Source organism: Xanthomonas chitinilytica, from assembly GCF_026107455.2.
Lineage (GTDB): Bacteria > Pseudomonadota > Gammaproteobacteria > Xanthomonadales > Xanthomonadaceae > Stenotrophomonas > Stenotrophomonas chitinilytica.
Genome location: NZ_JAPCHY010000018.1, coordinates 1 through 53600, shown reverse-complemented (window position 1 = coordinate 53600; position 53600 = coordinate 1). Strand labels below are relative to the sequence as shown.

The 53600-nt window shown below is 69.0% G+C and carries 64 protein-coding genes, 1 tRNA gene and 1 pseudogene (1 of these 66 running past the window's edge); 42 read left to right on the top strand and 24 right to left on the bottom strand.

Annotation, left to right across the window (positions count from 1 at the left end):
• From OK345_RS16700 to purU, 3 genes are all read left to right on the top strand, one after another.
• On the top strand, positions 1-116 hold the 3' end of the coding sequence (locus OK345_RS16700) for an NAD-dependent protein deacetylase (protein WP_425510982.1). The gene continues 790 nt to the left of window position 1, outside the view; 116 of the gene's 906 nt are visible here — the last part of the coding sequence; the start codon falls outside the window, past its left edge; it ends in the stop codon at positions 114-116.
• A 73-nt stretch (positions 117-189) separates the two neighbouring features.
• Positions 190-1287, top strand: coding sequence for an NADH:flavin oxidoreductase/NADH oxidase (locus tag OK345_RS16695; RefSeq protein WP_265129133.1), 1098 nt, complete (start codon positions 190-192; stop codon positions 1285-1287).
• Between the two features lie 62 nt (positions 1288-1349).
• Positions 1350-2201, top strand: coding sequence for a formyltetrahydrofolate deformylase (gene purU, locus OK345_RS16690; RefSeq protein WP_265129132.1), 852 nt, complete (start codon positions 1350-1352; stop codon positions 2199-2201).
• 73 nt (positions 2202-2274) lie between these two features.
• On the opposite strand, the gene OK345_RS16685 is transcribed toward purU, so the two are convergent.
• Positions 2275-2904 (bottom strand): nicotinamidase, encoded by a 630-nt coding sequence (locus OK345_RS16685; protein WP_265129131.1) that lies wholly within the window; start codon positions 2902-2904, stop codon positions 2275-2277.
• 277 nt (positions 2905-3181) lie between these two features.
• Positions 3182-3739 (bottom strand): TetR/AcrR family transcriptional regulator, encoded by a 558-nt coding sequence (locus OK345_RS16680; RefSeq protein ID WP_265129130.1) that lies wholly within the window; start codon positions 3737-3739, stop codon positions 3182-3184.
• Between the two features lie 176 nt (positions 3740-3915).
• Between OK345_RS16680 and OK345_RS16675 the strand changes: the two genes are divergently transcribed.
• The 7 genes from OK345_RS16675 to OK345_RS16645 all read left to right on the top strand — a co-directional run bounded on the left by OK345_RS16675 (position 3916) and on the right by OK345_RS16645 (position 10150).
• Positions 3916-4926, top strand: coding sequence for an alpha/beta fold hydrolase (locus OK345_RS16675; RefSeq protein ID WP_265129129.1), 1011 nt, complete (start codon positions 3916-3918; stop codon positions 4924-4926).
• Positions 4927-4982: 56 nt separating this feature from the next.
• Positions 4983-5462 carry a nuclear transport factor 2 family protein gene (locus OK345_RS16670; RefSeq protein WP_265129128.1) on the top strand — a complete coding sequence of 160 codons (480 nt, stop codon included), beginning with the start codon at positions 4983-4985 and terminating at the stop codon, positions 5460-5462.
• Between the two features lie 151 nt (positions 5463-5613).
• Complete coding sequence (locus OK345_RS16665) at positions 5614-6024, top strand: VOC family protein (protein WP_265129127.1); 411 nt, start codon at positions 5614-5616, stop codon at positions 6022-6024.
• Positions 6025-6315: 291 nt separating this feature from the next.
• Positions 6316-7323 (top strand): tRNA dihydrouridine(20/20a) synthase DusA, encoded by a 1008-nt coding sequence (gene dusA / locus OK345_RS16660; RefSeq protein ID WP_265129126.1) that lies wholly within the window; start codon positions 6316-6318, stop codon positions 7321-7323.
• 232 nt (positions 7324-7555) lie between these two features.
• On the top strand, positions 7556-7942 hold the full coding sequence (locus OK345_RS16655) for a hypothetical protein (protein WP_265129125.1): 387 nt from the start codon (positions 7556-7558) through the stop codon (positions 7940-7942).
• Positions 7943-8017: 75 nt separating this feature from the next.
• Entirely contained in the window at positions 8018-8701 is a 684-nt protein-coding gene (locus tag OK345_RS16650; protein WP_265129124.1) for a response regulator transcription factor, read from the top strand.
• Between the two features lie 27 nt (positions 8702-8728).
• The gene (locus OK345_RS16645) at positions 8729-10150 is read left to right on the top strand and encodes an ATP-binding protein (RefSeq protein WP_265129123.1); all 1422 of its coding nucleotides are present in this window, start codon (positions 8729-8731) and stop codon (positions 10148-10150) included.
• A 346-nt stretch (positions 10151-10496) separates the two neighbouring features.
• Here OK345_RS16645 and OK345_RS16640 read toward each other — a convergent pair whose 3' ends face one another.
• Both OK345_RS16640 and OK345_RS16635 read right to left on the bottom strand, forming a co-directional pair.
• Positions 10497-11303: a M90 family metallopeptidase gene (locus tag OK345_RS16640; RefSeq protein ID WP_265129122.1), complete on the bottom strand. Its 807-nt coding sequence runs from the start codon at positions 11301-11303 to the stop codon at positions 10497-10499.
• On the bottom strand, positions 11270-11545 hold the full coding sequence (locus tag OK345_RS16635; RefSeq protein WP_265129121.1) for a hypothetical protein: 276 nt from the start codon (positions 11543-11545) through the stop codon (positions 11270-11272). Before OK345_RS16635 ends, OK345_RS16640 begins: the two co-directional genes overlap by 34 nt.
• 125 nt (positions 11546-11670) lie before the next feature.
• On the opposite strand from OK345_RS16635, the gene birA reads away from it, so the two are divergent.
• The 4 genes from birA (at position 11671) to OK345_RS16615 (ending at position 14380) form a co-directional block, all read left to right on the top strand.
• Positions 11671-12636 carry a bifunctional biotin--[acetyl-CoA-carboxylase] ligase/biotin operon repressor BirA gene (birA, locus tag OK345_RS16630; protein WP_265129120.1) on the top strand — a complete coding sequence of 322 codons (966 nt, stop codon included), beginning with the start codon at positions 11671-11673 and terminating at the stop codon, positions 12634-12636.
• Positions 12633-13373, top strand: coding sequence for a type III pantothenate kinase (locus OK345_RS16625; protein WP_265129119.1), 741 nt, complete (start codon positions 12633-12635; stop codon positions 13371-13373). The genes birA and OK345_RS16625 overlap by 4 nt, the downstream gene beginning before the upstream one ends.
• A gap of 9 nt (positions 13374-13382) precedes the next feature.
• Positions 13383-14105, top strand: coding sequence for an SPOR domain-containing protein (locus OK345_RS16620; protein ID WP_265129118.1), 723 nt, complete (start codon positions 13383-13385; stop codon positions 14103-14105).
• Positions 14106-14304: 199 nt separating this feature from the next.
• Positions 14305-14380: transfer RNA gene (locus OK345_RS16615), tRNA-Thr, on the top strand.
• Positions 14381-14390: 10 nt separating this feature from the next.
• Here OK345_RS16615 and OK345_RS16610 read toward each other — a convergent pair.
• Positions 14391-14678: a helix-turn-helix domain-containing protein gene (locus OK345_RS16610; RefSeq protein WP_205392824.1), complete on the bottom strand. Its 288-nt coding sequence runs from the start codon at positions 14676-14678 to the stop codon at positions 14391-14393.
• 89 nt (positions 14679-14767) lie between these two features.
• On the opposite strand from OK345_RS16610, the gene OK345_RS16605 reads away from it, so the two are divergent.
• Positions 14768-15229, top strand: a complete 462-nt coding sequence (locus OK345_RS16605) for a hypothetical protein (RefSeq protein ID WP_265129117.1) — start codon at positions 14768-14770, stop codon at positions 15227-15229.
• Here OK345_RS16605 and OK345_RS16600 read toward each other — a convergent pair.
• From OK345_RS16600 to OK345_RS16590, 3 genes are all read right to left on the bottom strand, one after another.
• Entirely contained in the window at positions 15226-16101 is an 876-nt protein-coding gene (locus tag OK345_RS16600) for a reverse transcriptase family protein (RefSeq protein ID WP_265129116.1), read from the bottom strand. The two genes, OK345_RS16605 and OK345_RS16600, sit on opposite strands and share 4 nt — an antisense overlap.
• 34 nt (positions 16102-16135) lie before the next feature.
• A complete protein-coding gene (locus OK345_RS16595; protein ID WP_265129115.1) occupies positions 16136-16456 on the bottom strand; it encodes a helix-turn-helix domain-containing protein in 321 nt (106 codons plus the stop codon).
• 90 nt (positions 16457-16546) lie between these two features.
• Positions 16547-16684 (bottom strand): hypothetical protein, encoded by a 138-nt coding sequence (locus OK345_RS16590; RefSeq protein ID WP_265129114.1) that lies wholly within the window; start codon positions 16682-16684, stop codon positions 16547-16549.
• Between the two features lie 632 nt (positions 16685-17316).
• Here OK345_RS16590 and OK345_RS16585 point away from each other — a divergent pair.
• The 5 genes from OK345_RS16585 to OK345_RS16565 all read left to right on the top strand — a co-directional run bounded on the left by OK345_RS16585 (position 17317) and on the right by OK345_RS16565 (position 21285).
• Entirely contained in the window at positions 17317-17613 is a 297-nt protein-coding gene (locus OK345_RS16585) for a helix-turn-helix transcriptional regulator (protein WP_049446445.1), read from the top strand.
• Positions 17614-17616: 3 nt separating this feature from the next.
• Positions 17617-19653, top strand: coding sequence for an AAA family ATPase (locus OK345_RS16580; RefSeq protein ID WP_265129113.1), 2037 nt, complete (start codon positions 17617-17619; stop codon positions 19651-19653).
• Positions 19654-20131: 478 nt separating this feature from the next.
• Complete coding sequence (locus tag OK345_RS16575) at positions 20132-20644, top strand: hypothetical protein (protein ID WP_197602684.1); 513 nt, start codon at positions 20132-20134, stop codon at positions 20642-20644.
• Entirely contained in the window at positions 20637-20882 is a 246-nt protein-coding gene (locus OK345_RS16570) for a hypothetical protein (RefSeq protein ID WP_265129112.1), read from the top strand. The genes OK345_RS16575 and OK345_RS16570 overlap by 8 nt, the downstream gene beginning before the upstream one ends.
• Before the next feature lie 244 nt (positions 20883-21126).
• Positions 21127-21285 carry a hypothetical protein gene (locus tag OK345_RS16565; protein WP_265129111.1) on the top strand — a complete coding sequence of 53 codons (159 nt, stop codon included), beginning with the start codon at positions 21127-21129 and terminating at the stop codon, positions 21283-21285.
• A gap of 10 nt (positions 21286-21295) precedes the next feature.
• Here the strand turns inward: OK345_RS16565 and OK345_RS16560 are convergent, their stop codons facing one another.
• Positions 21296-21505, bottom strand: a complete 210-nt coding sequence (locus OK345_RS16560; RefSeq protein ID WP_265129110.1) for an ECs_2282 family putative zinc-binding protein — start codon at positions 21503-21505, stop codon at positions 21296-21298.
• A 316-nt stretch (positions 21506-21821) separates the two neighbouring features.
• Between OK345_RS16560 and OK345_RS16555 the strand changes: the two genes are divergently transcribed.
• The 3 genes from OK345_RS16555 (at position 21822) to OK345_RS16545 (ending at position 23562) form a co-directional block, all read left to right on the top strand.
• Complete coding sequence (locus OK345_RS16555) at positions 21822-22547, top strand: hypothetical protein (protein ID WP_265129109.1); 726 nt, start codon at positions 21822-21824, stop codon at positions 22545-22547.
• On the top strand, positions 22540-22821 hold the full coding sequence (locus tag OK345_RS16550; RefSeq protein WP_232522534.1) for a hypothetical protein: 282 nt from the start codon (positions 22540-22542) through the stop codon (positions 22819-22821). Before OK345_RS16555 ends, OK345_RS16550 begins: the two co-directional genes overlap by 8 nt.
• Before the next feature lie 225 nt (positions 22822-23046).
• Complete coding sequence (locus OK345_RS16545; RefSeq protein WP_265129108.1) at positions 23047-23562, top strand: hypothetical protein; 516 nt, start codon at positions 23047-23049, stop codon at positions 23560-23562.
• A 91-nt stretch (positions 23563-23653) separates the two neighbouring features.
• Here the strand turns inward: OK345_RS16545 and OK345_RS16540 are convergent, their stop codons facing one another.
• Both OK345_RS16540 and OK345_RS16535 read right to left on the bottom strand, forming a co-directional pair.
• A complete protein-coding gene (locus tag OK345_RS16540) occupies positions 23654-24184 on the bottom strand; it encodes a hypothetical protein (RefSeq protein ID WP_265129107.1) in 531 nt (176 codons plus the stop codon).
• 97 nt (positions 24185-24281) lie between these two features.
• Complete coding sequence (locus tag OK345_RS16535) at positions 24282-25511, bottom strand: site-specific integrase (protein WP_265129106.1); 1230 nt, start codon at positions 25509-25511, stop codon at positions 24282-24284.
• A gap of 335 nt (positions 25512-25846) precedes the next feature.
• On the opposite strand from OK345_RS16535, the gene rocF reads away from it, so the two are divergent.
• The 3 genes from rocF to OK345_RS16520 all read left to right on the top strand — a co-directional run bounded on the left by rocF (position 25847) and on the right by OK345_RS16520 (position 27257).
• On the top strand, positions 25847-26767 hold the full coding sequence (gene rocF / locus OK345_RS16530) for an arginase (RefSeq protein WP_265129105.1): 921 nt from the start codon (positions 25847-25849) through the stop codon (positions 26765-26767).
• 140 nt (positions 26768-26907) lie between these two features.
• Positions 26908-27063, top strand: coding sequence for an entericidin A/B family lipoprotein (locus OK345_RS16525; protein WP_265129104.1), 156 nt, complete (start codon positions 26908-26910; stop codon positions 27061-27063).
• A gap of 59 nt (positions 27064-27122) precedes the next feature.
• Positions 27123-27257, top strand: coding sequence for an entericidin A/B family lipoprotein (locus OK345_RS16520; protein WP_265129103.1), 135 nt, complete (start codon positions 27123-27125; stop codon positions 27255-27257).
• Between the two features lie 197 nt (positions 27258-27454).
• On the opposite strand, the pseudogene OK345_RS16515 reads toward OK345_RS16520, so the two are convergent.
• A pseudogene (locus OK345_RS16515) lies at positions 27455-27701 on the bottom strand (SDR family oxidoreductase); the annotation flags it as partial.
• Here OK345_RS16515 and OK345_RS16510 point away from each other — a divergent pair.
• On the top strand, positions 27667-27870 hold the full coding sequence (locus tag OK345_RS16510) for a hypothetical protein (protein ID WP_265129141.1): 204 nt from the start codon (positions 27667-27669) through the stop codon (positions 27868-27870). The pseudogene OK345_RS16515 and the gene OK345_RS16510 overlap by 35 nt on opposite strands.
• A 376-nt stretch (positions 27871-28246) precedes the next feature.
• Positions 28247-28468, top strand: coding sequence for a CsbD family protein (locus OK345_RS16505; RefSeq protein ID WP_265129102.1), 222 nt, complete (start codon positions 28247-28249; stop codon positions 28466-28468).
• A gap of 72 nt (positions 28469-28540) precedes the next feature.
• On the opposite strand, the gene OK345_RS16500 is transcribed toward OK345_RS16505, so the two are convergent.
• Complete coding sequence (locus OK345_RS16500) at positions 28541-29329, bottom strand: hypothetical protein (protein ID WP_265129101.1); 789 nt, start codon at positions 29327-29329, stop codon at positions 28541-28543.
• Positions 29330-29437: 108 nt separating this feature from the next.
• Here OK345_RS16500 and OK345_RS16495 point away from each other — a divergent pair, with 108 nt between their 5' ends.
• From OK345_RS16495 to rarD, 8 genes are all read left to right on the top strand, one after another.
• On the top strand, positions 29438-30724 hold the full coding sequence (locus OK345_RS16495) for a tryptophan--tRNA ligase (protein WP_265129100.1): 1287 nt from the start codon (positions 29438-29440) through the stop codon (positions 30722-30724).
• Positions 30725-30826: 102 nt separating this feature from the next.
• Positions 30827-31123, top strand: a complete 297-nt coding sequence (locus OK345_RS16490) for a hypothetical protein (protein ID WP_265129099.1) — start codon at positions 30827-30829, stop codon at positions 31121-31123.
• A gap of 93 nt (positions 31124-31216) precedes the next feature.
• Positions 31217-32152 carry an MBL fold metallo-hydrolase gene (locus OK345_RS16485; protein ID WP_265129098.1) on the top strand — a complete coding sequence of 312 codons (936 nt, stop codon included), beginning with the start codon at positions 31217-31219 and terminating at the stop codon, positions 32150-32152.
• Positions 32153-32441: 289 nt separating this feature from the next.
• Complete coding sequence (locus OK345_RS16480) at positions 32442-33503, top strand: DUF4344 domain-containing metallopeptidase (RefSeq protein ID WP_265129097.1); 1062 nt, start codon at positions 32442-32444, stop codon at positions 33501-33503.
• 60 nt (positions 33504-33563) lie between these two features.
• A complete protein-coding gene (locus OK345_RS16475) occupies positions 33564-35216 on the top strand; it encodes a M28 family metallopeptidase (protein ID WP_265129140.1) in 1653 nt (550 codons plus the stop codon).
• A 27-nt stretch (positions 35217-35243) separates the two neighbouring features.
• On the top strand, positions 35244-35576 hold the full coding sequence (locus OK345_RS16470) for a DMT family transporter (RefSeq protein WP_265129096.1): 333 nt from the start codon (positions 35244-35246) through the stop codon (positions 35574-35576).
• A gap of 100 nt (positions 35577-35676) precedes the next feature.
• The gene (gene yedA, locus OK345_RS16465) at positions 35677-36576 is read left to right on the top strand and encodes a drug/metabolite exporter YedA (RefSeq protein WP_265129095.1); all 900 of its coding nucleotides are present in this window, start codon (positions 35677-35679) and stop codon (positions 36574-36576) included.
• Positions 36573-37478, top strand: a complete 906-nt coding sequence (gene rarD / locus OK345_RS16460) for an EamA family transporter RarD (RefSeq protein WP_265129094.1) — start codon at positions 36573-36575, stop codon at positions 37476-37478. Before yedA ends, rarD begins: the two co-directional genes overlap by 4 nt.
• Positions 37479-37561: 83 nt before the next feature.
• On the opposite strand, the gene OK345_RS16455 is transcribed toward rarD, so the two are convergent.
• The 5 genes from OK345_RS16455 to OK345_RS16435 form a co-directional block, all read right to left on the bottom strand.
• Positions 37562-38647, bottom strand: coding sequence for an alpha/beta fold hydrolase (locus OK345_RS16455; RefSeq protein WP_265129093.1), 1086 nt, complete (start codon positions 38645-38647; stop codon positions 37562-37564).
• A 659-nt stretch (positions 38648-39306) separates the two neighbouring features.
• Positions 39307-40620, bottom strand: coding sequence for an ABC transporter permease (locus OK345_RS16450; RefSeq protein ID WP_265129092.1), 1314 nt, complete (start codon positions 40618-40620; stop codon positions 39307-39309).
• Between the two features lie 21 nt (positions 40621-40641).
• A complete protein-coding gene (locus tag OK345_RS16445) occupies positions 40642-41802 on the bottom strand; it encodes an ABC transporter permease (RefSeq protein ID WP_265129091.1) in 1161 nt (386 codons plus the stop codon).
• Between the two features lie 14 nt (positions 41803-41816).
• Positions 41817-42506 (bottom strand): ABC transporter ATP-binding protein, encoded by a 690-nt coding sequence (locus OK345_RS16440; RefSeq protein ID WP_265129090.1) that lies wholly within the window; start codon positions 42504-42506, stop codon positions 41817-41819.
• 845 nt (positions 42507-43351) lie between these two features.
• Positions 43352-44593: an efflux RND transporter periplasmic adaptor subunit gene (locus OK345_RS16435; RefSeq protein WP_265129089.1), complete on the bottom strand. Its 1242-nt coding sequence runs from the start codon at positions 44591-44593 to the stop codon at positions 43352-43354.
• A gap of 239 nt (positions 44594-44832) precedes the next feature.
• Here OK345_RS16435 and OK345_RS16430 point away from each other — a divergent pair, with 239 nt between their 5' ends.
• From OK345_RS16430 to OK345_RS16410, 5 genes are all read left to right on the top strand, one after another.
• Positions 44833-45756, top strand: coding sequence for an ABC transporter ATP-binding protein (locus OK345_RS16430; protein ID WP_265129088.1), 924 nt, complete (start codon positions 44833-44835; stop codon positions 45754-45756).
• Complete coding sequence (locus tag OK345_RS16425; protein ID WP_265129087.1) at positions 45756-46550, top strand: ABC transporter permease; 795 nt, start codon at positions 45756-45758, stop codon at positions 46548-46550. The genes OK345_RS16430 and OK345_RS16425 overlap by 1 nt, the downstream gene beginning before the upstream one ends.
• 35 nt (positions 46551-46585) lie before the next feature.
• Entirely contained in the window at positions 46586-47824 is a 1239-nt protein-coding gene (locus OK345_RS16420; protein ID WP_265129086.1) for a sensor histidine kinase, read from the top strand.
• Positions 47821-48423 (top strand): response regulator transcription factor, encoded by a 603-nt coding sequence (locus OK345_RS16415; RefSeq protein WP_265129085.1) that lies wholly within the window; start codon positions 47821-47823, stop codon positions 48421-48423. Before OK345_RS16420 ends, OK345_RS16415 begins: the two co-directional genes overlap by 4 nt.
• A gap of 70 nt (positions 48424-48493) precedes the next feature.
• Positions 48494-49030, top strand: coding sequence for a hypothetical protein (locus OK345_RS16410; RefSeq protein WP_265129084.1), 537 nt, complete (start codon positions 48494-48496; stop codon positions 49028-49030).
• 146 nt (positions 49031-49176) lie between these two features.
• Here the strand turns inward: OK345_RS16410 and OK345_RS16405 are convergent, their stop codons facing one another.
• From OK345_RS16405 to OK345_RS16385, 5 genes are all read right to left on the bottom strand, one after another.
• Entirely contained in the window at positions 49177-49524 is a 348-nt protein-coding gene (locus OK345_RS16405; protein WP_265129083.1) for a TfoX/Sxy family protein, read from the bottom strand.
• 86 nt (positions 49525-49610) lie between these two features.
• On the bottom strand, positions 49611-49901 hold the full coding sequence (locus OK345_RS16400) for a hypothetical protein (RefSeq protein ID WP_265129082.1): 291 nt from the start codon (positions 49899-49901) through the stop codon (positions 49611-49613).
• A 96-nt stretch (positions 49902-49997) separates the two neighbouring features.
• Positions 49998-50393, bottom strand: coding sequence for a hypothetical protein (locus tag OK345_RS16395; RefSeq protein WP_265129081.1), 396 nt, complete (start codon positions 50391-50393; stop codon positions 49998-50000).
• A gap of 201 nt (positions 50394-50594) precedes the next feature.
• Positions 50595-51368: an SDR family NAD(P)-dependent oxidoreductase gene (locus OK345_RS16390; RefSeq protein WP_265129080.1), complete on the bottom strand. Its 774-nt coding sequence runs from the start codon at positions 51366-51368 to the stop codon at positions 50595-50597.
• A 31-nt stretch (positions 51369-51399) separates the two neighbouring features.
• Positions 51400-52806 (bottom strand): aldehyde dehydrogenase, encoded by a 1407-nt coding sequence (locus OK345_RS16385; RefSeq protein ID WP_265129139.1) that lies wholly within the window; start codon positions 52804-52806, stop codon positions 51400-51402.
• On the opposite strand from OK345_RS16385, the gene OK345_RS16380 reads away from it, so the two are divergent.
• Positions 52695-53174: a TonB-dependent receptor domain-containing protein gene (locus tag OK345_RS16380; RefSeq protein WP_265129079.1), complete on the top strand. Its 480-nt coding sequence runs from the start codon at positions 52695-52697 to the stop codon at positions 53172-53174. The two genes, OK345_RS16385 and OK345_RS16380, sit on opposite strands and share 112 nt — an antisense overlap.
• Positions 53175-53476: 302 nt before the next feature.
• Here OK345_RS16380 and OK345_RS16375 read toward each other — a convergent pair.
• Positions 53477-53600 (bottom strand): integrase core domain-containing protein (locus tag OK345_RS16375; protein ID WP_265129138.1); only part of this gene is annotated, 124 nt, incomplete at its 5' end.

Genomic DNA, 53600 nt, shown 5'->3' with positions numbered 1-53600 from the left:
GCGCCGCGGCGCTGGGCTTCCTGCTGCCCGCGCCGGATCCGGCCGCGGCACCGCCGCCGCACCGACCGCTCGGGCCGGAGGAGCCGCCCGCCGCCTCCACCGCCGCGAAACTGTGATCCACCGGCGCGGTTGTTCCGCGCCCGGCGACGCAGTGCAATGGCCGTCCTCCCCCGTCAGTGCAGGTTTCCCTTGAGCCAGCTTTTCACCCCGGTCCGCTTCGGTCCGCTGTCGCTTCCCAACCGCATCGTCATCGCGCCGATGTGCCAGTACTCCGCCGTGGACGGGCGCGCGAGCGACTGGCACGCCCAGCACCTGGGCACGCTGGCGCAGTCCGGCGCCGGCCTGCTGATCCTCGAAGCAGCCGCGGTCGAGCCGCGCGGACGCATCAGCTGGGCCGACCTGGGGCTGTGGGACGATGCCACCGAGGCCGCGCTGGGCGAGGTCCTGGCATCGGTGCGGCGCTGGTCGCCGATGGCGCTGGGCATCCAGCTCGCCCATGCCGGGCGCAAGGCCTCCACCGAACGGCCGTGGGACGGCGGCGGCGCCATCGCGCCGACCGCCGAACACGGCTGGCAGACGCTGTCGGCATCGGCCAGCGGCTATCTGGACAGCGATCCGCCGCCGCAGGCGCTGGACGTCGCCGGCATCGATGCGGTGGTCGAGGCGTTCGTCGCCGCCGCGCGTCGCGCCGAGCGGCTGGGGCTGGAGCTGATCGAGATCCATGCCGCCCACGGTTACCTGCTGCACCAGTTCCTGTCGCCGCTGAGCAACCGGCGCGACGACGAGTACGGCGGCTCGCTGGAGAACCGCATGCGCCTGGCCCTGCGCGTGTTCGAGGCGGTGCGCGCGGCCGTGTCGGACACGCTGGCGGTGGGCGTGCGCATTTCCGCCACCGACTGGGTGGACGGCGGCTGGGACCTGGCGCAGAGCATCGAGCTGGCGCGCGCGCTCGACGCGCGCGGCTGCCACTTCATCCACGTCTCCAGCGGCGGGCTCGACCCGCGCCAGCAGATCCCGGTGCAACCCGGCTACCAGGTGCCGTTCGCCGAGGCGATCAAGGCGCAGGTGGCGATGCCGGTGATCGCGGTGGGCCTGATCACCGCCCCGGAGCAGGCCGAGGCCATCCTCGCCGAAGGCCGCGCCGATGCCATCGCCCTGGCCCGCGGCATCCTCTACGACCCGCGCTGGCCGTGGCATGCCGCCGCCGCGCTGGGCGCCACGCTGGCGCCGGCACCGCAATACCTGCGCTGCGAACCGCACGAGGCCCGCGGCGTGTTCGCGCGCTGAGGGTTGGTTTCAGTTGACAGCATGGCGCACGCCGGCCGGGGCTTTCCACTAGCATTGGCCGGATGCGCCACGACTTCATCCTGACCCTGTCCTGCCCGGATCGCACCGGCATCGTCTACCACGTCTCCGGGCTGCTGTACGAGCTGGGCTGCAACATCCTCGACTCGCAGCAGTTCGGCGACGAGGAAAGCGGCCTGTTCTTCCTGCGCGTGCATTTCGACCTGGCGCAGCCTGCGGCCATCGCCCAGGTGGAGGCGCGCTTCGCCGGCCTGGCCGAGCGCTTCGCGATGACCTGGCAGCTGCACGACGCCCGCCGCCGCGCGCGCCTGCTGGTGCTGGTCAGCAAGCAGGGCCACTGCCTCAACGACCTGCTGTTCCGCGCGCACAGCCGCCAGCTGAAGGTCGACATCGCCGCGGTGGCATCCAACCACGGCGACTTCGCCGCGCTCGCCGGCTCCTACGGCGTTCCCTTCCACCACCTGCCGGTCAGCGCGGAAAACCGCGCCCAGCAGGAGCGGCAGATCCTCGACCTGGTCGAGCGCGAGAACATCGACCTGGTGGTGCTGGCGCGCTACATGCAGATCCTCTCGCCGCAGCTGTGCCAGGCGTTGGCCGGGCGCGCGATCAACATCCACCACAGCTTCCTGCCCAGCTTCAAGGGCGCCCAGCCGTACCACCAGGCGCACGCGCGCGGGGTCAAGATCATCGGCGCCACCGCCCACTACGTCACCAGCGACCTGGACGAAGGCCCGATCATCGAGCAGGACGTGGCCCGGGTGGATCACGCGATGACCCCGCGCGACCTGGTGCAGCTGGGCAGCGACACCGAATCGCTGGTGCTCGCCCGCGCGGTGCGGCGCCATGTCGAACACCGCATCCTGCTCAACGGCCACCGCACGGTGGTGTTCCGCTGACGGGCGGGAGCGGGCGGGATGCGGCGGGAAGCGATCGAGGAAGCGAGGCTGGCAGTCGCGCTTCCCCGATAGGTCACGCCTCGAGGTCGATGCCGGCTTCGGCCAAGGCCAGGCGCGTGGCCCGGTCGCTGTCCGGCGACACCGGCCGGGTCAGGTCCCACAGGAAGCGCACCCGGAAGCCGGCTTCGGCCGCGTCCTGCGCGGTCCACAGCACGCAGTAGTCGCGCGCCAGCCCGCACACGTGCACCTCGGCGATGCCGCGTTCGCGCAGCCAGCCGCCCAGCCCGGTGGCCGGGCGGGCGCCGCCGGGGCCGTGGTTCTCGCGGAAGCCGCTGTAGGAGTCGACCTGCGGGTTGGTGCCCTTGCGCAGCACCAGGTCGGCGGCCGACCAGTCCACCCGCTTGTCCAGCGCCGCGCCGGGCGTGCCCTGCACGCAATGGTCCGGCCACAGCGTCTGCGGCTGGCCATGCAACTCGATCGTCTCGAACGGCCGACGGCCGGGATGGCTGCCGGCGAACGAGGCATGCCCGGGCGGGTGCCAGTCCTGGGTGGCGACGACCGTGCGATAGCGCCGAGAACGCAGCAACGTGTCGATATCGGCAACGATCGCGTCGCCTTCGTGGCAGGGAAGGGCGCCGCCGGGCATGAAGTCCGGCTGCAGGTCGACCACGATCAGGGCAACATCATCGGCAACGGTGTTCATCGGCAGACTCGACGCGGGGAGGCCCAGTCTACCGGGCTGCCTGCGGCCCGGCCGCACCACCGCAAGGGCGCGACCGCGACGGCGCCATCACGCGCCTCACTGCGGCTCCGGGCATCGCCCGTCCGCCGTCAGTACCGCCGGCGTACAGGGGATCGGGCGCAGGAAAGCCGGGTAGTCCGCCGACCGCACGACGCACGCGCGGGAGTTCGCATGCTTCGTCGATGCGGGGCAGCGCAGCCCCCCTGCTCCGGAGCACCCATGCATGCGCGACAGCCGCTCAGCCCAGAAGGTGCTGCGGCAACTCATTGAGAACGCGCCGAAAAGGCGCGGGATCATTCAGCCCTCGCGACAGGATGAGCGCGCCTTCGATGCGGACGACGGCATCTTCCGCGCGCCGCGTCGCCTCTTGCTCCGGAATTCCCATTTTCATGCTGAGCGCGGCGAAACCTTCGATCCAGCGGGCGAATGCCGCAGCGAGGCGCTCCTGGAACATTGGACGCGCTTCCCCGACGACGAAATTCCCGAACAGGCAAGGCTCCATGCCGCCCGCGAAGAAGGCATCCAGGGCCTCGATGACCGTGTCCAGGCGCTTCCCCGGCTCTTCCGAATCCTTGAGTGGCGCAAACAACTGATCGGCGCACCATGCGTCGACCCGGTCGAACACCGCATGGGCCATTTCTTCCTTCCCGCCCGGGAAGTGGTGGTACAGGCTTGACCGCCCTAGACCTGTCTCCTTCGAGAGCTGCCCCAGCGAGGCGGCGTCGTATCCGTGTTCGCGGAAAGCGGTCAACAGGCGGCTGACAACCGCATCGGGCGGGAGTTGGGAGGCTGGCATGGGAAGACTGTACGTACCGTTCGGTCCAGTGGGGACGGGAAGTGTCCCACTTTTTGCGCCGCCGGAGCCAACGCTGTGTTTCGGCAATGGAGCTGACCGGTGGATTGACGGGAGAAGCCGGGCCTCATACTGTACCGAACGTTCGGTATAGCGAACCTTCCCTACTGGAGTCCACCATGAACCCGATCCGACGACGCCCTCTGGCTTCCTCCTTGCCCAGGCGCTTTGCCGTCCTGGCGACGCTGGCGGCCGCAGTTCTGGCCTTGCCTGCCCAGGCCGCGGTCACCGACGAAAGCCGGCCTTCGCATGCAGTCGACGCCGACCATACGAGACAGGTCCACTACCGGCGCATCACCGTACAGGGCACCGAGTTGTTCTACCGGGAAGCGGGCCCGCAGGGGGCCCCGGTGCTGCTTCTCCTGCATGGGTTCCCCACCTCCAGCCAGATGTTCCGCGATCTCATCCCGCGGCTGGCAGACCGCTATCACGTGATCGCTCCGGACTACCCCGGCTTTGGGCAGAGCGCCGCCCCCTCCCCAAGCCAGTTCGCATACACCTTCGACCATCTCGCTACGCTGATCGATGGGTTTGCGCGCGAACTCCGCCTTGACCGCTACGCGCTCTATGTCATGGATTACGGCGCACCGGTCGGATTCCGCCTGGCGACGCAGCACCCCGAGCGCGTCTCGGCCCTGATCGTGCAGAACGGCAATGCCTACGCAGAAGGCATCGGTGAGTTCTGGGACCCGATCAAGGCGCTGTGGCGAGACAACAGCCCGGCGAATCGCGAGGTCATCCGCAACGCCGCGCTGACGCTGGAGGGGACCCGGTGGCAGTACCTCCATGGCGTGCGGGACCCAAGCCTGGTCAGCCCCGACGCCTACATCCTCGATCAAGCCTATCTGGATCGCCCCGGCAACACCGAAATACAGCTTGCGCTGATCCACGACTACCAATCCAACCTGCCCCGGTACCCGGAATGGCAGGCGTACTTCCGCAAGCATCGTCCGCCCACGCTGGTGGTCTGGGGGAAAAACGACGAGATCTTCCTGGCTGCCGGCGCCGAGCCCTATCGCCGGGACAACCCCCAGGCCGAAGTCCACCTGCTGGATACGGGCCACTTCGCCCTGGAGACACATGGCAGCGAGATCGCCACGCTGATCCGCGAGTTCCTGCGGAAACTCTGACCCGTGCGGCGCCCTGCAATGAGCGGGGCGCCATCCTCCGTTCCCAAGGAAGCCCGATGAATCCCGACAATACCCGTGTCCTGCTGCCTCCCTTCACCGCCGAGAGCGCCGTGGAGAAGGTGCGCGCCGCAGAAGACGCCTGGAATACCCAGGATCCTCCACGTATCGCCAAGGCCTATACGGAGGATAGCCAGTGGCGGAACCGTTCCGACTTCCTGCGCGGCCGCGGCGAGATCATCGACTTCCTCACACGGAAATGGAATCGGGAGATCGACTATCGCCTGGTCAAGGAGCTGTGGGCCGTTTCCGGCGATCGCATCGCGGTACGTTTCGCCTACGAATGGCACGACGAATCGGGCCAGTGGTTCCGCTCCTACGGGAACGAAAACTGGGAATTCGACGAACGTGGCTTGATGCGAACACGCCATGCATCGATCAACGACGTACCCATCAGCGACTCGGAACGAAGGTTCTTCTGGGCCTCGAAGACCTCCCGTCCGCATGGAGCGCCCGGTCTGAGCGATCTGGGCCTGTGATGGAAACCGGATCGACAGGGGTGTCCCGGGAATCCACGGCAGTACCTGCCGGGGCAATCGCGCTGTCCCGGATGGAGAGCCTGGACAACCGGGACGCCGCGGCCGGCAAGCCATGGCCGTCCAGCCGGGACGACCTGCTTCGGAGAAACCGGTGAGCAAGCCACTGACGTGTGGAATACATCACGTGGGCCTGGCAGTGCCCGATCTCGAGGCCGCACAGGAATTCTTCTGTGGCGTTCTTGGCTGGATTGAGGTCGGGAGGAACGAGTCCTATCCGATGGTGGCCGTATCTGACGGGAGTACAAGGCTCACGCTTTGGCGGGTCGCCGACCCCGAAGCTGCGGTCGCGTTCAATCGTCGTACCAACATCGGGCTCCACCACCTGGCGCTCGCAGTCGAAGATGATGCTGCCCTCGCCGTCGCCCATGAGCGGGTGCTCTCGCATCCGGGAGTGACCATTGAGTTTCCACCCGGGCCGGTGCGTCGCGGATCGCCCGCCAATCACTTCATATGCGCAATGCCAGGCGGCGTTCGCATAGAGTTTGCGACGCGTCGGAATTGAGCCATCGCGCACCTGATGCTACGGATGTTGTCGTGCGTGCAGTGGCCGGCAAGGGCAGCCAACGGCCCGGCCTTTCGTCCATGGCGGCGGACAAGGCAACTACGGAAAGGGCACGAGTCGGTCGGTATGGCGTGCCGCGACTCCAGGCCGGGAAGCCCCTGCGCGGCATGGCCCCCGCCGGCGTCGGCCATGAAAGGGAAGGCGCGATCGGGCCCGCTTTTCAGCGCTGGGGCCATTCGACGTGGTGCCGATGACGCGCGACAATGCACGTCTCGCTTATCCGTTGCCGTCATGCCTGCCGCAGGATCCGACCCATATACCGCCTCCCTGCGCCTGTCCGTCGCGCCGATGATGGACTGGACGGACCGCCATTGCCGGGTGTTCCATCGGCTGCTGGCGCCCGGTGCGCGGCTGTATACCGAGATGGTGCATGCCAATGCGGTGATCCACGGCGACCGCGAGCGCCTGCTCGGCTTCGACGCCAGCGAGCATCCGCTGGCGCTGCAACTGGGCGGCAGCGAACCGGCGCTGCTGGCGCAGGCCGCGCGCATCGCCGCCGACCAGGGCTACGACGAGATCAACCTCAACTGCGGCTGCCCGTCCGACCGGGTGCAGGCCGGGCGTTTCGGCGCCTGCCTGATGCGCGAGCCGGAGCTGGTGGGCGAATGCGTGGCGGCGATGGCGGCGGCGGTGGACATCCCGGTCACGGTGAAATGCCGGCTGGGCGTCGATGAGGACAACGATTACGACGCCTTCGCCGCCTTCGTCGATCGCCAGGTGCAGGCCGGGGCGGCGATGGTGGTGGTGCATGCCCGCAACGCCTGGCTCAAGGGCCTGTCGCCCAAGGAGAACCGGGAGATCCCGCCGCTGCGCTACGACTGGGCCTACCGCCTGAAGCAGGAGCGGCCCTCGCTGCCGGTGGTGCTCAACGGCGGCATCGCCACGGTGCAGGCCGCCCAGGAACACATGCAGAAGCTGGACGGGGTGATGCTGGGCCGTGCCGCCTACCACGATCCCTACGTGCTGCATGCGCTGGAATCGGCGCAGACCGGGATGCCGCTGCAGTCGCGCGAGCAGCTGCTGCAGGCGCTGCGGCCCTACGTCGAGGCGCAGCTGGCGTCCGGGCTGGCGCTCAAGCACATCGCCCGGCACGTGTTGGGGCTGTACCACGGGCAGCCCGGTGGCCGCGGTTTCCGGCAGGTGCTCAGCGAGGGCGCACACCGGCCCGGCGCCGGTTGGGAACTGGTCGAACGGGCGCTGCAGGTCACCCGCGAACAGGCCGCGCGCGTCGCCGCCTGAACGCGCCCGGAGGCAAAAACGGTCCGGCAAGGCGACGGACATGGACCGTACGCTGGCGGCTGGAATCGGTTATCTTGCTGAACGACGCCCCAGTACGGCCGGAAGAGTTCAGATCGGATTCACCCCTAAAAATCAAGAATTTGCCTCGGTTTCGTGAGGTTCGCGGAAGTTTCCGGAGTCTCGGGTTTCACGAGTTTTGAACGTCTTGCCGCAGTTCGTTAGGATCAGACCGATGCTTTCCGTTGCCCGCCACCGCCGAGCCTCCATTGTCGCCCTGATGGCGCTCGTCGTCGGCGTGGGCGTGGTTCCGTCGGCTTCGGCCCAGAACAACGGTGGCGCGGACCAGGCGCGTCCCGCCGATGCGGCCGCGGCCCGCGGCGCCCGGGCGCAGGCGCCGGAGCGCTCGCTGTCCGATGCGGTGCGCCGGGTACAACGCACCACCGGGGGGCGCATCCTCGGCGCCGAGCGGGTGCCGTTCGACGGCCGCGACATCAACCGCGTCAAATACATGGACGACCGCGGCCGGGTCCGCTACATGGACGACCCGTCACCCACCCGCAGCACGCCGCGGGCGCCGCGCAACGCCGATGCGCCGCCACGACACGGCGATAACCCCTGAGCGCCGATAGTCGTTCACGGTAACCTGCATACACCGGCTGGCCGCAGGCTGGCCCAGAGCAACTAGGGAGAGTTCATGCGTATCCTTCTGGTCGAAGACGAAGCCCCGCTGCGGGAAACCCTGGCGGCCCGCCTCAAGCGCGAAGGCTTTGCGGTCGATGCCGCCCAGGACGGCGAGGAAGGCCTGTACATGGGCCGCGAGGTGCCGTTCGATGTCGGCATCATCGACCTGGGCCTGCCGAAGATGTCGGGCATGGAGCTGATCCGTGCGCTGCGCGACGAGGGCAAGAAGTTCCCGGTGCTGATCCTGACCGCGCGTTCGAGCTGGCAGGACAAGGTCGAGGGCCTGAAGCAGGGCGCCGACGACTACCTGGTCAAGCCGTTCCACGTCGAGGAGCTGCTGGCCCGCGTCAACGCGCTGCTGCGCCGTGCCGCCGGCTGGAGCAAGCCGACGCTCGAGTGCGGACCGGTGGCGCTGGACTTGGCCGCGCAGACGGTCAGCGTCAACGGCAGCAACGTCGACCTGACCAGCTACGAGTACAAGGTGCTCGAGTACCTGATGATGCATGCCGGCGAACTGGTCTCCAAGGCCGATCTGACCGAGCACATCTACCAGCAGGACTTCGACCGCGACTCGAACGTGCTGGAAGTGTTCATCGGCCGCCTGCGCAAGAAGCTGGACCCGGACGGCGAGCTCAAGCCGATCGAGACCGTGCGCGGCCGCGGCTATCGTTTCGCGATCCCGCGCAACGAGGGCTGAGCCTCCGGCAGGGACGATCGCAGCGTAGTGGGCCGTCTGAGGCTATTCCGGCGTTGGCGGCCGCGCTCGTTGCAGGCGCGCCAGCTGCTGGCCGCCAGCGTGGGCCTGGTGGCGTTCCTGGCGTTGGCCGGCTATGCGCTGGATGCAGCGTTCGCCGATACCGCCCGCGCCAACCTGCGCGAGCGCCTGAAGAACTATGCCACCGCCTATGCCGGTGGCATCGATTTCACCCGCGACCGCTCGCTGTACATCCGCGAGCAGCCGCCGGATCCCCGTTTCGACGTGCCCGGCAGCGGTCTGTACCTGCAGGTGGTGATGCCCGGCGGCCACGGCAACTCGATGTCGGCCGAGGGCCCGATCCTGCCCGAGGCCAGCGGCCGCATGCTGCAGCCGCGGCAGGAAGTGTTCGAAGGGCCGCTGGCCATGACCCAGATCGACGGCAGTCCCGGTGCGGTCTACCGCTACGGGATGGGCTTGGTCTGGGGCGGCGACGGCCTGCCGGAAGCCGAATTCCCCTACACCATCTACGTGATGGAGGACTCGCGCGCGCTGGGTGCGCAGCTGCGCGTGTTCCGCGGCGCGGTGTGGTTCTACCTGGGCGGCGCCGGCCTGATCCTGCTGCTGCTGCAGACGGTGATCCTGCAGTGGAGCCTGCGGCCGATGCGGCGCGTGATCAACGAGCTGACCAAGGTGCAGCGCGGCGAGAGCGAGCGCATGAGCGAGCACCACCCGCGCGAACTGGAGCCGCTCACCGAGAGCATCAACGCCCTCATCGAGAGCGAGCGCGAGAACCTGGATCGCCAGCGCAACACCCTGGCCGACCTGGCGCACAGCCTGAAGACGCCGCTGGCGGTGCTGCGCACGCAGCTGGACAGCGGCTCCAACGACGGCGAGCTGCGCGAGGAACTGGACGTGCAGCTGCGACGCATGAACAACCTGGTGTCCTACCAGCTGGCACGCGCGGCCTCCGGCGGCCACAAGCTGTTCGCCGCGCCGGTGCCGATCGAGTCCACCGCCGAGGAGATCGTGCGCGGGCTGGAGAAGGTCTACGCCGCCAAGGGCGTGCTGTGCGAGTTCGAGGTCGACCCGGCCGCGCGCTTCCACGGCGAGCCCGGCGACCTGCAGGAACTGCTGGGCAACCTGCTGGAGAACGCCTTCAAGTGGGCGCGCCGGCGCGTGCTGCTGACCGCGCGCGCCTGCCCGGCCGCGGGCAGCCGCCGCGCCGGGCTGGAGCTGGCGGTGGACGATGACGGCCCGGGCATCGCCGCGGACGATATCGGCAAGGTACTGCAGCGCGGCGTGCGCGGCGACGAGCGGGTGCAGGGCCACGGCATCGGCCTGTCGATCGTGCAGGACCTGATCAAGGACTATCGCGGCGAACTGCAGGTCAAGCGTTCGTCCGAACTGGGCGGTGCGCGTTTCGAGGTCAAGCTGCCGCCGGGGTTGTAGGCGCCGGCGTGTTTCCGCGGGCCGTTCGCGGGAGCGCCCGCGCATGGTCCGGGGCCAGCGGCTGTGGCCGCTTCGGACCTTCCAGGAAATGCCGCTCGCCCCTGGAGCATTTTCGAATCAACTGCTTGCAAACCTGATGGGGCCCGTCGTCCCCGCGAGATGCTTTTCAACAGCCGTATGGCTGGTCAGACGGGAAACGCTCTTCAACAGCCGGCAGGCTGGTCAACCCGTGACTCGGCTTGCCGTTGCGGTGAAAAGTCACTGGGCTCCCGCCTGCGCGGGAGCGACGAGGATGTAATCGCGTGAGGCAAAATGCCCTGGCGTGGGGCGACCCCGGCCGCTGCCGTCAGGCACGCAGCGCCGGTACGGCCTGCGCGAACGGCGACGGTCCGTAGAAGCGCCGCAGGTGCCCGGCCACCTCCGGCATTTCCCGCGCCAGCAGCTCCGGCGCCGAGAAGTGGTACTCGCTGACCACGGCGAAGAACTCTTCCGGCGCTTCGGCGGCATAGGCGTCGATCGCGGTTTCGTCGCCGGCATCGACCAGGTCGCAGAACGCGTCGTAGCGGCGCTGGAAGTCGTGCGCCCATTGCCGCTGCCAGTCGCGCGGCAGCGGCGGGGTGCCGTCCAGCGCGCCGTCGAGCACGTCGATCTTGTGCGCCATCTCGTGCACCGCCACGCAGAAGCCGGCCTGCGGGTCGGCGATGTCGGCCTGCACGTCGGCCCAGGACAGGATCAGCGGGCCGTTGTCCCAGGCTTCGCCGATCAGTTCGTCCTCCCATTCGTGCAGCACGCCGGCGGCGTCGACATGGCTGCGCTGCACGCGGAACGCTTCGGGGTAGACGATCAGCTGCGACCAGCCATGCAGCCCCTCCTCGCCGAACTCGATCAGCGGCAGGCAGCACAGCGCGGCCAGCAGGGTGCGCTGCACGGCATCGAGTTCCAGCCCGGCCAGCGGGGTGATGGTTTTGACCTGCAGGAAGCGGGCGCTCAGTCCGCGCAGGCGCTCGTCGCGCGCGGCGTCCAGCGCCTGCAGCCACGGGCAGGCGCTGCGGGCGGCGTTCCAGGTATCGTCGTCGATGGCGGGCGGCGGGCGCCGCAGCCAGCCCAACAGGCGTTGGATCAGCGGAACATTCCCGGCAGGAAGCGATGCCATTTCGGAGTGCGCAGGCGCGGCAGCAGGTCGTCGTCGCCGCCGTTGTGGCTGGTGGCCGGCTTGCCCGGCGCCGCTGCGGCCGGATTGGCCGAGTTGCTTCCGGTCGCCGGTGCGTCGGTGCCGCGTTCGCTCTCGGCCGGGGCATAGGTGCAGGCGCCACGCGGACTGCCGGAAAGCGCATCTGACGCGTGTACCGCCAATGGCGCCATCAGCAGAATCAGGCAATGGGCAAGGTGGCGCATCGTCGTAATCCGGGGGCGGGCAAGTCCCCGATTCTAGCCTGCTTTTCCATCCGGATTGGAAGCGGGCGCTGGGCGGTCCGGCGCGGTTGCCGCATAATTTTGCCGTTTACCTGACGGGACCTGCCGTGGACGACCGCGAACTGCTGGCCAAACTGGGGGCCGGCCGCCTCTCAGGCGACGCACTGGCGCGCGAACTGGGCCAGACCCGGGCCGCGGTCTGGAAGCGCATACAGGGCCTGCGGGCGGCCGGGGTCGCGATCGAGGGCCGGGCCGGCGATGGCTACCGGCTGGAACACCCGCTGGAACTGCTCGATGCCGAGCGGATCCGGGCCGGCGTGGCGCCTGCCGCGGCCGCGGAACTGGCGGCGCTGGAAATCGCCTGGACGCTGGCATCGAGCAATAGTGAATTGCTGCGTCGCAGCACGCCGCTGCGCGGGGTCGAGGTGCTGCTGGCCGAGCGCCAGACCGGCGGCCGTGGCCGCCGCGGCCGCCATTGGGCCTCGCCGCTGGCCGCGCATGTCTACCTGTCGTTGCTGCGCGGATTCTCCGGTGGGCTGTCGCGGATGGGCGGCTTGAGCCTGGCCGCCGGCGTGGTGGTGGCCGAGGCACTGCGCGACATGGGGTTTGCGGGGGTGATGCTGAAGTGGCCCAACGACCTGGTGGTCGCCGGCCGCAAGCTGGGCGGATTGCTGGTGGAGGGCGGTGGCGAGTTCGCCGGCCCGGCGCGGGCGGTGGTCGGCCTGGGCCTGAACGTGCGCATGCCGGCTGCGCTGGCCGACGACATCAGCCAGCCCTGGACCGACCTGTGCACGCTGGCCGGCAGCGAGGTGTCGCGCAACGCGGTGGTGGCCGCGCTGCTGTCGGCGTTGCTGCCGGCGCTGGCCACGTTCGAGCGCGACGGCTTGGCGCCGTTCCTGGCGCGCTACCAGGCGCTGGACGCGCTCGCCGGGCGCGAGGTGCGGGTCGAGGACGGTGGCGCGCTGCACACCGGGGTGGCCTGCGGGCTGGCCGACGACGGCGCGCTGCGGGTACGCAGCGGCGACGGCGAACGCCTGTTCCATGCCGGCGAAGTCAGCGTGAGGGCGGCATGAGCGACGACTGGCTGTTCGACCTGGGCAATTCCCGCTTCAAGTTCGCGCCGCTGCGGCAGGGGCAAGCCGGCGACGTGCAGGCGTGGGCGCATGGCGCCGAATCGATGACCGCCACGGCGCTGGACGCGCTGCCCTCCGGCGGCACCGCCTGGGTGGCCAGCGTGGCGGCGCCGGCGTTGACCGAACAGGTGCTGCGGATCCTGCAGGGCCGGTTCGCGCAGGTGCGCATCGCGCGGACCAGCGCCCGCTGCGCGGGCGTGCGCATCGCCTATGCGCAGCCGGAGAGGTTCGGGGTCGACCGTTTCCTGGCGCTGCTGGCCGTCGCCCCCGCGGCGGCGCCGGTACTGGTGGCCGGGGTGGGGACCGCGCTGACGATCGACCTGCTCGATGGCGACGGCCTGCACCGGGGCGGCCGGATCGGTGCCTCGCCCACCACCATGCGCGAGGCCCTGCATGCCCGTGCGGTGCAGCTGCCGGCCAGCGGCGGCGACTACGCCGAGTTCGCCAACGACACCGCCGATGCGCTGGCCTCCGGCTGCGACGGCGCGGCGGTGGCGCTGGTCGAGCGCAGCCTGCAGCAGGCCACCGCCCTGCTGGGGCAGGCGCCGCAACTGCTGCTGCATGGCGGCGGCGCCCCGGCATTGCTGCCGCTGCTGCCCGGTGCCGGGCACCGGCCATCGCTGGTGCTCGACGGCCTGGCGCGCTGGGCCGTGCACCAGTCGCCTGCGGAAGGCTAGGATCGCACCATGCTGATACGTGCATTGATCGTCGTGCTGGCCATGCTCAACGTGGGCGTGGCGCTGTGGTGGATCACCCAGGGGGGCGCGGCACCGGCGGTGCCGGTGCCGGCGGCGCGCGCCGGCGTGGCCACGCTGGAACTGCTGCCCACCCCGGCGGCGGCGCCGGTGCCGGGGCCACCGCTCGAAGCAGCCGCAACCGAATCCGAACCGTCGCCAGCGACGGCCACGGCCGTCGCCGAAACACCGGCAGCGCCTGCGGCGGCCGCGGTCGCGCAGCAGTGCCTGAGCCTGGGGCCGTTCGCCGACCGCGACGCGGCACAGGCCGCGCTCGAACGAGCCGGTGCGCAGGCACTGCGCCCGCGCCTGCGCGAGAGCGCCGCCGACGGCGCCAGCAACTACCGGGTGATGCTGCCGGCCGCCGCCAGCCGCGAGGAAGCACAGGCCACGGTCAAGCGCATCGTCGAGGCCGGGATCGGCGACTACTACGTCATCGCCCAGGGCGAGGAAGCGAATGCGATCGCGTTGGGCCAGTATCGCCAGCGCGAAGGTGCCGAGCGGCGCCAGGCGGCGCTGGTGGCGGCCGGGTTCCCGGCGCAGCTGGTGGCCAGCGGCGGCCAGTCGCGCTGGTGGATCGACGCGACGCTGGCCGCGGGCACCACCGCAGCGGCGCTGCAGGCGCGCAGCGGCGCGCCCGGCCAGCGGTCGCTGGAGTGCGCAAGGCTGCGCTAGAATGGCGCGCTTCGCGGGGTTTCCCTGCTCCCGCACGCCTTTGCCGGCATAGCTCAGTTGGTAGAGCAACCGCCTTGTAACTCGGACGCGGTTGTTGTGGTGACCGGCCGGAAGGCTAAGCGTGGCAAGGCTTTAGGCTCGCCAGCGCGTAAACTGCGGGACAAGCCGGACACGGTTTGAGCAAGAGAAGTACGACATCGCCGCTTTAGCTCAGTCGGTAGAGCAACTGATTTGTAATCAGTAGGTCGTCCGTTCGATTCGGACAAGCGGCACCATCTCTCCTAGTCAGCGCCGCTTTGCGCTGCTCTTTCTGGACTTCGGCTGCAGCCTGGCCGCGCGCTGTTCCAGGTACTCGCCCAGCAGCCCGAGCGGCGGCACGCCGAGCGCCTCGGCGAACTCGACCAGTTCCACGGCGTCGATGCGCCTCTCCCCGCGCTCGCACTTGGATACGAAGGTTTGCGTGTTGCCCAGCCGTTCGGCCAGGTCGACCTGAGACACGCCCGCCCGCTTGCGGGCCGCCTTCAGGACGGTCAGCAGTAGCTGGTAGTCGGGGTTGTGGGTCGATTGGGCCATCGCGCGGTGACAGGCTGGTCACCGCACGCTAGAGTCCGTATTGGATTAGTCCAAAATAGACTATTTACTAGCGTTGCTCAGGGGATTGCATGAAGCGGATAGGGATTCTTCTGGTCGTCTTGGTGGGTCTGGCCTGGATCGGGTCGAAGCTGGTGCCGCGCAGCGAACCAGCTGTCGCCGCCGCGCCCGCAACAGTGGCCGAAGCACCGCAGACGCAGGCCCAGCAGCCCGAGGCAACGAAGTCCGAGCCGGAACGACCCATGACGGCCGCGGAGAAGAAGGCGCAGCAGGAGAAGTGGTTCGGCGCCGAGACGATCGTAGCTGCCGAGCGCGCGGTGAGGGGCGAGCTGAAGGACCCGGACGCCGCGCAGTTCAAGGACGTGCGCGCCAACTACACCGAGGAGTTCGGCGTGGTCGCCTGCGGCCGGGTCAACGCCAAGAACGAACTCGGCGGATACACCGGCTTCCGGCGCTTCGTGTTCGGGGATGGACGAGTGATCCTTGAAGGACGGGACAATGTCGCCGATGCTTGGGCGGAGGCGTGTCTCTAATTCCCTTTCGACAACCGCGCGGCTTCGGCGCGGTGCCTGTCGCGGTTCGCGTCGTCCAACAGCGCGAGATGGCGCTTTTGTCCCGCGACGCTGGCCCTAAGGCTGGGGTCGTGGGGATTCAACTCAAGCTGCGTCTGCGCAGCCCGCATCTTTCGGTGCTGCTTGTTCGGGGCGCGGCTCACTCCATTCCTGCACGCCCTGCCTGTCACGAGCTTGGGTGCATCTGCATGGAACACGCGGGTCTTGGTTTCCTTCACGGTCAGACCCGCTTTGCGCAATAGTCGACTAATCCAGCGGACGTCGGTATGCCCGAATCCTTTCCCGGTTATCCCCATGTCGTCGATGTAGAGCGTAAACACCCCGCCGCGAGAGCGGACGCGCTCATCAATGGCGTCGAATACCTTGCGGTACGCCCAGAAGGACACGAGAGGACTTGCGGGGCTGCCAGTGGCTAGGTGCCCATCGCAGCAGAGTAGGCTGGCCAACGTCTCAGCTACGTCCCTCGGCTGCTTCAAGTGGACCTCGAAGAAATGGATGACGCGCTCGCGGGTCGCCGACTGATAGAACGAGTCGATGTCCATCGTGATCGTGCATCCATCCGCCTCGCAATGAGTGGCAGAGTTGCTCAGGTAGGAACGGCCAGATCGCGCGGAATGCAGGTAGTCCGGAAGCTCAATGCGACGGAGGAGCTCCAGGAAGCGAGTCTGGAACGCCTTGGCACTTTTCGCAGGAGCTTCGATCAGCCGCTCCTTGCCTGGCTTCGACCTGTCGATGTAACGGCTGAAGTTGGTGGGTCTGCGGCAGAACTCTCTCAGCTGGCCGGTTGTCCCGGCCCACCGCAAAATCGCGGCGAGCCGGGTATGGCTCGTCATTCCGTACAGCGGGGACGAATCGATCGCGTAGCGCTCAGTTCGCTTTCGCGTGGATGTCGTCGTCTTCGTCCTCGGTGTGTTCATTCCCGACAGTCCATGAGAGAACGCTCAGCAGTTTGCGGGCGCGAGCGCGCCGTGCATCGGACTCACCTTCAAGCGCTTCCATGAAGCTGAGGAAGGTGGAGGCTGGTACGTCGAAGGTGTGCGCGTACTTGTTCAAGACTTCGAGGCTCACCTTCTTCTCGCCTCGCTCCAGTTCTGACAAATAGGACTTGGAGATTCCTAGTGCGTCAGCGAGTTCGCCCTGTTTCATCCGATGCACTTCTCGGACGATCTTGAGGGCTTTGTTCAACATGTCTACTCCAGTTCTGCAAGGAGTGCTTAGGTCTGTTCTAAGGGAGGGTGCTGATCTTGTCGTATCGTGCTTGCTGGCTATTGGCTGAAATCAGAGATAGCGATCCATCAACTTCCAGATCACCCCAATCACCAAACGCATGAACCAAGGCTTCCTCAGAAAACGCTTGAGGTAACCGACCAACTGCTGACGCTTGTCGTGCTTCCGACCGTTCTGCTTGCTACTCATGGTCTTGTCTCGGTGTGGTGCGAAATTGCACCCCTTGCGACACCTGAGACGGGGAAGCGCCAGCTTTTGCCCTCCTATAGCCCACTGGCGTCGCTCCTTGCCGACGCCACCTGAATCCCACGACCCTCGACCTTCGATCATCGACCTCGGACCGACGTCGCCGCAGGAGCCTGTGGGGCTTTCGCCCCTCGAGCCTTTCGGCCCACAACGTGCAAGGATGATCCCCGTCACGACAGTTGCAGGCTGCCAGAACTGCGTGACGGAGTCACGCTGTTGGCGAACTTCTGTTCAGCATTCATTTATGTTTTTCGGGCGACCGCACGGCCTCGCCAGGTAGCCCGTGCCGCGTCCGAGGCTGCGCGGCCTGATACCGAGCAGCCCGGACCGAATCGGACGACATGGGCTCACCGGGGAGTCCGGGCGCAATGTTGGTATCAGCGCGAGCACACCTCGGGCATTATTTGATTCGTCGGCGCCACCAGCCGCCGACGCCAGGCTTTCGGTGGCCTACAAGACCGAGGCCCGCCCCGCCGACTGAGGGGAGCAAACGGGTCCATCTCTGCGACGCACAGCAGGCAGTCCCCGCACGGCACGTCGCCGCGTGGGGATCGCACCTGCACGGAGTCCAGAAGATGGCCTACGAACCCAAGAAATTCTCCCCTGCGGAGCTCGCCGAGCTTCACGCACTCCCCGACGACTCGCTGCTGACCGCCCAAGAGGCTGCGGCCTTCCTGCGCCTCAAGTACGGCACGCTAGCGTGGTATCGCTGCCAAGGCGGCGGCCCGGCGTTCACCCGCGTCGGGCCGAAGCTGATCCGCTACAAGCTGGGCGACCTGCGCGACTACGCGAAGGGCCAGCCGATGGGCGAAGGCGTCCGGCGCGCCGCGACGGCGATGCTCGCCGCCCGCACCGCCAACGCGGAGGGCTGACCGATGGCCGCACATGAAAACGCCCACGGCGTGCTAGACCGTGGGCGCAAGGGTACGACCGACCAGGAGAGTGAGCTGTCCAGGACTCACGGGATCAATGATGCCGCGGGGTCTGCCGCCACGACGCCATCATTTGAGGCCGCAGCCGAATACCGCCGCTTCCGCCTCGACCTCATCCCCCTGCGCCGCCACGACAAGATGCCCGCCGACAAGCGCTGGCAGGAGCGCGCCTACGACCAGAGTGAGGTGCTGGAGCGCGCGAGGCGCGACGGCCTGAACCTGGGCGTGCGCCTGCCCGCCGATGTGGTCGTGGTGGACGTAGACCCGCGCAACTTCCCGGCGGGGCGCGACAGCTTGGCGGAGTTGGCCGCCGCCTTCGGCCTGCCGCTCACGTCGGCGCCGCACGTCCTCACCGGCAACCTGGAACACCCCGGCCACCACTTCTACTTCCGCAAGCCCGCGGGCGCCGTGCTTCTGGACAGCGTGGACGGCTTCGCGGGCGTGGAGCTGAAGTCGCTCGGCCGCCAGGTCGTCGCGGCGGGTTCTGTGCATCCGACTGGCGGCCTGTACCGCTGGGCATCTGATTCGCCGCCGCTGCCCGACATGCCGGACCTGCCCGCAAAGCTGGTCGAGAAGGCCCGCAGGCCGGATCGCCCGAAGAAGCAGGCGACCGGCGCGGGCGAGCTGACGCCCGAACAACTGGCTGAGACTCTGGCGCAACTCGACCCGTGCGATTTCGGCGAGAAACAGCACGACCGCTGGCGCGACCTAATGATGGCTTGCCACTTCGCCACCGACGGCGAAGGGCGGCAGGAGTTCATCGACTGGTGCATGGGCGACGGCCATTACCTTGGTCAGGAGTGGATCGTCGGTCGCCGCTGGGACTCGCTGCACGCCGGTAGGGACGAGGCCGTCACCACGGCGACCCTGCAAATGTTCCTGCAGGAGGTGGGCGGCGGCATCGCACCACCTGACGCGGCTGACGACTTCGATGTATGGGATGAGGTCGAACCCGCAGAGGAGCGCAGCCGCTGGAACTTCCTGTCGCTGGACGACGTGGAGTCACTGCCGCCGCCAAGGTGGCTGGTGCCCGGTGTGCTGACCGAGGGCAGCCTGGCCGCCATCTACGGCGCGCCCGAGTCGGGCAAGTCGTTCCTCGCCGTGGACATGTCGATGGCGATTGCGGGCGGCATGGACTGGCACGGCAGGCAGGTCGAGCGCGGGGGCGTCCTATACATCGCCGCGGAGGGCGCACCCGGCCTGGGCAAGCGCTTCCGCGCCTGGAAGATGGACAGGTGTGCCCAAGGTCGCAGGTTCGACCTGCACCTCATGCGCGACGACCTGAACCTCGCAGCTGAGAAGGACGGCGGCGTGCGTGCCTTCGTCCAGGCTGTGTCCGACGAGCTTGGGCCGCTGCGCCTGATCGTCATCGACACCCTGAACCAGACGGCCGCGGGTGCCGACGAGAACTCAGCGAAGGACATGGGTCGCTACATCGCCAGCATGAAGTTGCTGCGCAATGCCACGGGCGCGGCGGTGGTCGTGGTCCACCACTCGGGCAAGGACCTGGGAAAGGGCATGCGTGGCAGCTCGGCGCTACTGGGCGCGATGGACACCACGGTCGAGGTAGAGCGCGCCAGCGACGGACGTTCGATCAAGATGACGGTAAAGAAGCAGAAGGACGCGGAGCGCGAGCCACCGATGCGCTTCAACATGGAGAAGGTCGGCGACTCCCTGGTGCTACGCCCCACCGTGATGGCCGATGCGCAGGGTGAGTTCAGCGGCGCGATGGACCCCATCTTGGAGCTGGCACGCCAGGAAGCTAACGAGCGTGGCGGCAGCATCCCGCTCAAGGAACTGGCCGAGATCATCTGCGCGCGGGACGGCGGCGCCGATGCAACAGCGAGGCGCAAGATCAGGGGCGCGATTCCCGATGGACGCAGCAACTCAAGGGCGTCTATCGACGGGTTCCTGGTGTGGCTTGAGCCGATGGACGAGCGCAACCCGAAGCTCGGAATCCTAGTCAGGACAGAGGGGTGAACGCGCGTTTTCGATTGTCACGGGGCGCGACTTTCGGAGCTCGATTGTCGCGCCCAGCGACAATAAGATTGTCGCCGAAAGTCAGTTTCGATTGTCAGCGCGACAATCTAAGCACGGCAAGCGCTTAGGCCGCTTTCGGCCACCCGATTGTCAAAGCGAAAGTCACTGGCGGATTCGATTGTCACGGCGTTCGTCAGTCTATAGACGACGAACGTGACAATCAGACCGACAATCGAAAATCGAACCCCTCCACGTCATCGAAAGCGCGTGGACGGATGCGTCCAACCTTGCGCGCCGTGTCCCTCGCGCGCGAGGCGAACAGGCCGAGCAACCCCGCCGAAGCGCGCCACCTAATCGAGCATCAGGTGGCCGATGCCATTCAAGCTGTTGATCCGACTGCTTGAACGATGGCGTGCCTGCGCGCGTAAGCACGACACCATCACAACGTAAGCCACTTTTTGCCCCGGAGACCGCAGCCGTGCTTTCCATCCCGAACACCTTCACGCCCGAGCGGCGCGAGCTGTTCTTCCAGGTACTGGAGGACACGTGCTCGCCTAAGCAGGCCGCGGCGGCGGCGGGCATCAGCAGGCAGACGGCCTTCTACCACAAGGCCAACGACATCGAGTTCCGCACCCGTTGGGAGAAGGCCATCGAGGTCGCCCTCGACTCGCTGCTCGATGAGGCGTACAGGCGCGCCGCGATCGGCTACGACGAGCCGGTCATCCACCAGGGACGCCTCGCCACCACCGCGGACCCGACGACAGGCGAGGAAAGGCCGCTGACGGTGCGCAAGCACAGCGACAGGCTCCTGGAGGTGCTGCTCAAGTTCCGCTACGGCGACCAGATGGCCGACAGGCTGCGCGTCAGGGTCGAGGACACCGGCCTGTCGGCGGACGCCCTGCTGGCGATGCCGGCAGACGAGCGTACTCAGCTAGTGGCGCTGCTCTCCAAGTACAACGCGGCACGGCCGCAGGAGGAAGACGATGAGTGAGAACCTGAGCGTGGCCGAGGCGCTGCACAAGGCAGAGCAGATCGACGCCATGCTGGACGCGATCAACGGCACCGCACCCGATGCGGTCCAGGCGATGGGCGGGCGCGACGCCCTGGCCCGACGCAGCGAGATGACCTGCATCGGCCTGGTGCCGCGCCTGGACGCCGAGACCTGGGAGCGCATGTCGCAGGAGTACGAGGGGCGGCGCGAGCATGGCAGCGTCAACCGCGGGCACTAACGGCCACGCGGTCGCCGTCGAGGTGGACGGGGTGCGATACCCCTCCGCCAGGTCGGCCGCGGCAGCCGTGGGGATCGGGTACAGCGCCGTGACGGCGCGCTGCCACGACCCCGGGCACCCGAACTACCGATGGCTCGGCGCCACGCCGGGCAGGCGCGAGTTGAGGCCCGAGGACAGGCGCATCGCCAGGGCGCTAGTCGAGCCAGCACGGTGGCCCTGTGACGGGGGCAGGCGGCGCGCCGAGGTGCTGGACCTCAACGAGGGTCCGCCCAAGGTGGTGCGCCGCATCGGCTGGCTCCGCTGCATGTGCTGCGCCCGCTTCGCCTTCTCGGACGACGTGGTGCGCGTGCGCATCTGCGAGGAGTGCGGCGGCCTGGGCAGCGCGCCAGCCAAGGACGCTTAGCCTGGGCTCCTCACTTGAAGCCCGCTTTGCGGAGCATGTCCTTGAGTTGCTTCTCAACGGCGGTCTTGGCCTGCGAGGTCGCCTGCCGCATCACGTTGCCGTAAGTGCCGCTCGCTCCGCACCTGGCGCACTTGATGGTGTCCGATGCCTTTGGGTTCTTAGGCATCTCGAACTTGTCACTTCCACAAGAGCATTTGACGCCGATTTGAGTGGTGCTCATTGCAGGGTCCTGTGCAGGGTCGGCAACGGAATGTTGCAGGTGCAGTGAAGCGCGTCACCGTCGCAAATCCTGCGACGACTTCAGCCCTCTGACATTCCGTCAGTGGGCGGCGCGATGCCAAGCCCATGATTCGCAAGCCGCAGTGACGGCGGCAACTTCGAGGGAAACACGTCCGGGAAACGATGGCGTTCGCGCCCAACGCTCCGCGACACATTGCAGGCATCCGGTCAGCGCATTGGCGCGCAGACCACCCCAAGGCTGGGGATGCGCTCGTGACAGGCGACCGGAGGACCAACCTCACAGGAGCCAACGAGCCATGAAGATCACCCTCAGCGACACCCCCCTCCTCAGCACCCAGCAGATCGGCGAGCTCGCCTCGACCCTGGACCTGCTGCACAAGCGCACACTCGCCGCGATCGAGCGGCTGAACAAGGACATCGCGACCCGCAAGCAGCAGATCGCCGCGCGCTGGAAGAGTGCACCCGGCATCGGCGGGGCTGACGTCGCCCGCTTTGCCGAGCACGAGACGGTCGCCACCGTCCGGGAGATCAAGGACAACTCCAAGTCCGAGCTGGACAAGATCATCAAGGACGCGGGCGCCCCGCACGCCCAGCTGATCGGCCAGCGCCAGTTCTACGACTCCCCGGCCAAGGTCCTGGCCCGCGCCGCGCTGGGCGACCCGAAGCGCACCGAGTACCTCCAGCAGCTACAGCACGCAGGTCCCGCCGAGCTCGGTCACATGGCCCAGGTCGCCGTCGGTACGCGCAACGTCGCCCTGGCCTCGGCCGTGCTGTCCCTGATCGACCGCATGCCCTCCAAGGACCGTCCGGTCGGCCCGGTGGAGCTGGCGTCGGCGATGAAGCAGGACGACTTCCTGAAGGTGCAGGAGTACATCAAGCTGGGCGACGCGCGCCTCCAGGGCATCCTGGTCGCCATCCGCGCCTGGAACTCCGGCAAGTCGAACCCGCTCAGCTCGGTCCAGCTCGCCATGCGCGAGCAGGAGATCGACCACGGCCTGATCGGGGGCGACGGCGATGACTGACCGACGCGCCCACTACCCACCGTGCCACCCGGCGATGCTGGCACTCGCTGCACTGGTCGCGGCGATCCAGCACAGGTGCGACCCGTTCCCCGAGCTGGAGGCCGCCGCCGCCCGCAACGGCGTGGCCGTCGGCTCCGAGCAGTTTGACGAGGCCGCGGCGCTGGCCGGACAGCCCTACTGCCGCGCGCTGGACCTGTACGTGGACCGGGAGACCAAGCGCAGGGCGGATGCCCTGGGGTCGGGGATGGCGCACCTGGCCTTCCTCCCGGCCTGACCCGAGCAAACCCGGCCGGGTTGGTTAGGTGCGCAGAGGGCAACGGGTGGCCCGGCCGTGTTTCGGAGGGGATGTCTTTACGGCATCCCCTTCTTTTTCATGCGCTTGTGGATCTTCGCGCGCCGACAGCCAGTTGGATGCTCTGAAAACAGCGCCGAGGGGGCTCCCGGATCGAGGGAACCGCGACCTAATGCCTACGTGCCCACCAACACGTAGGAGAACGCCATGAAGCTGGAAGAAATGCCCACCAAGGAACTGCTGGCCCTGCACAACCGGATTGCCGATAAGCCGGCAGGTCCCAAGACCTTCGCGACGCGGACCAAGCTCGTCGCCCGGATCGAGCAGGTCGTGGCCGACAAGAACATCGACCTGGCCTCGTTCGGGCAGCCGAAGAAGCCCAAGGCGACCGCGCAGCGCGCAGAGCCGAAGGCCGACGTCGCCGAGACGCCCGAAGCGACCGAGAAGAAGCCGCGCGGCCTCGGCGTCGGCGCGCTCGCACGCGCGATCCTGATGGATCCGGTGGGATTCCCGCACGCGCTGGTGGCCGACATGGTCAACGCGCAGATCGATGGCGCTGCCGCCACGGCCAAGTCGGTGCGCTGGTACGCCAACGACATGCGCAAGAAGGGCGTCGAGGTGCCGCCCCGTCAGAAGCACCACCCAGCAGACATGGACGAGGAACAGTCCACCGAGGCGCTGTCCACCGTTCGGGTGGTCGAGCCCGCACCCTCCGACGACTGACGCCGTTCTCCCGCCGTGCACGAAAAAGGGCCACCTTCGCGGTGGCCCTTTCTTTTCATCGCCTTGTGGTGCGTCGCGTGCCGACGGTGGATCAGGAGGCCTTCCTCTTTGCCTTCTTGCTCGGCTTCCTCGCGGGCTTTACGTCAACTGACCTGGACTTGAGGGCGTCGTAGGCCATGCGCGCGGTCTCCCACGCGCGCTGCGCGGTGGCCTTTGCCCTCGCCTCGTCGTAGGCCTCGAACCCGCGCAGGTAGTCGGTCAGCGCGAGTTCGGGCCAGCCGTACCACCCGTAATTGGTCGAGAGGTCTACGTACGCCTTGTACCACTCGTTCAGCTCTCGATCGATGCTGCCGGAGCTGTCGGGGTTCATCCCGTGCTGTGCCGTCGTCTCGCCCACGTCCTTCTCGACGGCGTCGTAGAGCTGCGCGACTTCGTCGTCATCCACGCTCTGCACTGTTAGCACCTCAGCCCTGATCTGCTTCCAGGCCGACACGATCCTCTCACGCGAGCCCTCCCAGTTCAGCAGGTCGAAGGCGACGGCATTCAACTCACTTCGTGCGAAGAGGGGCAGGCCGATGGTGTAGCAGTGCGAGTTGGTGTAGGCGCTCTTGTTGATGGTCATGTGCATTTCTCCAGCTAGTTTTCACTGATCGGAATTGACCAGCTGGTAGGGGATGCTAAGCACACTTTTGGGTGCCGTGAATCATCATTTGCAGGCGCTATGCGGCATCGCTTTCGTTTGTTGACGGCGCATCCGCATGCGTGGTTGCGAGCATAGGCGGCCACGTCCCCGGCTCGTGCACGAGGCCGAGCGCGTCGAGGATGTACTTGGATGCACGTTCCTGATGCTCGCGCAGGTGGTCGAGCGACGGGTGCAGATAGCCCATCGTGACGCCGCCGCTGGACGCGCTGTGGTTCAGCAGGAAACGAAGCTCCAGCAGCGGCACGCCCGCCTGCAACGCAAGGGATGCGTATGCGTGCCGCAGCGCGTGGCCGGTGAGGTCGCCCAGCTCGTGCTGCTGGACCTCCGCTACCCGGCCCGACGCCGAGTCGGCCGGGAACAGGTAGGGCGTCTTGCGCCTCACGTCGTCGGCGTTCGCCTCGCGGTGCGCCAACAGATCGGCGAGCGCAGCCGACAGCGGCAGGTCGAACTTCTTGGCCGCGCCGCCCTTCGGGTTCGGGACGTGCAGGTGGCCATCGCCGAGGTCCGCGCGCTTCGCCTCGCATGAGGCCGTCCGGCGCATGCCAGATAGCAGCATGAACAGCTGGAGGTCGCGGCGCACCGGGTTGCCCAGCGACAGCACCGCCTTTCCCCACGCCTTGAGCTTGTCCGGGCTGGCGTCCACCTCGCGCCGGCGCATGCCGTTCATGTCCACGTTGCCCACCGGGTTCGGTGGCAGGTCGGGGAACTGCCGCAGGGCGCGGTTGTAGACCGAGCGGAGGACCCGCATGGTGTTGTCGCCTGAGGTGGCGCCGCTCCTCTCGGTGATCCTGCGGTGGCGCTCGCGCACGCCCTGGCGGTCCGCGCCGATCTCGGCCAGCGGCCTGTCGAGCCAGTCCTTGAGGTAGTAGGTGACGTGGTACTCGTAGCCGCTGCGGGTCTTGTCGGCCAGCCTCCGGGAGTTCAGATGCAGGTCCAGCCCCTCCCGGAGGGTGATCCCGCGCGCTCGGGCCCTGCGGCGCTCCTCGTTCGGGTTGGTGCCGCCCCGCATGCCGACCAGCGTCTGCCGGGCGGTGTCCCGGGCCTGCTTGGCGTCCATCGCCGGGTGGTCGCCCAGCTTCGTCCTGACCTGCCGGCCGTTGACGAGGGACTGGACGTAGAAGCTGCGCTTGGTAGGGGTGACGATGAGGTAGAACCCCCTCATCTCGGTGTCGGCGTACAGGGCCGACTTGCCCGGCTCGGGCCGGGGCGCCCTCTCGACGAGGGACTGGGTAATCTTCGACTTCATGCTGGCTCCGGGTGGCGGGGCCACGGCACGGACACGGTTTCGCACCACAAGGTGCCGTGTTCAGACGCGCCATTTGTGCCCCTGAAGCCCCATTAAGTCGCGGTTTTTCCTCGGTGTAAGCGGCCTCAGACCATCCGATTTCAAATCATGGCAAGCTATCCGCGTGCCGACTTGTAAGCGGTAGGTCCCCAGTTCGAATCCGGGTGCCGGCACCACCTTGCTTTTCCCTATACGGATCGGGTCGCGGCCGGCTATTCGCAGGCGTCGCTGCTGCAGCGCCGCGGGTCGCAGTGCGCCGGTCTGGCTAGACTTTCCCAATTTGCGATGGAGGCAACATGGCCAGTTTTCCCCCGGTTTCATTGATCGGCGTGCCCACCGATGTCGGTGCGGGCCACCGCGGCGCGGGCCTGGGGCCGGAGGCGCTGCGCATCGCCGGGCTGCCCGAGGCGCTGGCCGCGCGTGGCGTGGACGTGCGCGACACCGGCAACCTGGCCGGTCCGCGCAACCCGTGGACCGCGCCGGTGGATGGTTACCGCCATCTCGACGAGGTGGTGGCGTGGAACCGCGCGTTGATGGATGCCACCTATGCCGAACTGCGCGATGGGCGCATGCCGATCATGCTCGGTGGCGACCACTGCCTGGGCATGGGCTCGATCACCGCGGTGGCGCGCTGGTGCCGCGAGCAGGGCAAGGACCTGCGCGTGCTGTGGCTGGACGCGCACTCGGACTTCAACACCAGCGATGTCACTCCCTCGGGCAACATCCACGGCATGCCGGTGGCGTGCCTGTGCGGGCTGGGGCCGCATGCGCTGACGCACATGGGCGGCGAGGCGCCGGCGCTCTTGCCGCAGCAGGTGCGGCAGATCGGCATCCGCTCGGTGGATCCGGAAGAGAAGCGGCTGATCAAGCAGCATCGCGTCGATGTCTACGACATGCGTTACATCGACGAGGCCGGGATGAAGCGGACGATGGAAGCGGCGCTGGCCGGCATCGACGGCAATACCCACCTGCACGTCAGTTTCGACGTCGACTTCCTGGACCCGAGCATCGCCCCGGGCGTGGGCACCACCGTGCCGGGCGGGGTCAACTACCGCGAGGCGCAGCTGGTGATGGAGATGATCGCCGACACCGGGCGCATGGGCTCGCTGGACATCGTCGAGCTCAACCCGCTGCTCGACCACCACAACAAGACCGCCGAGCTGGCGGTGGACCTGGTGGAAAGCCTGTTCGGAAAATCGACGCTGATGCGCGACTGAGTGCGGCCGGCTGAACGCGCGCTGCGGGTATTCACATCGAATCCACAGCGCTGCCGCCAGATTCCTTTGCACACGCGGCGAGCCGGGGACCGGATACCACCGGACAAGGCCGCCGCGATCCAGCAGAGGAGCAAAGAGTGATGACCAAGCGAGTACTGATCCTGATGATGCTGGGCCTGTTTTCGGCCGGCATGCTCAGTGGCTGCAATACGGTCGCAGGTGCCGGCAAGGACATGCAGAAGGCCGGCGAGAAGGTCGAAGACAAGGCCGAGGATTGCAGCGACGGCAGGTGCTGAACCCGCGAGTCCGTGCCACCCGCCGGCCGGCGGGAAATCCAATCCAGCAGGAGAAATCCATGAAGCGCGCAATCGCACTGATGATGCTGTCGATGTTTTCCGTTGCCATGCTGGCCGGCTGCAATACCGTGGCCGGTGCCGGCAAGGACGTGCAGAAGGCGGGCGAGAAGGTCGAGGATGCGGCACGCCGCTGAGCGTCCGCTCGATGCGATGAACGAAGGGCCGGCATTGCCGGCCTTTTGTTTGCGGTTTCCCCGGGTATGCCGGTGTCCTGCCGATCGCGACTCACGTCGCTCCTGCACCCCGGTGGAGAGGCACTGTAGGAGCGACGTGAGTCGCGAGCTTTTCGAGCGGCAACAAGGGCACCCGGGAACGCGCCGAAAACGCCGCGTCAGCGCATGTGCGGGCGGCCGTTGACCGGATAGTCCGCACCGGTCGAGAGGCCGCCTCGTCCGCGGCCAGCCACGCGCACAACCCGGCCACGTCCTCCGGCCGGCCCAGGCGCCGCAGCGGCACCGAGGCGAGGCGTTCGAGCACGTCCGGCGGAAAGCCGCTGATCGCCTGGCGGGCGATGCAGCCGGCGAGATCGAGATGGTGTTGACGGTGCCCCCGCGCACGGCCTGTTTCGCGGCCGGCGCGTGGCGACGTGCAGCGCTACCCGGCGCAGGGCGAGGCGCTCGCCTGCGCATCCACGTCACCGTCGACGGCGAGGTGTTCGCCGCGATCACCGCCGACTCCCAGCGCCTGCATCCCGGCAGCGAGGTGATGTGCGAGGACGTCATCACCCCGGACCTGCATGCGCGCTAGCTGCGCGACCGCCACGGCCCCGATTCGCCGGACCTGCCGATCCCGCGCGGCCCCGGCCTGCTGGTGCCAGCCGGATGCGTTCAAGCGCAAGCGTCGCCGGTTCCTGGAAGCCTGGCGCGGCGGCGCGCAGGTCGGTTGCGTCGGCTGCGGTGAGTGCCGGATCGTGGCGTGTGCAACCCGATGGTTCAGGCTCGGGAAGCTGCCCGGTAGGCCGGAAGACCGCTCTCTCCCTGCGCTGCGCCTGCTCCGTGCCGCGATGGCGGATGCATAACCGTTCAACGAGGTGAGCATCGCCTGACGAACGCTTGACCGCTTGCGCACGCGCGTTGTCGCAGGCTGTCGTGGCGGCGGATTTGCCGCCATGAGGAGCAACGAGATGAACAAAGACATCATTTCCGGCAAGTGGTCCCAGCTCAAGGGCAAGGCGCAGGCCAAGTGGGGCGACCTGACCGACGACGACTTCAAGGTCGCCGAGGGCAATGCCGAATACCTCTCCGGGCGCCTGCAGGAACGCTATGGCTGGGCGCGTGACCGCGCCGAGACCGAGGTGCGCCATTTCGAGAAGGCGCTGCGCGAGGAGTACCCGGACTACAAGTAAGCGCCCCTGGCGTTTGCGCCGGCATGCGATGCAACGGGCCGCTCTGCGGCCCGTTGCGTTTGGGCGCCGCGGTCAGCGCCGGCGCGGCGGCGGATCGGCGACGAAGCCGGACGGAAACGCCTGCGGTGCGGACGGCCGCCAGCGCGGCAGCACGCCGAGCGCGACCAGGCGAGATTCGTCGTCGTAGCGCACTTCGACGAGCTGGGCGGGACGGTCGCTGGCGCGGTCGAACGTGGTGGCGGAGGACGCGGACCATTCGCGCTCGCCATGGCCGGTGCCCAGCTGCTGGCGGTCCCGGGCCTTGGCCGTGGGAGATACGTCGGCGGCGCTTTCCATCGCCGCCCGCGACGCCGGCGCCGGCGGCGCGGACGGATGGGCGATCGCCGGGCGCGGCGTGGGCAGCGCCACCCGGGGTTTCTCGCGGAATACCGCCGCGCCGATCACGCCGACGTTGGCCGGGCGCCCGGTGCGGCTGGCGTAGCTGTCGCCATGGTCGGTGAACACGAACTGCGCGACCTCGGCGTGCGACTTGCGCCAGCCGGTGATCTCGCTGGTCTGCCAGGGTTCGAGCACGTAGCCGGCCTGCTGCGGCGAGGCGGTGGCGCCGGTGATGGCGTTGACGCCATCCACCGACAGCACCACCAGCACCCGTTGCGCGCTGTGGTTGCGCAGGCGCACGGCATAGCGATGGCCGGGAGCGCCGGCCACCCAGCGCTGGCCGCGGTGCAGGTGCTGGGGCAGGTCGTGGCCGCTGTCGCGGTCGATCACCGACAGCGACACCGGGCCGTCGGCGGGAGCGGCGGCGGAGCGGAATCCGCACAGCAGCAGGAGGGGCAGCAGGCAGGCGAGCAGGCGTGACATGGCGGGAGCTCCAGGTTGGGGGCCGACATGCAAACGCCCGGCGGCGGCCAACGGGGTTTGCCGCGCGGGGGTAAACTGGCGCGGTTCAACTGCCCGTCACTTTCCTGCATGACTACCCGCGTCCTCACCGGCATCACCCCCTCCGGCACTCCCCACCTGGGCAACTACGTCGGCGCCATCCGCCCGGCCATCGCCGCCAGCCAGGCCTCGGACATCGAGAGCTTCTTCTTCCTGGCCGACCTGCACAGCCTGATCAAGGCGCAGGAACCGGAGCGGACCCAGCGCTCGACCCTGGAGATCGCCGCCAGCTGGCTGGCGTGCGGGCTGGATCCGGACAAGGTGTGGTTCTACCGGCAGAGCGACATTCCCGAGACCACCGAGCTGATGTGGTTCCTGACCGTGGTCGCCAGCAAGGGCATCCTCAACCGCGCCCATGCCTACAAGGCGGCGGTGGACAAGAACCGCGAGGAGCAGCTGGACGACGATGCCGGCGTCAGCGCCGGGCTGTTCATGTACCCGGTGCTGATGGCCGCCGACATCCTGATCTTCAAGGCCAACCGGGTGCCGGTGGGCCGCGACCAGATCCAGCACATCGAGATGGCGCGCGATTTCGGCCAGCGCTTCAACCATGTCTACGGCAGGGAATATTTCCCGCTGCCGGAGGTGGTGATCGACGAGCAGGTCGCCACCCTGGCCGGGCTGGACGGCCGCAAGATGAGCAAGAGCTACGGCAACACCATCCCGCTGTTCGCCCCGCGCGAGGAGCTCAAGAAGCTGGTGTTCTCGATCCTCACCGATTCGCGCGCGCCCGGCGAGCCGAAGGACACGGAAGGCTCGGCGCTGTTCCAGATGTACCAGGCGTTCGCCACACCGGAGCAGACCGCCGCGTTCGCCCGGGCGTTCGCCGACGGCATCGGCTGGGGCGAGGCCAAGCAGCAGCTGTTCGAGCGCATCGATGCCGAGTTGTCGCCGCTGCGCGCGCGCTACGAGGCGCTGATGGCCGAGCCGGAGAAGATCGAGGCGATCCTGCGCAGGCGCGGCCAGCAGCTGCGCGAACAGTTCGCGATCCCGCTGCTGAAGGAGCTGCGCCACGCCGTGGGCCTGCGCGACCTGTCGCATGCCGGTGATGCAGCCAAACCCGCCGCTGCCGCCAAGGCGGCATTGCCGCTGTTCAAGCAGTACCGCGAGAAGGACGGCCGCTTCTACTTCAAGCTGCTCGACGGCGAAGGCCAGCTGCTGATCCAGAGCGAGGGCTTCGATTCGCCGCGCGATGCCGGCCAGCTGATCGCGGTGCTCAAGCAGACCGAACAGGGGGATGCGCTGCAGAGCGAACTGTTCAAGCTGGAAGCCGGGGTCGACGCGGTGCTGGCGGCATTGCAGGCGCTGCGCGAATAGGGCAGGGAGCGATGCAGGAGCGACAGGCCTGCCGGAAAGCCCCGGTCGCGACTGACGTCGCTCCTGCATGTTGCGGCACGAGTATCCCCGAAGGAGCCCGCGATGGCCTGGTTGTCGCTGCTGCTGTTCCTGCCCTGGTTCGCATTGCTGGGCAGCCTGTACTGGTGGTTCCCGCGGCAGCCGCGCCACCGCGCGCGGCGCGCGTTCGACGCCGCGGTGCTGGCGCTGGCCCTGCTGGCCAGCATCGGCGCCATGCACTGGGGCTACGCCGCCGGCATGGCCGATCCGCAGGCCGGCGCGATCTGGCGGCAGGTGCTGGCGGTGCTGTATGCCTACGGCGCGTTCCTGGCGGTGATGATGCTGGCGCTGATGCTGCGGATGCGGCTGCTGCGCGGCTGAGCCGGCGGCGGGAGATGCCTGCGACCAAAGCCGCATCGAAGCGGTGGCGGCGACGCGGCTAGGATGGAGGTCCGCCCGTTCCGGACCGAGCGCATGACGCCAGGCGACCCCAGCATCCATGTCATCGACACCGCGTTCCAGCGCGAGCAGTTCGATGCCGCCTACCTGATCGTCGAGAACGGCCGCGGCGCCTTCGTCGACTGCGGCACCAGCCAGGCGGTGCCGCGCATGCTGGCCGCGCTGGACGTGGCCGGTCTGGCGCCGGCCGACATCGATTGGCTGATCCTCACCCACGTGCACCTGGACCACGCCGGCGGTGCCGGCGCGCTGATGCAGCACCTGCCCGGTGCGCGCCTGCTGGTGCACCCGCGCGGGGCGCCGCACATGATCGATCCCGAGCGCCTGATCGCCGGCGCCACCGCGGTCTACGGCGAGGCGGAGATGGCGCGCAGCTACGGCGAGATCGTGCCGGTGCCGGCGGCGCGGGTGGTGGTGGCCGAGGACGGCCACCGGCTGTCGCTGGCCGGCCGCGAACTGCTGTGCATCGACACCCCCGGCCATGCCCGCCACCACCTGTGCGTGTGGGACGCGCGCAGCCGCGGCTGGTTCAGTGGCGACACCTTCGGCCTGTCCTACCGCGAGCTGGACAGCGAGCGCGGCGCCTTCGTCGTTCCCACTTCCTCGCCGGTGCAGTTCGAGCCGGAGGCGATGCGCGCCTCGATCGCGCGGATGCTGTCCTACCGCCCCGAGTCGATGTACCTGACCCACTACGGCCGCGTCGGCGAGGTGGAGCGACTGGCCGCCGACCTGGACGAGCAGATCGTGGCGATGACCGCCATCGCCCGCAGCTGCGCCGACCGCCCCGACCGCCATCGCGGCCTGGTCGCGGCGCTGACCGCGCTGTATCTCGAACGCGCCCGCGCGCACGGCTGCCGGCTCGACGATGCCGCGGTCGAGCGGGTACTGGCCACCGACATCGAACTCAATGCGCAGGGCCTGGGCTGCTGGCTGGACCGCGACCGGCGCTGAGCCCGGGCCGTCGCGCCCGCGCGGCGTGCTTGTCCTCTGCGACCGCGATGCCGGTCGCGAAACCCGGCTGAGCGCCGGCGCGGGCGTGGTGCGCGCGGACTGTCCTGCGCTTCGTCGGCCGTGGCATCATCTGCCCGCTTCCCGTGCCCATCGGCGTCCGGCCCATCATCGATCGGCCGGCGTCCGGCCGGGCGGGAACCGGGGGCAGGATCGCGGAGTGCCGGATGCTTGAGCCGGGTGGATGCCCGGCGTCGGCAAGGATGTTGGACAGGACCAGGGAGGAGCAGGGATGAAGTCCAAGGTGGTGGTGACGTTGTTGCTGGTGGCGCTGATGGTGGTCAGCGGCGTGGCGGCGGGATTGGGATATGTGCTGTGGCAGGGCCGCCAACCGGTCGCGGCGACGGTAGCCCAGGTCGAGCCCGAGCCGGTCGAGATCGAGCCGGAGCCCGAACCCGAGCCGGAACCGGAACCCGAGGCAGTAGCGGTCGAGGAGCCGGTCAGGCGCGAGGACCTGCCCACCGGGCCGCGTTTCGAATACGAGTACGTCCGGCCGCGCAGCAGCGAACTGTCGGAGGTGTACAGCTTCAGCAGGGACGTGGACATCCTCCAGCGGCTCAACGAGGTCAACTCGCTCGACGGCATCCTGATGCTGCCCAGGCCGCTGCGCCTGCTGGCCGCCGAATGCGGCCAGGTCAACGCGTACTACGCGCCGGACCGCGGCGAGGTGGTGCTGTGCTACGAGATGGTGGACTACCTGACCAAGCTGGGCGCCCAGCTGGGCACCGACGAGGAGGGCACGCTGGACCGCGACTACATGGTGCGTTTCCTGCTGGCCAACCTGCGCTTCATCATGCTGCATGAGACCGGGCACGCGCTGGTGGACCAGCTGCAGCTGGACATCACCGGCCGCGAGGAGGACGCGGTGGACCAGCTGGCGACCACGATGATGCTGACCTTCATCGACCCCAACGAGTCCGAGTCGGAGATGGCCGGCAACCTGATGCTGGCGGGCAGCTTCTTCCTGGTGAACAGCAGCGACGAGGGGTACCGCCTCTCGCATTACGCGGACGAGCATTCGCTGGGAGAGCAGCGTTACTTCAACCTGATGTGCATGCTCTATGGCGCCAATCCCGGGCGTTACCTGCGCGTCGTGACCAGTGGCCGCCTGCCCGAGGCGCGGGCGCTGCGTTGCCCGGACGAGAGCAAGCGCATCACCCGTTCCTGGTCGCGCACGTTGCTGCCGCATTTCGCCCCGCGCTATCGCATCAGCGGCGAGGAGGCGCAGCGGATCCACGACGAGGCGGTCAGCAAGCGCCAGGAGAACGCACCGGCGCCGTACGTGCGGCAGTGAGGGGCAGGGCGAAGCGGTAAGATCGCCGGATCACTCCCACCGGTATCTGCCGTGAACCCGATGCGCATGCTGCTGTTGTCCTCCTGCCTGTTCGTGGGCGGCATCGCCTGCGCGGCCAACGACCTGCCCGGCGGCGGCATCGATCCCGAAGCGCTGTCGCGCCATGTGCGCATCCTCGCCTCGGACGAGTTCGAAGGCCGCGCCCCGGCCACGCCGGGCGAGCAGCGCACGGTCGATTACCTGGTCGGGGAATTCCGCAAATCCGGCCTGCAGCCCGGCGGCAGCGACGGCGGCTGGGTGCAGCCGGTGCCGCTGGTGCGGGCGCAGGTGGACGGGCCGGTGACGGCGTCGCTGCAGGCCGGCGGCCAGGCGCGCACGCTGGTCAACGGCGAGGACGTGACCCTGCAGAGCCTGCGGCCGCAGCAACGGGTGGCGCTGGAGCAGGCGCCGCTGGTATTCGTCGGCTATGGCATCGACGCGCCCGAGCGCGGCTGGAACGACTACAAGGACGTCGACCTGCGCGGCAAGGTCATGGTGGTGCTGATCAACGACGCCGATTTCGAGAGCGACCAGCCCGGTGCGTTCGACGGCCGGGCGGTGACCTACTACGGCCGCTGGACCTACAAGTTCGAGGAAGCCGCGCGCCGCGGCGCCGCCGGCGTGCTGATCGTGCACGAAACCGCGCCGGCGGCCTACGGCTGGGCCACGGTCAAGAGTTCGGGACTGTCGCCGTTGTTCGACATCGAGCGCGACGAGGCCGACGCGCTGGCGCAGCACGTGCCGGTGCGCGGCTGGATGCAGCGGGCGCTGGCCGAGTCGATCTTCGCCGGCGCCGGGCTCGATTTCGAGGCGGAGAAGCGCAAGGCGCAGCGGGCCGATTTCCGGCCGCTGGCGCTGGGCGACGCCACGCTGTCGGTGGACTTCGCGCTCAAGCGCGAGCGGGTGGTGACCCGCAACGTGGTGGCCAGGCTGCCCGGCGGCGCGCATGCCGACGAGGCGGTGATCTTCTCCGCGCACTGGGACGCGTTCGGCATCGGCCAGCCCGACGAGCGCGGCGACCGCATCCGCCGCGGCGCCATCGACAACGCCACCGGCGTGGCCTCGGTGCTGGAACTGGCGCGGGTGTTCGCCGCCGGCCCGCAACCGCAGCGCACGCTGTACTTCGTCGCGCTCACCGCCGAGGAGAAGGGCCTGCTCGGCGCCAGCTACTACGCCGCGCATCCGCTGGCGCCGCTGGAGAAGACCGCCGCGGTGCTCAACATCGAGATGTTCAGCCCGGACGGGCCGACCCGCGACATCGCCTCCTGGGGCAAGGGCCGGGTGTCGCTGGAAGGCGACCTGGAGCGCGTGGCCAAGGCGCGCGGCCGCGCCTATTCGCCCGACCCGAACCTGGAGGCCGGCTTCTTCTACCGTGCCGACCACTTCGCCTTCGCCCGCCTCGGGGTGCCGGCGATCACCATCGGTCCCGGCCTGGACAGGCGCGACGGCGGCGTGGCCGCCGGCCGCGCGCTGCGCGAGAAGTACTTCGCCGACTGCTACCACCAGCCCTGCGACGCGTGGACGCCCAGCTGGGACCCGGCCGGGCATGCCGCCGACACCCTGCTGGTCTACGACCTGGGCGCGGAGCTGGCCAACAGCCGGCGCTGGCCGCACTGGGAGGAGGATTCGGAGTTCCGCGCGGCACGCGAACGCAGCGAGGCGGCGCGCCGCTGAGCCGGCCGCCGCCGCGGAGGAAAGGCCATGTCGCACTGGTGGTATCTGGCGATCGCGGTGATCGCCGAGGTGGTGGGCACCTCGTTCCTGAAGAGCGCCGCCGGCTTCACCCGGCTGTGGCCGTCGCTGGCGGTGGCGGTCTGTTACGCGCTGGCGTTCTATTGCCTGTCGCTGGCGTTGCGCACGCTGCCGGTGGGAATCGCCTACGCGGTCTGGGCCGGCGCCGGCATCGTGCTGATCGCATTGATCGGCCTGCTCGCGTTCGGGCAACGGCTGGACCTGCCCGCGCTGGCCGGCATCGGCCTGATCGTCGCCGGGGGGGTGGTGATCAACCTGTTCTCGGCCAGCGTGCGGCACTGACCGCGGCCGGCCGGCGGGTGCAACCGGGCGTTCCACCGGTGCGGCGGCGGCCGCTCGCGCTCCTGTCCTAGAATTGCCGCACTCCCTGTCGGTCGATCCCATGCCTGCTCCCGTTTCCGCTTCGGCTGCCCCTCGTGGCGGCCTTGTCGTCGTCGCCCTGCTGCTGGTCTACGTGGTCTGGGGCTCCACCTACCTGGGCATCCGCTTCGCGCTGGAAAGCGGGCTGCCGCCGCTGTCGGTGATTTCCGGGCTGCGCTTCGTCGTGGCCGGTGCGGTGCTGTACGCGGTGCTGCGCTGGCGCGGGGTGGCGCCGCCGACCCGCGCGCAGTGGCCGACGCTGGCGGTGATGGGACTGGCGCTGCTGTTCCTGGGCAACGGCATGGTGGTGCTGGCCGAGCGCGACGTGTCCTCCGGGCTGGCGGCGGTGGCGGTGGCCTCGGTGCCGCTGTGGATGGCGCTGTTCTCCGCCTTCCGCGGGCAGCGCGTGGGCCGCGGCGAATGGCTGGGCATCGCCATCGGCTTCGCCGGCGTGCTGTGGCTCAACGCCGGCAGCAGCCTGACCGCCACCCCGCGCGGGCTGGTGTTCCTGCTGATCGCGCCGATCGGCTGGGCGGCCGGTTCGATCTGGTCGCGCGGGCGCGACCTGCCGTCGCCGTTCATGACCGCGGCCGGGCAGATGCTGTGCGGCGGCGCGCTGCTGATGACGGCCGGACTGCTCGGCGGCGAGCGCCTGCACGGCTTGCCGTCGCTGCAGGGCGTGCTGGCGGTGGGCTACCTGTGCGTGTTCGGCTCGATCGTCGCCTTCACCGCCTACGTCTGGTTGCTGCACAACGTGCGCCCGGTGCTGGCCAGCAGCTACGCCTACGTCAATCCGGTGATCGCCGTGGCCTTGGGCGCGTGGCTGGCCGGCGAGCGCTTCGGCGCCAGCGACCTCGGCGCGATGGCGGTGATCCTGGCCGGCGTGGTGGTCATCACCCTGGCGCGGGTACGGCGCGGATGAGCGACCCTGCGCTGGAGCAACGCAACGGCCTGCTGGCGGCCACGCTGGCGTTCGTCATATGGGGGCTGTTCCCGCTGTACTGGCACCTGCTCAAAGCGGTGCCGTCGCTGCAGGTGATCGCCCACCGCGTCGTCTGGAGCGCGGTGCTGCTGATCGGCTGGCTGGTGCTGCGCCAGGGCTGGGGCTGGCTGCGGGAGATCTTCGCGCGGCCGCGCAGCTTCTGGCTGCTGGGCCTGTCCAGCGCGCTGATCGCCGGCAACTGGGGGCTGTACATCTGGGCGGTCAACGCCGGCCACGTGGTCGAGACCAGCCTGGGCTACTTCATCAACCCGCTGTTGAGCGTGCTGCTGGGGGTGGCGGTGCTGGGCGAGCGGCTGGGCCGGCTGCAGTGGCTGGCGGTGGCGCTGGCCGCTGCCGGCGTGGCCTGGCTGACCTGGCAGGGCGGGCGGCTGCCGTGGATCGCGATCGGGCTGTCGATCAGCTTCGGCCTGTACGGCCTGTTGCGCAAACTGGTGGCGGTGGAAGCGGTGGCCGGGCTGGGCGTGGAAAGCCTGTTCATGGTGCTGCCGGCGCTGGGCTTCGTGCTGTGGTCCGAATCCGGCCACGGCGGCGGCTTCCTCTCCGGCTGGGGATGGCGCGCCGACCTGCTGTTGATCGTGGCCGGCGCGGTCAGCGCGATCCCGCTGATCGCCTTCGCCTACGGCGTGCGCCGGGTGCCGCTGAGCGTGGTCGGGTTGCTGCAGTACATCGCCCCGACGCTGCAGTTCCTGGTCGGCGTGCTGGTGTTCCGCGAACCGTTCGGTGCCGGGCAGCTGCTCGGTTTCGGCCTGATCTGGGCCGGGCTGGTGGTGTTCGCGGTGGCCGGGATGCGCGCGGCGGCGAAAGCGCGCAGGCGGACATGATGCGGGAGCGGCTGCAACCGTAGGAGCGACGTGAGTCGCGACGAGGCTTCCCCGATAACCCCTCGTCGCGACTCACGTCGCTCCTACACCGCTCCTGCGGCGGGGGCGGTGGGCATCGGGCAATGCGCCTCGTCGCTGCCCGCCTGCGCCAGCCAGCTGTCGATCACGCCGGACAGGCGGTCCAGCCGCAGCGGCAGGGTCAGGTGGTCCTCGCCTTCCAGTTCCAGGTAGCGGGCGCGCGGCGCGGCGGCGGCCAGCGCGCGGCCCTGCGCGACCGGGATGTGCGCATCGTCGCGGCCATGCAGCAGCAATACGCAGGCCGGCACCTGCGCCAGCGCCTGGGCGACGTCCACGCGGTCCAGGTCGAGGCCGAGCCGGCGGTCGGCATCGGCGATGGCCGCGTCCAGCCCGCTGCCGCCGTACTGCCAGCGCGCCAGCGGCAGCGCCAGGTAATCGCCCAGGCGCTCGGGCGGCTTGGAGAGCAGGTGCGGCACCATGGTGCGGATGGCGTGGCCGGCGTTGTCGAACGACTCCATCGCCACCACGCTGCGCAGCCGCGGGCCCAGCTCGCGCGCGGCGAAGATGGCGGTGGCCGCGCCGTAGGACACGCCCAGCAGGTGCACCGGTCCGTCGATCTCGCCGGCGGCGCCGAGTGCATGCAACACCGCCGCCACGTCCTCGCCCTCGCGGGTGCCGTAGCCGGACGGCGCCTGCCCGGAGCGGCCGTGGTTGCGCAGGTCCAGGGCGATGGTGCGGTAGCCGCCCTGCGCCAGCTGCAGCGCCCACGGCAGCAGCGAGCCGCCATCCATCATCCAGCCGTGCAGCAGGATCACCGTGCCGCGTGGCGCGGGCGCGGTGGCAGTGGGGGCGTTGGCGTCCAGCGCGAACTCGGGGAAGCGCTCGCCCTTGCCGAGGTAGCGGTAATCCAGCCGGTAGTCGCCCGGATCGAAGGCGACCCAGTGCAGCGCCACGCCGTCGCTGCCGGGTGCCGTGCCCTGGCGGTGCGGCAGGCGTGCCAGCAGCGCGTCGATGCGCGCGCTCGGCACCAGCGGCGAGGTGCCGCCGGGCGCGGCCAGGCGTGCGCCGAGCGAGAGCGGCGGCATCGACGGGGACAGGGCGAAGCCGGCCAGCATCACGCAGATGCCGGCCAGCGCCAGTGCGCGGAGCATGGCGGGGATCCGTTCGGGAAAGCCGGTCACCTTAGCGCCCGCGCCGGCGCGGCTCTAGCGCACGGAGATGACAGTGGTATGACCGTTGTGGTGTGTTCCGGGAAGGCCGGGCTGCGGAGGCAGCGCCGCCGGTGCGTTCCAGGCGGTCGATGCAGCAGATGGCCCGGTTGCCGGAGAACCCGCCGATCGCGGGTACCGGTGCGGCTGGAGCGGTCCGCTACGGCCGATGCGTTGGCCCTCGCTGTGGCGGTAGGCGTGGCCGATGTTCCGGTCCCGGCAAGCGCGAGCCGGTATCGGGCACGCCTTCCAGGCCCCCGGCCGTCGCGCCTGGCGGCAGTTCGCCGCTGCGATGCGCGTACCGCAGGGACGGGTCCGGCGGTTGAACGCGCCGGCGGCCGATGGCGGCCCCGGATCGTTGTCGCTGGAGACCGGGTAGCGCGGCGCATGCGCGGACAGCGGTACGCCAGGCTGCGATGGAATCGCCATCGCCGTGGCGAACGAGGCGGAGGCCGCAGCGAAAGGTTGCGGCAACGGCGATGCAGGCGCCCGCGCCGTCGCCTACCGAGGTGCGGCCGCGCAGGGAACAGCGGATGGCCGCGTGCCTCCGCGCGGAAGCGACCCGCACCCGGCCGGGATGCGGGTCGCGATGACGGCGCGGCTCAGGTCTCGCGCAGCGCCGTGGTGATCGGCAGCCGCGCCGCGCGCAGCGCCGGGAACAGGCCGCCGACCAGGCCGATGCCCAGCGCCCACTTCAGCCCGCTCCACAGCAGTTCCGGGGTGACCTTGAACTGGAACACCACCTGGCTGAAGTTGGCGCCCAGCGTGGCCGCGCTGTAGCCGTTGAACACCAGCCAGGCGACCAGCCCGCCGAGCACCCCGCCCAGCAGCGCCAGCATCATCGTCTCCAGCATCACCGAGGTCACCACCGGCACGCCGCGGAAGCCGAGCGCGCGCATGGTGGCGATCTCGCGCGCACGGCCGGCCACCGCCGCGTACATGGTGTTGAGCGCGCCGAACACCGCGCCGATCGCCATGATCGTGCCGATCACCGTGCCGAGGATGCGGATCAGCTTGGTCAGGCCTTCGGACTGCTTGGCGAAGTAGTCGCGGGTGCTCAGCACGTCCAGCTTCAGCCGCGGGTCGCTTTCCATCGCCGCCTTGAAACCGTCGAACGCCTGTGGGCCCTCCAGGCGCACGGTCACCGACTGGTAGGCGTTGCGCCGGTAGGCCGAGCTCAGCGTCTCGATGTCGGTCCACAGTTCCGAGTCGTGTGCGTCGCCGGAGGCGAACGTGCCGACCACGGTCCATTCGTCGCTGCCCAGCCGTACCGGCTTGCCGATCTCCAGGCCGCGGTACTGGCCCATGGCGCCCTGGCCGACGACCAGTTCGCGCAGTCCGGGGTTGAACTTGCGGCCCTCGACGATGCGGATGTTGGGACGGATCTCCCAGGCCGCGTCGCTGACCCCGCGGAACTGCGCGTTGGCGTCCTCGCCGCTGCTGCGGGCGGGGAGGCTGACCACCTGCGACAGCTCGCCGGACGCGAACGGACGGCCCTGCGCGTCGCGCGCGATGCCGGGCAGGGCGGAGATCAGCGGCAACTGGTCGCGTGCGATCACCGAGTTGACCTCGGCCTGCGAGCCGCCGCGCAGGATGATGGCGGTGTCCTCGCTGCCGGTCTGCTGCAGCGTGGCCTGGAAGCCTTCGCCCATCGCCAGCATCGCCACCAGCACGCCGACCACGCCGGCGATGCCGACCACGATCACCGAGGAGGCGCCCCAGCGCTGCGGCAGGCTGGCGATGCCGATCCGCGCCGCGGCCAGCGCCAGGCGCCCGCTGCGGGCCAGTACCAGCCACAGGCCGAGCGCGAGCGCCAGCGCCAGCACCAGGTACCAGGGCAACGCGATCCAGATTCCCAGTCCGACGAGCAGCGTCAGTACCGAGACGATGTTCCACAACCATTGCTTGGTCTTCATGTCGTATTCCTCGTTCGGTACTCAGCGGCCGGCCAGCGCGTCGACGATCTTCAGCCGCATGGCGCGGATCGCCGGCAGCAGCCCGACCACCGTGCCGATCGCGACCATCAGCAGCAGGCCCAGCAGCCAGGTCTCGGCCTGCACGGTGGGCAGCTGGATGACGCCGCCACTGCCGGCGCTGAGCAGCGGGATCAGCAGCGCGGCGGTGCCCAGCCCGATCACCCCGCCCAGCACGATCAGCACGATCGCCTCGACCAGCACCAGCATCAGCACCGTGCGGTTGGTGAAGCCCAGCGTCTTGAGCACCGCCAGCTCGGGGATGCGCTCGCGCACCGCCTGGGCCATGGTGTTGCCGGTCAGCAGCAGCAGGGTGAAGAACACCGCGGCCATGATCGCGCTGACGATCAGGCCGATGTCGGCGAACTGCTTGATGAAGGCCTGGTTGAACGCCTGTTCGGTCTGGGTCTTGGTCTCGTTGGCCGAGTTGGCCGAGATCGCGTCGATCGCGCGCGACACCCGGTCGGCGTGCTCGGGGTTGTCCAGCGACACCACGTAGAAGCCGACCATCCCGCTCATGTAGGCGTTGGCCTCGTCGAAGTACTTCCAGTGGAAGTACAGCGCGGTTTCCTCGCCCTTGCGCTTGCTGTCGGCCACGCTGAAGGTGCCGCGCAAAGTGAGCGGCCAGCTGTTGCTGCCGTCCTTCTGCGGGAAGATGGTCGCCTCCAGCGGGATGGTGTCGCCGATCTTCCAGCCGAAGCGCTTGGCCAGCGATTCGCCGACCAGCGCGCCGGTGCGGTCGGCCTCGAACGCCTGCATCTGCTCCGGCGCGACCGCGTACTCCGGATACAGCTGCATGTAGCCCGGGCCGATCACGAAGTTGGGAAAGAAGTTCTTCGGGTCCTGGTAGATGCCGCCGAACCAGTTGCCGTAGGACACCGCGCGCACGCCGGGCACCGCGGCGATCTGCCGTTCCAGGCTCAGCGGCAGCATCTGGGTGATCGACAGGCGCGAGGCCACCACCAGGCGGTCGGCGCCGGCCACGCTGGCGCCGGCGTTGAACGCCACCCGCACCGAATCGAGCAGGCCGAACAGCAGGAACGCCGCCACCACCGACAGCAGGGTCAGCAGGGTGCGGGTCTTGCTGCGGAACAGCTGCGCCCATATCAGCGAGAAATACTTCATCGCCGCATCCTCCGTCAGTGGGCCGCTGGCGCGGTGGCCAGTTCGCCCTTGTCCAGGTGGATGGTGTGGTTGGCGTATTCGGCCGCCTTCGGGTCGTGGGTGACCATGATGATGGTCTTGCCATGCTCGCGGTTGAGCTGGCGCAGCAGCGCCAGCACTTCCTCGGCCGAATGCCGGTCCAGGTCGCCGGTGGGTTCGTCGCAGATCAGGAAGGTCGGGTCGGAGACGATCGCGCGGGCGATGGCCACGCGCTGCTGCTGGCCGCCGGACAGTTCGTTGGGGCGATGCGAGCGGCGGTCGGCCAGGCCGACCAGGGTCAGCGCGATCTCGGCGTTGCGCTTGCGCTGGGCGGCGCCCAGCCGGGTCAGCAGCAGCGGCAGTTCCACGTTCTTCTGCGCGGTCAGGGTCGGCATCAGGTTGTAGAACTGGAAGATGAAGCCGACATGGTGGCTGCGCCAGGTGGAGAGCTGGCCGGCGCTCATGCGGTCGATGCGCTCGCCCTCGATCTCGATCTCGCCGCCGCTGGGGGTATCCAGCCCGCCGATCAGGTTGAGCAGGGTGGTCTTGCCCGAGCCGGAAGGGCCCATCAGCGCGACGAAGTCGCCGCGCGCGATGTCCAGGTCGATGCCGTGCAGCACCTGCACTTTCTCCGGCCCGCGCTGGTAGGTCTTGGTGATGTTGCGGAGGGTGACGAGGGCGGTCATGGGTGTTCCTCTGCGATGTGATGCGGTGGGTGTCCGTCTTTCCGTTTCCCTGGCGCCCGGCGCCGGGGGAGTGATGCCGTAGCGGTGGCTCCGGCTGTTGCTGTTGCTTTCGCTATTGCAGTTGCTCTTGCGGTTGCTTTGGTTCTTGACTTCCCCAGCCGTAGAGCGAGCCGAGCACCGCAGCGGGGCAGGGGGCGAAGAGGCGCACGTGTTTGAGCGAAGCGAGTTGTGCGCCGTCCCCCTGGCCCGCGAGGGGCGCAGGGAACCGATGCGGCGCAGCCGCATCGGCTCGCGTCCGACCGTGCTTTCTTTTGGTTACTTTTCTTTGCACGAGCAAAGAAAAGTGACTCGCTCCCGCGGAGCGGGAGTGAAAGCCTTTGCTTTTGCTCTTCGAACCGGGCGCTCTCGAAACAAGAGAATCAGTTTGGAGGCCATTTAAAGAGCAACATCAAAAGCTTTCGTTCCCCATTCGGGGAGCGAGCTACTTTTCTTTGCTCGTGCAAAAAAGGTAGCCAAAAGAAGTGCTTTTCAACAGCCGAATGGCTGGTCAAGCACGCCCTGCCTCCGCGCCCTCCGTGCCTACGGCACTCCGGGTTCGCTCCGCCAGCGGGATTTTTCGACGCGGCATCCTGCCGCGGCGAAAAACGACATGCATCCATGCACGTCGCCCTTCGGGTTTTTCCCACTGGCTCCGCCGCTGTGGAAGGGAACCCGGAAAGGCAAAGGCAAAAGCACAAGCAACAGCAACAGCAACAGCAACAGCAAAATCCAAGGCAACCGCTTTACTGCTTTCTATGTGGTTCGCTGGGAGGCGACAGGCATCATCTGGCCCGACCTGCGCGGGATCACCGTTTCGCACTGCCGGCCGGCTTCACCTTGTCGCCATCCTTCAATGTCTCCGGCGGCCCGACCACCACCGTCTCACCGGCCGCCAGGCCCGACAGCACCTGGCGGTCGTTGCCCATCGCGATGCCGGTGCGCAACTCGCGCAGCTCCACCCGGTCATCGGAGGTCAACGCGAAAGCCAGGGTTTTCTGGTCACGCTGCACGATGGCCGCGCCCGGCACGCGCACGCCCTGCGGCTGCTCCTGTTCCTCCGCCTGCGTCTCCAGGAAGCTCACCCGCACGCCCATCTCCGGCACGATGCGCGGGTCCTTCTGCTTCAGCGCGATGCGCACCTTGACCGTGGCCTTGCCGCGGTCGGCGGTGGGGACGATGGCGATCACCTCGGCCGGGATCCGCCAGTCCGGGTAGGCGTTGAGGATCGCCTCAACCGGCATCTTCGGCTGCACCCGGCCGATGAACGCCTCGCCGACGTCGACCTCGATCTCCAGCGAATCCATGTCCACCAGGGTGCCGATGCCGGTGCGGGTGAAGCCGCCGCCAGCCGACAGCGGCGAAACGATCTCGCCCGGCTGTGCCGCCTTGGCGATGACCACGCCGGCGAACGGCGCGCGCACGATGTTGTTGTCCACGCCCAGGTCGGCGATCGCCAACTGGTCGCTGGCGACCGTGGCATGGCGCTGCGCGGTCGCCAGCTGCGCGCGCAGGGTGTCGCGCTGGGCGATGGCCTGGTCGTACTGCGAGCGCGACACCAGCTGCTGGCCGACCAGCGACTGCAGGCGCGTGGCCTCGGCCTCGGCCTGCTTGAGCTGGGCCTGCAGGCTGGCCAGCTGGCTGCGCGCGGCCGCCAGCTGCGAGGCCGACAGGCTGCGCTGCGCGTTGGCGTCGATCGGGTCGAGCGTGGCCATGACCTGCCCGGCCTCCATGCGCATGCCTTCCTCGATCATCACCTCGCGCACCTTGCCGGTGATCTTGGCCGACACCGTGGCCATGCGCCGCGCCACCACGTAGCCGCTGGCGTCGAGCACCGAACTGCTGGCGTTGCCCTGGCTGATCGCCACCACCGGCGCGGTGTTCACCTCCACCGGCTTGTCGCCGCCCAGCAGCGCCCATGCGCCGCCCACCAGCACCAGCAGCACGACCGCCGCCAGCACGATCCATGGCCAGCGCCGCGATGGCGGCGGGCCTTGCGGCGCCTTGCGGTCGATGCGGAGTTCCTTCAGCAGTTCGGCGGATGCATTCATGAGGAACGGGACGGCGCCTGTAGGGGAAATGTGACCGACGGTAACGGAATCCGCGCCGCAATTCCTGTCCTGGACACGGCGCGGCGGTCGGATCCGGGATCGGATCTGGGAACAGAGTCTAGGCAACGGGCTTCGCCTCCGCATGTGACGGCTGTCATCCGCTTGGGCTGACCGCCCGCACTGCCGCGACCTCGCCGGCACGCCTAACGTGGCGCCATTCCCGAACGAGGAGCTGCGGCATGAACGATCACCCGGAACAGGTACTGGCCCGCCTGCGCGGCGTGCGCAAGCGCTATGGCCGGCAGCTGGCGCTCGATGGTGTCGACCTGGAACTGCGCCAGGGACAGGTGCTGGCGCTGCTGGGACCGAACGGGGCCGGCAAGAGCACCGCCATCGGCCTGCTGCTGGGCCTGCTGCGCGCCGACGAGGGCGAGGTATCGCTGTTCGGCCAGGACCCGCAGCGGGTGCGGGCACGGCGCCGGATCGGCGTGATGCTGCAGGACGCCGCGCTGCCGGAGACGCTGCGCGTGGGCGAGCTGATCCGGTTGGCGGCCAGCTATTACCCGGCGCCGCGCACGGTGGAACAGAGCGCGGCGCTGGCCGGCGTGCAGGACCTGCTGCGGCGGCCGTATGGCCAGCTGTCCGGTGGCCAGCAACGGCGCGTACAGTTCGCCATCGCCCTGTGCGGGCGACCGCGGCTGCTGTTCCTGGACGAGCCCACCGTGGGCATGGACCTGCAGGCGCGGCAGCAGTTGTGGGCGGCGATCCGGATGCTGGTGGCCGAAGGCGATTCGGTGGTGCTGACCACCCATTACCTGGAAGAGGCCGAAGCGCTGGCCGACCGCGTCTGCGTGATGCTGCGCGGCCGGATCGTCAGCGACGGCAGCGTGGATGCGATGCGCGCGCGGGTCGCCACCCGGCAGGTGCGCTGCGCCAGCACGCTGGCGGCCGACGAGGTCGCCGGCTGGCCGGACGTGCGCGAGGCGCGGCGCGAGGGCGACTACCTGTGCGTGTCCTGCGACCCGGCCGAGCCGGTGGTGCGTCGCCTGCTGGATGCCGACCCGCGGCTCACGGCGCTCGAGGTGAAGGCCGCCGGCCTGGCCGAGGCGTTTTCCCAGATGACCCGCGACGCGGGTTGCGACTCCCTGCACGAGGCCGCCTGATGAACAACGCACTTCCCATCGTCCGTTCCCAGCCGTCGCCCGCCGCCATGCCGCGCGCGCGCATGCTGCGCGCCTACCTGCAGGAAGCCCGTGCCGAATGCCTGCGCTACCTGCGCAGCCCCAGCTTCCTGTTGCCGACGCTGCTGTTCCCGATGACGTTCTACCTGATGTTCGGCATCGTGCTGGGCACCCACAACGGCGCGGACGCACCGCGCTTCCTGCTGGCGGCCTACGCCACCTTCGGGGTGATGGCACCGGGCCTGTACGGCTTCGGCGTGTCGTTGGCGCTGGAACGCGAGAACGGCCTGCTGACCCTGAAGCGCGCGCTGCCGATGCCGCCGGCCGCGTACCTGCTGGGCAAGATGGCGATGACCCTGCTGGTGGCGGCGTCGATCGTCGTGCTGCTGATGGCGATGGCGGTGCGGTTGGCCGGCGTGCCGCTGGCGGCCGGACAGGCGCTGCACCTGGGGCTCGTATGCGTGCTGGGCGCGTTGCCGTTCTGCGCGCTGGGGTTGTTGCTGGGCACGCTGGTCAAGGGCCAGGGGGCGCCGGCGGCGATCAATCTGGTGTACCTGCCGATGGCGTTCCTGTCGGGGCTGTGGTTCCCGCTGTCGGTCCTGCCGCAGGCATTGCAGAAGCTGGCGCCGCTGTGGCCCAGCCACCACCTCAACCGGCTGGCGCTGGACGCGGTGGGGTTCGATACCGGCAGCCCGTGGCCGCACGTGCTGGCGCTGGCCGCGACGACGGTGCTGTGCGTGGCGGTCGCCAGCCACCGGCTGCGCCGGCATGGCTGATGGCATCATGGCGGGGCAACCTCCTGGGACATGACATGCACGTGAAGCACCGCCACCTTCCCGCATGGCTGTCGCCGGCGCCGGATTCGGCCGTAGCCGACACGATCAAGCTGGGAAAGTCCCCGTGGATCGATGCGGTCCACCTGCTGTGGACGATGTGGGTGTTCATCACCCCGATATTCGACCGCGGCCACAACATGACCTGGGTGCTGATCACGCTGTGGTCCTACCCGCTGTTCCTGGCGCTGTATGCCATGACCCTGATGGGGTCGCGGCGCAGCGCGCCGATCTTCGCGCTGGGGATGATCGTGCTGTCGATGGTGTTGCTGCGCGATTACCCGTCGGGCATCAGTTACTTCATCTTCGGCTGCGTGATGCTGCATACCAACCGCATCGTGCGCACGTCGCGGTACCTGCTGGAGCTGATCGCGCTCAATGCCGCCTTCGTGTCGCTGGCGACGTGGATCGGCTATCCGTGGCAGGCGCTGGCATGGATACCGGTGATCTCGGTGATCATCGGCATCATCGTCAACGTCGAACGCATCAGCAGCGAGAAGGACGCCGCGCTGCGCCTGTCCCATGACGAGGTGCGGCGGCTGGCCGCCACCGCCGAGCGCGAGCGCATCGGCCGCGACCTGCACGACCTGCTCGGGCACACGTTGTCGCTGATCGCGCTGAAGCTGGAGCTGTCGCGCAAGCTGTTCGAGCGCGACGCCGGCACCGCCCGGCGCGAACTGGAGGAAGCCGAACAGATCGCGCGCGAGGCGCTGGCGCAGGTGCGCAGCGCGGTGACCGGTTTCCGCGCCGCCAACCTCGCCGCTGAACTCGCCTCGGCACACCTGCTGCTGGAATCGTCGCGGGTGCATCTGCGCTACGAGCCACCGCCGCCGATGCCGGCCTGGATCGAATGCGGGCTGTCGCTGGTGCTGCGCGAGGCGGCCACCAACATCGCCCGCCACGCCCAGGCCAGCGAGGCAAGCATCGCGGTGGCCTGCGATGCCGAGGCGGTGCGGCTGGACATCCGCGACAACGGCTGCGGCGGCGTTACCGCCAACGGCAACGGACTCAACGGCATGCGCGAGCGCGTCGCCGCGCTGGGCGGATCGCTGCAGATCCACTCCCCGCGTGGCGGCGGCACCCACCTGCAGGTGCGCATCCCGCTGGGCCAGCAGCCGTCCGTGCCGGATGCCGCGGGAGGGGAATCGGCCGGTGCCGTACCGGCGCCGAAGGCGCGGTGCCGGCCGGCGTACCCGCTGCCGGAGGCGCGCGGATGATCCGCATCCTGCTGGCCGAGGACCAGGCGATGGTGCGCGGCGCGCTGTCGGCGCTGCTCAACCTGGAAACCGACCTGGAGGTGGTGGGCAGCGCCGCCGATGGCGAGGCCGCCTGGCGCGAGCTGCAGCGGCTCTCTCCCGACGTGCTGGTCACCGACATCGAGATGCCGGGACTGACCGGGCTGGAACTGGCGCAGCGCATCCAGCGCCACGGGCTGGCGGTCAGGGTGGTGATCGTCACCACCTTCGCCCGCAGCGGTTTCCTGCGCCGCGCGCTGGACGCCGGAGTGTCAGGCTACCTGCTCAAGGACGCACCGGCCGAAAAACTGGCCGAGGCGCTGCGCCAGGTGCAGCGCGGCGGTCGCGCGATCGACCCGCAGCTGGCGCTGGAAGCCTGGTCGGAAGCCGACCCGCTCAACGACCGCGAGCGCCAGGTGCTGCGGCTGGCCGGCGAGGGACGTTCGGCCAACGAGATCGCCGAGCAGCTGGGGCTGTCGCACGGCACCGTGCGCAACTACCTGTCTGAGTGCATCGGCAAGCTCGGCGTGGTCAACCGCATCGAGGCCTACCGGCTGGCGCGGCAGAAGGGTTGGCTGTAGCCATGCGCGCCTTGCCAGCGCCGGAACGTGTACGGACTGTTCGCATGCGAGGGGAGTCGGGAGCAGACCGATGCGCTGCGTTCCGCTGATCGCCCGCTGGCTGGTGCTGGCGACCAGCCTGGTCGTTGCTGTCGCTCACGCCACGCCAATCCCGCCGCTGGCCGCACGCTCGCTGGAAGGAACGCCGGTAGCGCTGCCCGCGGCCCTGCCCGAAGGGCCGGTACTGCTGGTCGTGGGTTTCACGCGGGCCTCGCGCGCGCAGACCGAGGCATGGTCGCGCCGGCTGGCGCGGGCCGATGCGGTGCCGACCGGCGTGGCCGTCTACCAGGTGGCGGTCATCGGCGACGTGCCCGCGCTGTTCCGCGGGGCGGTGGCCAAGGGCATCCGCCAGGGCGTGCCGACCGGCCTGCATGCGCGTTTCCTGCTCGTCGAGGAAGGCATCGAAGACTGGAAACGGCTGGCGCGCGTCGATGCCGCGGATGCCGCCTGCCTGGTGCTGCTGGATGCGCGGCGCCGGGTCGTCTGGCGCCATGCCGGCCCCGTCGGCGACACCGCATGGGCGGAACTGACGGCCGCTCTGGCGCGGCTCTCCGGCCCGCCGGGGTGACGCGCCCGAGATGACGCGATGCCGCCGTACGCGGCATGTTGGCCACGCTGTATCCGCTCCCGGATTTCGACCACGAGCCGTTCCGGTTCCGGAACCGGCAGCCGCGGCGGGTTCGCGAAGGCAGGTTCCCAGGGGCGCAGGCCCGCTCAACTCCCGCGCGTGCCGGAGCGCCTGCCGGCCTTCTTCGGCCTGGGCGCCGGCATGAGCGCGGCCGTCCGCAGGATCAGGTCGCGGATGGCATCGGAATCGTCCAGCAATTCGTCCGCCACGGGATAGTCCTTGGCGCCGGGGTAGGGCGGTCGCCGCGGCAGCCCGGGCGCCCGTTCCTCTGCCGCGGCCGACGGTTTGACGAACAGGCTGTTGTCGCAGGCGAAGGCGACCACCTTGCCATCGACGTAGAGGGCGTACTCGCCGAACATCTTCCGATGGGTGAGCCGGTCTCCGAGCGCGATCTGCTCGGCTATGTACTCGACGAAGTCCCGGTCGGTGGCCATGGGGTCGATGCGCTCCAACGTTGCCTGTCTGGTGTGGCGTGTCCTGTCCTGGGTGACGAACGCCCGGGTCAGGCCGCGCCGCGAAGCTAGAACTCGATCACGGTCGCGGTACCCGACAAATCGCCCGATAGCTGTTCGGCCAGGAACACCGCATCGGCAAGCGTCTCGTCGGGACCGTGGGATGCCGTGAGCATGAAGTATGGAGCGGATCCGTCACCGACGCACATGCTGTCGATTGCATCCTCGATCCATGCTGCATCCACACCGACAACACCGACGTACTTGACGCCTTCTTCGATCCACCCTGCAACCAGCGAGTCGAGCTCGGGCCGGTAGCCATGCAGGGAATGCAGAACAATCTTGCGGGGGGCTGTCATCGAGTTCCAACGTCCGGCTCACGCCACGCCGCGAAGCGGCGTCGGATTGAATGGGTTGTCGGACGACATCGACCTGGAAACCGTTGGGTCCGGATTTCATGTCCAGGAGGCCGTTCCGGGTTCGCTTGCGCCGTCCTGATCCTTCCGGAAACCGAGCTCGACGACGCTGCCGTCGAAGCCCAGGGTTTTCCTGCGGGAGTCCGCCAGCTTGATGCGTATGCGGTCGGCGAACAACGATACGCTCCTGGCGAGGCCGCTTCCTCCTTGCGACCGGCCGGTTCTTTCGAACCGGATTCCTGCTGTCGGCTCTTCCTCGCCGTCGTGGAAGCCGCAGACGATATGGAGCACGTCGCTCTCCCCGTATTTCTCCGAGGAGAATCCAGGGCTGGCCCATATTTCCCGATCCACCACGCCCGATTTCATGGAGTGGCAGGAGAATTCGTTCATGCGGTCCAACGCCCTGATGGGCGGCCCGCCCGCGTCGATCGTCACCCGCAATCCTCCCGGCGGCTACGGCACCGGAAAGGTGGTGCCCGTCGCCGATGCCCCTGCGTCGGCAGACGCAGGCGAAGGAGCATGCGAGCGCATGCGTCCCTGGACCCGAGGCGCGATTCTCCAGCTCTCGGCCGCAGGCCATCCATCGCGGCACCTCCTGGGGCATCGTCCGGGCCGCGGTGCGCGGCGGCCGCCCGCTCAGCGGCAGGTATAGCCGCCGTCCACCGGCAGCGCCACGCCGGTGACGTAGGACGCTTCGTCCGAGGCCAGCCACAGCGCGGCGTCGGCGACCTCGTGGGCCAGGCCGAAGCGCGCCATCGGGATCGCGGCCAGCAGCCTGCGCTCGTTGGCCGCGGTTTCCTCCGGGTCGCCGCTGCGGCCGACGAAACCCTGCTTCATCGGCGTCTCGGTCAGGCCCGGGCAGACCACGTTGACGCGGATGCCGTCGGCGGCGAAACGCTGCGCCGCCGACTTGGCGAAGCCGACCACCGCGAACTTGGCCGCCGAGTACACCGGGCTCATCATCGAGCCGACCAGCCCGGAGACCGAGGCGGTGAAGATCAGCGAACCGCCGCCGCGCGCGCGCATGTGCCGGGCGACCTCGCCGGCGGCCAGCACCGCTGAGGTGACGTTGAGGTCGATCGCGCGCCGGTACGCGTCCAGGTCCATGCCCTCGACCGTGGCCGGGCCGGGGATGCCGGCATGCGCCCACAGGATGTCGATGCCGCCCAGCCGCGCCGCGGCCTGGTGGATGCTGTCGCGCGCCTGCTCGGCCTGCGACAGGTCGGCGACGATGATCTCCAGCGGCGCGTGGCCGCGGCCGGCGACCTCGTCGGCCAGCGCCCGCAGCGCGTCGCCGTCGATGTCGATCGCGGCCACGCGCGCGCCCTCGCGGGCGAAGCGCAGCACGCCCTCGCGGCCCATGCCCGATGCGGCGGCGGTGACCACCGCCAGCTTGTTGTGCAGTCTCATGGCTTGCGTTCCTCGTGCGGAAAGAAGGGGGTCACTGCGCGTACGGATCGGGGAAGCGCCCGGTGGTGCTGACCACGGTGGTGCGCGTCTCCAGGTAGCCATCCAGGCCTTCCAGCCCGTTCTCGCGGCCCCAGCCGCTCTGCTTGAGTCCGCCGTAGGGCGTGGACCAGCGCAGGAAACGGTAGGTGTTGACCCAGACGATGCCGGCCTCGATCCGCGCGGCGACCCGGTGCGCGCGGCCGACGTCGCCGGTCCACAGGCCCGAGGCCAGGCCGTACTCGGTGGCGTTGGCCAGGGCGATGGCTTCCTCCTCGCCGTCGAACGGGATCAGCGCGGCCACCGGCCCGAAGATCTCCTCGCGCGCCACGCGCATGTCGTTGCGCACGTTGGCGAACACGGTGGGAGCGACGAAGTAGCCGTCGGCCAGCGCGCCGTCGCGCAGGCGGGTGCCGCCGGCGACCAGTTCGGCGCCTTCGCCGCGGGCGATGTCGACGTAGGACAGGGTCTTGTCCAGCTGCGCGGCGTGCGCCTGCGGGCCCATGTGCGTATCCGGGTCCAGCGGCATGCCCACGCGCACGCGCGCGGCGCGGCGGGCGAATTCCTCGACCACGCGCTGGTACACCGGGCGCTCGACCAGCACCCGCGAGCCCAGCGCGCAGCTCTGCCCGCACAGCGCCCAGGCCGAACCGGTGGCGGCATTGAGCGCCTGCTCCAGGTCGGCGTCGGCGAAGATGATGTGCGGCGCCTTGCCGCCCAGCTCGAAGCCGAAGCGCTTGAGGGTGTCGGCGCCGTTGCGCAGGATCGCCTTGGCGGTGGCGCCCTCGCCGGTGAAGCTGATCTTGTCCACGCCGGGATGGGCGACCAGCGCCGCGCCGACCTCCGGCCCGCCCGGGATCACGTTGACCACGCCCGGCGGGAAGCCGGCGGCCTCGACCAGTTTCGCCAGTTCCAGCGTGGTCACCGGGGTGTGCTCGGCCGGCTTGAGGATCACCGTGCAGCCGGCCGCCAGCGCCGGCGCCAGCTTCCAGATCGCCGACATCAACGGCACGTTCCACGGCGTGATCGCGGCGACCACGCCGACCGGCAGGCGCGAGGTGAAGGCATGCACGCTGTCGTCGAACGGGATCGTGCGCCCGGACAGCTTGTCGGCCAGCGAGGCGTACCAGTGCAACCACTGGTGGTGCGCACCCACGTCGAGCCGGCTCTCGCGTATGGCGCGGCCGTTGTCGCGGCTTTCCAGCTGCGCCAGTTGCGGCGCGTGCTGCTGGTAGAGCTCGGCCAGCCGGCGCAGCAGCGCGGCGCGCTCGTGGCCGGGCAGGCGCCGCCATGGACCGGCGAACGCCTCGCGCGCCGCGGCCACCGCCCGCTCCACGTCGCGCGGGCCGGCGAAGGCCACGCTGGCCCAGGGCCGGCCGCTGGACGGATCGATGCTCTCGATCCGCCCGCCGTCCAGCGGCGGCAGCCACTGGCCTGCGCGTTGGCGTGGTGCCGCAGCACCTGGCCTCGCTGTGGCTGGCCAAGTCGTTCTGGCTCAGCGACGACCTGAAGCTGCGGATCGCCGGCGGCGCCCGCTACACCGGCGACAAGTACGACACCTACATGCTCTACGAGACCGCGCCGGTCACCCTGTTCGACGCCATGGTCGGCCTGGAATACAGGAACTGGAACCTCTCGCTCAACGGCTCCAACATCACCGGCAAGGACTACATGGCCCATTGCACCCTGTACCAGCCGCAGTTGAACCAGGGCGGCTGCTATGCCGGTGCCCCGCGCATCGTCACCGCGACCTTGAGCTACCGTTTCTAGTGCGTGTCATCCATCGGGCAGCTTTCGCATGACGACGATCCTGATGGCCCCCGCCTCGTAGAGCGGAGCTCGCTCCGCTGCCCCGCTACCCGGAGCCGGGCAGCGGGGACGGAGCGGCCGAACTGCGCTCGGCTCCATGGGCCGGATGCGTCAAGAAGGCGCGTCGACGCTGCTCCGCTCAATTGATGACGCCCCACCGGACGTGCGCGCTTTACTCCACCTTACTTCCAGGAGCCGGAATGCCAGTCACCCCCCACGCCAGTCGCGACGCGCATACCCGCAGGTGCCGGGCCTTCTCGGGCCTAGTTGTGTAAACCCAGGACGTTGTTCAGCGGGAGCTGGAGGCGGCTGATGGGTGGCTGGTAGCCGAGGCTGGCATGAGGTCTGTGCCAGTTGTACTGGTGCAGCCAGCGCGGGAGTGCCAGC

What these genes read in the sequence shown, in the direction of transcription:
- OK345_RS16470 (WP_265129096.1), top strand. Translation starts at nt 35,244, where the DNA reads ATGTCGCACTGGTGGTATCTGGCGATCGCGGTGATCGCCGAGGTGGTG.
- OK345_RS16485 (WP_265129098.1), top strand. Translation starts at nt 31,217, where the DNA reads ATGACGCCAGGCGACCCCAGCATCCATGTCATCGACACCGCGTTCCAG.
- OK345_RS16520 (WP_265129103.1), top strand. Translation starts at nt 27,123, where the DNA reads ATGAAGCGCGCAATCGCACTGATGATGCTGTCGATGTTTTCCGTTGCC.
- OK345_RS16500 (WP_265129101.1), bottom strand. Translation starts at nt 29,329, where the DNA reads ATGTCACGCCTGCTCGCCTGCCTGCTGCCCCTCCTGCTGCTGTGCGGA.
- OK345_RS16585 (WP_049446445.1), top strand. Translation starts at nt 17,317, where the DNA reads ATGGCCTACGAACCCAAGAAATTCTCCCCTGCGGAGCTCGCCGAGCTT.
- OK345_RS16650 (WP_265129124.1), top strand. Translation starts at nt 8,018, where the DNA reads ATGCGTATCCTTCTGGTCGAAGACGAAGCCCCGCTGCGGGAAACCCTG.
- OK345_RS16605 (WP_265129117.1), top strand. Translation starts at nt 14,768, where the DNA reads ATGAAGCGGATAGGGATTCTTCTGGTCGTCTTGGTGGGTCTGGCCTGG.
- OK345_RS16410 (WP_265129084.1), top strand. Translation starts at nt 48,494, where the DNA reads ATGCGCTGCGTTCCGCTGATCGCCCGCTGGCTGGTGCTGGCGACCAGC.
- OK345_RS16560 (WP_265129110.1), bottom strand. Translation starts at nt 21,505, where the DNA reads ATGAGCACCACTCAAATCGGCGTCAAATGCTCTTGTGGAAGTGACAAG.
- OK345_RS16450 (WP_265129092.1), bottom strand. Translation starts at nt 40,620, where the DNA reads ATGAAGACCAAGCAATGGTTGTGGAACATCGTCTCGGTACTGACGCTG.
- OK345_RS16505 (WP_265129102.1), top strand. Translation starts at nt 28,247, where the DNA reads ATGAACAAAGACATCATTTCCGGCAAGTGGTCCCAGCTCAAGGGCAAG.
- OK345_RS16535 (WP_265129106.1), bottom strand. Translation starts at nt 25,511, where the DNA reads ATGAAGTCGAAGATTACCCAGTCCCTCGTCGAGAGGGCGCCCCGGCCC.
- OK345_RS16550 (WP_232522534.1), top strand. Translation starts at nt 22,540, where the DNA reads ATGACTGACCGACGCGCCCACTACCCACCGTGCCACCCGGCGATGCTG.
- OK345_RS16430 (WP_265129088.1), top strand. Translation starts at nt 44,833, where the DNA reads ATGAACGATCACCCGGAACAGGTACTGGCCCGCCTGCGCGGCGTGCGC.
- yedA (WP_265129095.1), top strand. Translation starts at nt 35,677, where the DNA reads ATGCCTGCTCCCGTTTCCGCTTCGGCTGCCCCTCGTGGCGGCCTTGTC.
- OK345_RS16600 (WP_265129116.1), bottom strand. Translation starts at nt 16,101, where the DNA reads ATGACGAGCCATACCCGGCTCGCCGCGATTTTGCGGTGGGCCGGGACA.
- OK345_RS16555 (WP_265129109.1), top strand. Translation starts at nt 21,822, where the DNA reads ATGAAGATCACCCTCAGCGACACCCCCCTCCTCAGCACCCAGCAGATC.
- rocF (WP_265129105.1), top strand. Translation starts at nt 25,847, where the DNA reads ATGGCCAGTTTTCCCCCGGTTTCATTGATCGGCGTGCCCACCGATGTC.
- OK345_RS16480 (WP_265129097.1), top strand. Translation starts at nt 32,442, where the DNA reads ATGAAGTCCAAGGTGGTGGTGACGTTGTTGCTGGTGGCGCTGATGGTG.
- OK345_RS16445 (WP_265129091.1), bottom strand. Translation starts at nt 41,802, where the DNA reads ATGAAGTATTTCTCGCTGATATGGGCGCAGCTGTTCCGCAGCAAGACC.
- OK345_RS16540 (WP_265129107.1), bottom strand. Translation starts at nt 24,184, where the DNA reads ATGACCATCAACAAGAGCGCCTACACCAACTCGCACTGCTACACCATC.
- OK345_RS16545 (WP_265129108.1), top strand. Translation starts at nt 23,047, where the DNA reads ATGAAGCTGGAAGAAATGCCCACCAAGGAACTGCTGGCCCTGCACAAC.
- dusA (WP_265129126.1), top strand. Translation starts at nt 6,316, where the DNA reads ATGCCTGCCGCAGGATCCGACCCATATACCGCCTCCCTGCGCCTGTCC.
- OK345_RS16590 (WP_265129114.1), bottom strand. Translation starts at nt 16,684, where the DNA reads ATGAGTAGCAAGCAGAACGGTCGGAAGCACGACAAGCGTCAGCAGTTG.
- OK345_RS16415 (WP_265129085.1), top strand. Translation starts at nt 47,821, where the DNA reads ATGATCCGCATCCTGCTGGCCGAGGACCAGGCGATGGTGCGCGGCGCG.
- OK345_RS16455 (WP_265129093.1), bottom strand. Translation starts at nt 38,647, where the DNA reads ATGCTCCGCGCACTGGCGCTGGCCGGCATCTGCGTGATGCTGGCCGGC.
- purU (WP_265129132.1), top strand. Translation starts at nt 1,350, where the DNA reads ATGCGCCACGACTTCATCCTGACCCTGTCCTGCCCGGATCGCACCGGC.
- OK345_RS16655 (WP_265129125.1), top strand. Translation starts at nt 7,556, where the DNA reads ATGCTTTCCGTTGCCCGCCACCGCCGAGCCTCCATTGTCGCCCTGATG.
- OK345_RS16675 (WP_265129129.1), top strand. Translation starts at nt 3,916, where the DNA reads ATGAACCCGATCCGACGACGCCCTCTGGCTTCCTCCTTGCCCAGGCGC.
- OK345_RS16680 (WP_265129130.1), bottom strand. Translation starts at nt 3,739, where the DNA reads ATGCCAGCCTCCCAACTCCCGCCCGATGCGGTTGTCAGCCGCCTGTTG.
- OK345_RS16495 (WP_265129100.1), top strand. Translation starts at nt 29,438, where the DNA reads ATGACTACCCGCGTCCTCACCGGCATCACCCCCTCCGGCACTCCCCAC.
- OK345_RS16620 (WP_265129118.1), top strand. Translation starts at nt 13,383, where the DNA reads ATGCTGATACGTGCATTGATCGTCGTGCTGGCCATGCTCAACGTGGGC.
- OK345_RS16405 (WP_265129083.1), bottom strand. Translation starts at nt 49,524, where the DNA reads ATGGCCACCGACCGGGACTTCGTCGAGTACATAGCCGAGCAGATCGCG.
- OK345_RS16640 (WP_265129122.1), bottom strand. Translation starts at nt 11,303, where the DNA reads ATGGCATCGCTTCCTGCCGGGAATGTTCCGCTGATCCAACGCCTGTTG.
- OK345_RS16400 (WP_265129082.1), bottom strand. Translation starts at nt 49,901, where the DNA reads ATGACAGCCCCCCGCAAGATTGTTCTGCATTCCCTGCATGGCTACCGG.
- OK345_RS16390 (WP_265129080.1), bottom strand. Translation starts at nt 51,368, where the DNA reads ATGAGACTGCACAACAAGCTGGCGGTGGTCACCGCCGCCGCATCGGGC.
- OK345_RS16440 (WP_265129090.1), bottom strand. Translation starts at nt 42,506, where the DNA reads ATGACCGCCCTCGTCACCCTCCGCAACATCACCAAGACCTACCAGCGC.
- OK345_RS16570 (WP_265129112.1), top strand. Translation starts at nt 20,637, where the DNA reads ATGAGTGAGAACCTGAGCGTGGCCGAGGCGCTGCACAAGGCAGAGCAG.
- OK345_RS16685 (WP_265129131.1), bottom strand. Translation starts at nt 2,904, where the DNA reads ATGAACACCGTTGCCGATGATGTTGCCCTGATCGTGGTCGACCTGCAG.
- OK345_RS16595 (WP_265129115.1), bottom strand. Translation starts at nt 16,456, where the DNA reads ATGTTGAACAAAGCCCTCAAGATCGTCCGAGAAGTGCATCGGATGAAA.
- OK345_RS16610 (WP_205392824.1), bottom strand. Translation starts at nt 14,678, where the DNA reads ATGGCCCAATCGACCCACAACCCCGACTACCAGCTACTGCTGACCGTC.
- OK345_RS16625 (WP_265129119.1), top strand. Translation starts at nt 12,633, where the DNA reads ATGAGCGACGACTGGCTGTTCGACCTGGGCAATTCCCGCTTCAAGTTC.
- OK345_RS16475 (WP_265129140.1), top strand. Translation starts at nt 33,564, where the DNA reads ATGCGCATGCTGCTGTTGTCCTCCTGCCTGTTCGTGGGCGGCATCGCC.
- OK345_RS16635 (WP_265129121.1), bottom strand. Translation starts at nt 11,545, where the DNA reads ATGCGCCACCTTGCCCATTGCCTGATTCTGCTGATGGCGCCATTGGCG.
- OK345_RS16425 (WP_265129087.1), top strand. Translation starts at nt 45,756, where the DNA reads ATGAACAACGCACTTCCCATCGTCCGTTCCCAGCCGTCGCCCGCCGCC.
- OK345_RS16435 (WP_265129089.1), bottom strand. Translation starts at nt 44,593, where the DNA reads ATGAATGCATCCGCCGAACTGCTGAAGGAACTCCGCATCGACCGCAAG.
- OK345_RS16420 (WP_265129086.1), top strand. Translation starts at nt 46,586, where the DNA reads ATGCACGTGAAGCACCGCCACCTTCCCGCATGGCTGTCGCCGGCGCCG.
- OK345_RS16670 (WP_265129128.1), top strand. Translation starts at nt 4,983, where the DNA reads ATGAATCCCGACAATACCCGTGTCCTGCTGCCTCCCTTCACCGCCGAG.
- rarD (WP_265129094.1), top strand. Translation starts at nt 36,573, where the DNA reads ATGAGCGACCCTGCGCTGGAGCAACGCAACGGCCTGCTGGCGGCCACG.
- OK345_RS16490 (WP_265129099.1), top strand. Translation starts at nt 30,827, where the DNA reads ATGGCCTGGTTGTCGCTGCTGCTGTTCCTGCCCTGGTTCGCATTGCTG.
- OK345_RS16580 (WP_265129113.1), top strand. Translation starts at nt 17,617, where the DNA reads ATGGCCGCACATGAAAACGCCCACGGCGTGCTAGACCGTGGGCGCAAG.
- OK345_RS16380 (WP_265129079.1), top strand. Translation starts at nt 52,695, where the DNA reads ATGGACCGGCGAACGCCTCGCGCGCCGCGGCCACCGCCCGCTCCACGT.
- OK345_RS16525 (WP_265129104.1), top strand. Translation starts at nt 26,908, where the DNA reads ATGACCAAGCGAGTACTGATCCTGATGATGCTGGGCCTGTTTTCGGCC.